At 38.9% G+C, this 57,671-nt stretch carries 52 protein-coding genes (2 of these 52 only partly in view); 25 read left to right on the top strand and 27 right to left on the bottom strand.

The genetic code is table 11. The features are described from left to right. The 3 genes from BLS33_RS08815 to BLS33_RS08825 all read left to right on the top strand — a co-directional run. Positions 1–274: the 3' portion of a hypothetical protein gene (locus tag BLS33_RS08815; RefSeq protein ID WP_089887574.1), read on the top strand. 152 nt of this gene lie to the left of the window's left edge; only the last 274 of its 426 coding nucleotides appear in the window; the start codon falls outside the window, past its left edge; it ends in the stop codon at positions 272–274. Between the two features lie 27 nt (positions 275–301). Next, entirely contained in the window at positions 302–1,963 is a 1,662-nt protein-coding gene (locus tag BLS33_RS08820) for a DUF8189 domain-containing protein (RefSeq protein ID WP_089888161.1), read from the top strand. A gap of 163 nt (positions 1,964–2,126) precedes the next feature. Next, positions 2,127–2,561 carry a hypothetical protein gene (locus BLS33_RS08825; RefSeq protein WP_089887577.1) on the top strand — a complete coding sequence of 145 codons (435 nt, stop codon included), beginning with the start codon at positions 2,127–2,129 and terminating at the stop codon, positions 2,559–2,561. Between the two features lie 156 nt (positions 2,562–2,717). On the opposite strand, the gene BLS33_RS08830 is transcribed toward BLS33_RS08825, so the two are convergent. From BLS33_RS08830 to BLS33_RS08845, 4 genes are read right to left on the bottom strand one after another with little or no spacing between them, the layout of a single operon-like run. After that, the gene (locus BLS33_RS08830; RefSeq protein ID WP_089887579.1) at positions 2,718–4,172 is read right to left on the bottom strand and encodes an oligosaccharide flippase family protein; all 1,455 of its coding nucleotides are present in this window, start codon (positions 4,170–4,172) and stop codon (positions 2,718–2,720) included. Positions 4,173–4,178: 6 nt separating this feature from the next. Beyond that, on the bottom strand, positions 4,179–5,450 hold the full coding sequence (locus BLS33_RS08835; protein WP_089887582.1) for a glycosyltransferase family 4 protein: 1,272 nt from the start codon (positions 5,448–5,450) through the stop codon (positions 4,179–4,181). Next, entirely contained in the window at positions 5,450–7,891 is a 2,442-nt protein-coding gene (locus tag BLS33_RS08840) for a YfhO family protein (protein WP_089887585.1), read from the bottom strand. The genes BLS33_RS08835 and BLS33_RS08840 overlap by 1 nt, the downstream gene beginning before the upstream one ends. Before the next feature lie 33 nt (positions 7,892–7,924). After that, positions 7,925–8,188: a DUF4834 family protein gene (locus BLS33_RS08845; protein ID WP_089887588.1), complete on the bottom strand. Its 264-nt coding sequence runs from the start codon at positions 8,186–8,188 to the stop codon at positions 7,925–7,927. 263 nt (positions 8,189–8,451) lie between these two features. On the opposite strand from BLS33_RS08845, the gene BLS33_RS08850 reads away from it, so the two are divergent. After that, positions 8,452–9,501, top strand: coding sequence for a transporter (locus tag BLS33_RS08850; RefSeq protein WP_245731344.1), 1,050 nt, complete (start codon positions 8,452–8,454; stop codon positions 9,499–9,501). A 90-nt stretch (positions 9,502–9,591) separates the two neighbouring features. After that, the gene (locus tag BLS33_RS08855) at positions 9,592–10,713 is read left to right on the top strand and encodes a GTP cyclohydrolase (protein ID WP_089887592.1); all 1,122 of its coding nucleotides are present in this window, start codon (positions 9,592–9,594) and stop codon (positions 10,711–10,713) included. 102 nt (positions 10,714–10,815) lie between these two features. On the opposite strand, the gene BLS33_RS08860 is transcribed toward BLS33_RS08855, so the two are convergent. From BLS33_RS08860 to BLS33_RS08870, 3 genes are all read right to left on the bottom strand, one after another. Then, a complete protein-coding gene (locus tag BLS33_RS08860) occupies positions 10,816–12,075 on the bottom strand; it encodes a cysteate-C-fatty acyltransferase (protein WP_089887594.1) in 1,260 nt (419 codons plus the stop codon). Between the two features lie 132 nt (positions 12,076–12,207). Continuing rightward, positions 12,208–13,248 carry a cysteate synthase gene (locus BLS33_RS08865; RefSeq protein WP_089887596.1) on the bottom strand — a complete coding sequence of 347 codons (1,041 nt, stop codon included), beginning with the start codon at positions 13,246–13,248 and terminating at the stop codon, positions 12,208–12,210. Positions 13,249–13,326: 78 nt separating this feature from the next. Then, positions 13,327–15,381, bottom strand: a complete 2,055-nt coding sequence (locus BLS33_RS08870; RefSeq protein ID WP_089887599.1) for a S9 family peptidase — start codon at positions 15,379–15,381, stop codon at positions 13,327–13,329. 144 nt (positions 15,382–15,525) lie between these two features. Between BLS33_RS08870 and BLS33_RS08875 the strand changes: the two genes are divergently transcribed. From BLS33_RS08875 to BLS33_RS08885, 3 genes are all read left to right on the top strand, one after another. Next, the gene (locus BLS33_RS08875) at positions 15,526–15,852 is read left to right on the top strand and encodes a YbaB/EbfC family nucleoid-associated protein (protein WP_089888163.1); all 327 of its coding nucleotides are present in this window, start codon (positions 15,526–15,528) and stop codon (positions 15,850–15,852) included. A gap of 38 nt (positions 15,853–15,890) precedes the next feature. Further along, entirely contained in the window at positions 15,891–16,352 is a 462-nt protein-coding gene (locus BLS33_RS08880; protein WP_089887601.1) for a thioredoxin family protein, read from the top strand. Positions 16,353–16,512: 160 nt separating this feature from the next. Further along, positions 16,513–16,836 carry a YegP family protein gene (locus BLS33_RS08885; protein ID WP_089887604.1) on the top strand — a complete coding sequence of 108 codons (324 nt, stop codon included), beginning with the start codon at positions 16,513–16,515 and terminating at the stop codon, positions 16,834–16,836. Here BLS33_RS08885 and BLS33_RS08890 read toward each other — a convergent pair. Further along, positions 16,831–17,853 (bottom strand): threonine aldolase family protein, encoded by a 1,023-nt coding sequence (locus tag BLS33_RS08890; protein WP_089887607.1) that lies wholly within the window; start codon positions 17,851–17,853, stop codon positions 16,831–16,833. The two genes, BLS33_RS08885 and BLS33_RS08890, sit on opposite strands and share 6 nt — an antisense overlap. Positions 17,854–18,081: 228 nt before the next feature. On the opposite strand from BLS33_RS08890, the gene BLS33_RS08895 reads away from it, so the two are divergent. From BLS33_RS08895 to fumC, 8 genes are all read left to right on the top strand, one after another. Further along, a complete protein-coding gene (locus tag BLS33_RS08895; protein WP_089887609.1) occupies positions 18,082–19,545 on the top strand; it encodes a circularly permuted type 2 ATP-grasp protein in 1,464 nt (487 codons plus the stop codon). Between the two features lie 6 nt (positions 19,546–19,551). Further along, a complete protein-coding gene (locus BLS33_RS08900) occupies positions 19,552–20,499 on the top strand; it encodes an alpha-E domain-containing protein (RefSeq protein ID WP_089887612.1) in 948 nt (315 codons plus the stop codon). A 42-nt stretch (positions 20,500–20,541) separates the two neighbouring features. Then, the gene (locus tag BLS33_RS08905) at positions 20,542–21,393 is read left to right on the top strand and encodes a transglutaminase-like domain-containing protein (protein ID WP_089887615.1); all 852 of its coding nucleotides are present in this window, start codon (positions 20,542–20,544) and stop codon (positions 21,391–21,393) included. Between the two features lie 76 nt (positions 21,394–21,469). Continuing rightward, positions 21,470–22,568 (top strand): peptide chain release factor 2 gene (gene prfB / locus BLS33_RS08910; protein WP_245731365.1). Its coding sequence is split into 2 segments (ribosomal slippage): positions 21,470–21,532 and positions 21,534–22,568, totalling 1,098 coding nucleotides; the frame shifts between segments, so codons are not numbered across the junction. Between the two features lie 76 nt (positions 22,569–22,644). After that, entirely contained in the window at positions 22,645–22,986 is a 342-nt protein-coding gene (gene arsC / locus BLS33_RS08915; protein WP_089887621.1) for an arsenate reductase (glutaredoxin), read from the top strand. A 146-nt stretch (positions 22,987–23,132) separates the two neighbouring features. Continuing rightward, a complete protein-coding gene (locus BLS33_RS08920; protein WP_089887623.1) occupies positions 23,133–23,639 on the top strand; it encodes a hypothetical protein in 507 nt (168 codons plus the stop codon). A gap of 3 nt (positions 23,640–23,642) precedes the next feature. Next, entirely contained in the window at positions 23,643–26,132 is a 2,490-nt protein-coding gene (locus BLS33_RS08925; RefSeq protein WP_089887625.1) for a TonB-dependent receptor, read from the top strand. Positions 26,133–26,505: 373 nt separating this feature from the next. Further along, the gene (gene fumC, locus BLS33_RS08935) at positions 26,506–27,903 is read left to right on the top strand and encodes a class II fumarate hydratase (RefSeq protein WP_089887631.1); all 1,398 of its coding nucleotides are present in this window, start codon (positions 26,506–26,508) and stop codon (positions 27,901–27,903) included. Positions 27,904–27,995: 92 nt separating this feature from the next. Here fumC and BLS33_RS08940 read toward each other — a convergent pair whose 3' ends face one another. Next, positions 27,996–28,883 (bottom strand): hypothetical protein, encoded by an 888-nt coding sequence (locus BLS33_RS08940; RefSeq protein ID WP_089887633.1) that lies wholly within the window; start codon positions 28,881–28,883, stop codon positions 27,996–27,998. Between the two features lie 171 nt (positions 28,884–29,054). Here BLS33_RS08940 and BLS33_RS08945 point away from each other — a divergent pair, with 171 nt between their 5' ends. From BLS33_RS08945 to BLS33_RS08960, 4 genes are all read left to right on the top strand, one after another. Further along, the gene (locus tag BLS33_RS08945; protein ID WP_089887635.1) at positions 29,055–29,516 is read left to right on the top strand and encodes a GNAT family N-acetyltransferase; all 462 of its coding nucleotides are present in this window, start codon (positions 29,055–29,057) and stop codon (positions 29,514–29,516) included. A 92-nt stretch (positions 29,517–29,608) separates the two neighbouring features. Next, on the top strand, positions 29,609–30,421 hold the full coding sequence (locus BLS33_RS08950; RefSeq protein WP_089887637.1) for an MBL fold metallo-hydrolase: 813 nt from the start codon (positions 29,609–29,611) through the stop codon (positions 30,419–30,421). A 57-nt stretch (positions 30,422–30,478) separates the two neighbouring features. Then, positions 30,479–31,873: a M16 family metallopeptidase gene (locus BLS33_RS08955; protein WP_089887639.1), complete on the top strand. Its 1,395-nt coding sequence runs from the start codon at positions 30,479–30,481 to the stop codon at positions 31,871–31,873. A gap of 2 nt (positions 31,874–31,875) precedes the next feature. Next, complete coding sequence (locus BLS33_RS08960) at positions 31,876–33,264, top strand: M16 family metallopeptidase (protein WP_089887642.1); 1,389 nt, start codon at positions 31,876–31,878, stop codon at positions 33,262–33,264. A 176-nt stretch (positions 33,265–33,440) separates the two neighbouring features. On the opposite strand, the gene ettA is transcribed toward BLS33_RS08960, so the two are convergent. From ettA to BLS33_RS08975, 3 genes are all read right to left on the bottom strand, one after another. Next, positions 33,441–35,132: an energy-dependent translational throttle protein EttA gene (gene ettA, locus BLS33_RS08965; RefSeq protein WP_089887645.1), complete on the bottom strand. Its 1,692-nt coding sequence runs from the start codon at positions 35,130–35,132 to the stop codon at positions 33,441–33,443. An 85-nt stretch (positions 35,133–35,217) separates the two neighbouring features. After that, positions 35,218–35,400 carry a CAL67264 family membrane protein gene (locus tag BLS33_RS08970; protein WP_089887647.1) on the bottom strand — a complete coding sequence of 61 codons (183 nt, stop codon included), beginning with the start codon at positions 35,398–35,400 and terminating at the stop codon, positions 35,218–35,220. A gap of 71 nt (positions 35,401–35,471) precedes the next feature. Further along, positions 35,472–36,455: a Gfo/Idh/MocA family protein gene (locus tag BLS33_RS08975; protein ID WP_089887650.1), complete on the bottom strand. Its 984-nt coding sequence runs from the start codon at positions 36,453–36,455 to the stop codon at positions 35,472–35,474. Positions 36,456–36,529: 74 nt separating this feature from the next. Between BLS33_RS08975 and BLS33_RS08980 the strand changes: the two genes are divergently transcribed. Then, positions 36,530–38,158 (top strand): acyl-CoA carboxylase subunit beta, encoded by a 1,629-nt coding sequence (locus BLS33_RS08980; RefSeq protein ID WP_089887653.1) that lies wholly within the window; start codon positions 36,530–36,532, stop codon positions 38,156–38,158. 4 nt (positions 38,159–38,162) lie between these two features. Here the strand turns inward: BLS33_RS08980 and BLS33_RS08985 are convergent, their stop codons facing one another. The 4 genes from BLS33_RS08985 to BLS33_RS09000 are packed head-to-tail and all read right to left on the bottom strand — an operon-like array spanning position 38,163 to position 43,071. Further along, positions 38,163–39,956 carry a carboxypeptidase-like regulatory domain-containing protein gene (locus tag BLS33_RS08985; RefSeq protein ID WP_089887656.1) on the bottom strand — a complete coding sequence of 598 codons (1,794 nt, stop codon included), beginning with the start codon at positions 39,954–39,956 and terminating at the stop codon, positions 38,163–38,165. Positions 39,957–39,990: 34 nt separating this feature from the next. Then, positions 39,991–41,109 (bottom strand): AMP-binding protein, encoded by a 1,119-nt coding sequence (locus tag BLS33_RS08990; protein WP_089887659.1) that lies wholly within the window; start codon positions 41,107–41,109, stop codon positions 39,991–39,993. Beyond that, positions 41,090–42,028, bottom strand: a complete 939-nt coding sequence (locus tag BLS33_RS08995; RefSeq protein ID WP_089887661.1) for a CPBP family intramembrane glutamic endopeptidase — start codon at positions 42,026–42,028, stop codon at positions 41,090–41,092. The genes BLS33_RS08990 and BLS33_RS08995 overlap by 20 nt, the downstream gene beginning before the upstream one ends. Beyond that, complete coding sequence (locus BLS33_RS09000; RefSeq protein WP_089887663.1) at positions 42,019–43,071, bottom strand: o-succinylbenzoate synthase; 1,053 nt, start codon at positions 43,069–43,071, stop codon at positions 42,019–42,021. The genes BLS33_RS08995 and BLS33_RS09000 overlap by 10 nt, the downstream gene beginning before the upstream one ends. 46 nt (positions 43,072–43,117) lie before the next feature. Between BLS33_RS09000 and BLS33_RS09005 the strand changes: the two genes are divergently transcribed. Beyond that, positions 43,118–43,912: an SDR family oxidoreductase gene (locus BLS33_RS09005; protein ID WP_089887666.1), complete on the top strand. Its 795-nt coding sequence runs from the start codon at positions 43,118–43,120 to the stop codon at positions 43,910–43,912. 14 nt (positions 43,913–43,926) lie between these two features. Here the strand turns inward: BLS33_RS09005 and BLS33_RS09010 are convergent, their stop codons facing one another. From BLS33_RS09010 to BLS33_RS09050, 9 genes are all read right to left on the bottom strand, one after another. Next, positions 43,927–45,894, bottom strand: coding sequence for a tetratricopeptide repeat-containing sensor histidine kinase (locus BLS33_RS09010; RefSeq protein WP_089887669.1), 1,968 nt, complete (start codon positions 45,892–45,894; stop codon positions 43,927–43,929). A gap of 486 nt (positions 45,895–46,380) precedes the next feature. Next, positions 46,381–47,133 carry a LytR/AlgR family response regulator transcription factor gene (locus BLS33_RS09015; protein ID WP_089887671.1) on the bottom strand — a complete coding sequence of 251 codons (753 nt, stop codon included), beginning with the start codon at positions 47,131–47,133 and terminating at the stop codon, positions 46,381–46,383. Between the two features lie 33 nt (positions 47,134–47,166). Next, complete coding sequence (gene menA / locus BLS33_RS09020; protein WP_143017594.1) at positions 47,167–48,078, bottom strand: 1,4-dihydroxy-2-naphthoate octaprenyltransferase; 912 nt, start codon at positions 48,076–48,078, stop codon at positions 47,167–47,169. Positions 48,079–48,080: 2 nt separating this feature from the next. Then, positions 48,081–48,680, bottom strand: a complete 600-nt coding sequence (locus BLS33_RS09025; protein ID WP_089887674.1) for an SPOR domain-containing protein — start codon at positions 48,678–48,680, stop codon at positions 48,081–48,083. A gap of 299 nt (positions 48,681–48,979) precedes the next feature. Then, entirely contained in the window at positions 48,980–49,810 is an 831-nt protein-coding gene (locus BLS33_RS09030; protein WP_089887677.1) for a CvfB family protein, read from the bottom strand. Positions 49,811–50,022: 212 nt separating this feature from the next. Continuing rightward, positions 50,023–50,361 (bottom strand): DUF2853 family protein, encoded by a 339-nt coding sequence (locus tag BLS33_RS09035; RefSeq protein WP_089887680.1) that lies wholly within the window; start codon positions 50,359–50,361, stop codon positions 50,023–50,025. A 20-nt stretch (positions 50,362–50,381) separates the two neighbouring features. Then, positions 50,382–52,154 carry a 2-succinyl-5-enolpyruvyl-6-hydroxy-3-cyclohexene-1-carboxylic-acid synthase gene (menD, locus tag BLS33_RS09040; protein ID WP_089887683.1) on the bottom strand — a complete coding sequence of 591 codons (1,773 nt, stop codon included), beginning with the start codon at positions 52,152–52,154 and terminating at the stop codon, positions 50,382–50,384. A gap of 52 nt (positions 52,155–52,206) precedes the next feature. Then, positions 52,207–53,319 (bottom strand): chorismate-binding protein, encoded by a 1,113-nt coding sequence (locus BLS33_RS09045; RefSeq protein WP_089887685.1) that lies wholly within the window; start codon positions 53,317–53,319, stop codon positions 52,207–52,209. 1 nt (position 53,320) lies between these two features. Beyond that, the gene (locus BLS33_RS09050) at positions 53,321–53,743 is read right to left on the bottom strand and encodes a PaaI family thioesterase (RefSeq protein ID WP_089888166.1); all 423 of its coding nucleotides are present in this window, start codon (positions 53,741–53,743) and stop codon (positions 53,321–53,323) included. Between the two features lie 148 nt (positions 53,744–53,891). Here BLS33_RS09050 and BLS33_RS09055 point away from each other — a divergent pair, with 148 nt between their 5' ends. Genes BLS33_RS09055 through BLS33_RS09065 form a run of 3 tightly spaced genes read left to right on the top strand, consistent with a single transcriptional unit; the run spans position 53,892 to position 55,503 of the window. Continuing rightward, positions 53,892–54,536 carry an alpha/beta hydrolase gene (locus BLS33_RS09055; RefSeq protein ID WP_089887687.1) on the top strand — a complete coding sequence of 215 codons (645 nt, stop codon included), beginning with the start codon at positions 53,892–53,894 and terminating at the stop codon, positions 54,534–54,536. Then, positions 54,533–55,114, top strand: a complete 582-nt coding sequence (locus BLS33_RS09060) for a GNAT family N-acetyltransferase (protein WP_089887689.1) — start codon at positions 54,533–54,535, stop codon at positions 55,112–55,114. The genes BLS33_RS09055 and BLS33_RS09060 overlap by 4 nt, the downstream gene beginning before the upstream one ends. Further along, positions 55,111–55,503: a VOC family protein gene (locus BLS33_RS09065; protein WP_089887692.1), complete on the top strand. Its 393-nt coding sequence runs from the start codon at positions 55,111–55,113 to the stop codon at positions 55,501–55,503. The genes BLS33_RS09060 and BLS33_RS09065 overlap by 4 nt, the downstream gene beginning before the upstream one ends. Before the next feature lie 42 nt (positions 55,504–55,545). Here BLS33_RS09065 and BLS33_RS09070 read toward each other — a convergent pair whose 3' ends face one another. Then, complete coding sequence (locus tag BLS33_RS09070; RefSeq protein ID WP_089887694.1) at positions 55,546–56,484, bottom strand: hypothetical protein; 939 nt, start codon at positions 56,482–56,484, stop codon at positions 55,546–55,548. Positions 56,485–56,589: 105 nt separating this feature from the next. Further along, positions 56,590–57,671: the 3' portion of a molecular chaperone DnaK gene (dnaK, locus tag BLS33_RS09075; protein ID WP_089887697.1), read on the bottom strand. Its footprint extends 835 nt past the window's final position; only the last 1,082 of its 1,917 coding nucleotides appear in the window; the start codon falls outside the window, past its right edge — the gene reads right to left on this strand; its stop codon occupies positions 56,590–56,592.

Here is a 57,671-nt window from a genome sequence, read left to right on the forward strand (position 1 = left end):
GGCGTCAGTCACCGATATGCCCTCGGGTAATATGAATGACATGCAAGATAATTCTAGCGGACAGATGTCTTCTACCAATAGTGAAATGCCCCTAGGAAACATGGAGAATGGTATCAAACCAGCCCTTTTTGCATCTCAAAACCTCGATACTCATGACGAAATGCCTATCGGTAGCATGAACGATGAATCGGCTGCCGTCACAACTGAACAAAGTAACTTAAAGACTATTGATATTCCAGGTTCGTGGAAGCTTCAGTTGACACATTCATCTTAAAAAATGAGAAATCATAAACATAAAAAAATGAAAAAACAGGAAAATATTTCGGTTCAGCAAGCGGTGTTAGAAACCGCAACGAAGTCATATGTACCTCAAACAGGTAATTTAAAAAAAGGGTCTAAAGGTGTAAATGTTGAACGCTTACACCAATATCTTGCAAAGTTTGGCTACTTTGAAGATAAAATCAATGCAGAGTTTTCAGGGGTGAACTTGAAAACAGATTTGCCATCTTCTCCAAAAAACAAAGAACAGTTTGATCAAAACACAGAGCGCGCGCTTCAGAAGTTTCAAGAATTGAACGGATTGGATGTTACCGGAGAATTAGATAAACCCACCTTAGAACTCATGAAGAAACCGCGTTGTGGGTTTACCGACACGGCGGAATTTGTAGCTCAAGGGAATAAATGGCCTACTAACGCGCTCACCTATGGTTTTCAAAACTTTTCTTCGGATTTGACACAAGGTCAAGTGAGAACGGCAATTGCTGAAGCCTTGGGCTTGTGGAGTGCCGTAACTCCCCTAACCTTCACGGAAATTCCTTTCTCGAGCAACCCTCATATAAAGATTCGCTTTGTTAGCGGATCCCATGGAGATGGAAGTACTTTTGATGGTCCGGGTGGTGTTTTGGCACATGCCTATTATCCACCACCAAATGGAGGTGATATTGCAGGTGATGCACATTTTGATGAAGCAGAAACGTGGTCGGTTAACTTACCAGCGTCGGGCATCGATTTGGTGACGGTGGCCGCCCACGAATTCGGGCACTCCCTAGGGTTGGCCCATTCAACAATTTCAGGAGCCTTGATGTATCCGTATTACGGCGGACCCCACAGAAATCTTGAAGCCGATGATGTTGCCGGAATACAATCAATTTATGGAGCGGCTACCCGATGGTCTGGCTGGGAAAAATTGGGCGGGGTATTGACTTCAGGCGCCGCTGCCTGTTCTTGGGCCCCAGGCAGATTGGATACTTTTGTCCGAGGAACAGATAGCGCATTATGGCACAAGTGGTATAGCGGTGGATGGTCTGGCTGGGAAAGATTGGGCGGGGTGATTACCGCAGACCCAGCTGCCGTATCGTGGAGTAATGGAAGAATAGATACTTTTGTGCGTGGTACAGATATGGCCTTATGGCATAAATGGTATAGCGGTGGATGGTCTGGCTGGGAGAGGCTAGGCGGCGGTCTTTCTTCCGGGCCCGCAGTTTGTTCATGGTCTACAGGCAGATTAGACGTTTTTGTTAGAGGCAATGATATGGCACTATGGCATAAATGGTATAGTGGTGGATGGTCTGGTTGGGAAAGATTAGGTGGTGTTCTGACTTCCGATCCTGCGGCCGTATCATGGAGCAATGGAAGAATAGATGTTTTTGTCAGGGGCAGCGATAACGCTCTATGGCATAAATGGTATAGCAGTGGATGGTCTGGCTGGGAAAGGTTAGGCGGCGGTCTTTCTTCCGGGCCCGCAGTTTGTTCATGGTCCGCAGGCAGATTAGATGTTTTTGTCAGAGGTAATGACATGGCTTTATGGCATAAATGGTATGATGGCGGATGGTCCGGTTGGGAACGATTGGGCGGCACATTATCTTCAGACCCCGAGGCCGTTTCTTGGGGCAATGGAAGAATAGATGTTTTTGCAAAAGGCACCGACAATGCACTATGGCATAAATGGTATCCCACCTCATAAAACAGCTATTTATCAGCTAATTCTTATCTGAAATTGAAAACTAAGTGCAGATAGCTCCACTTAGTTTTCAATTTTCAAAGAAAGCATACAAATCTACCCCTGTAAGGGTTGACTTTTGATTTTAAAATATAAATTACCATATATTACATTATAAAAGAAAGCCATGGCGACCCATTCACCCCTGAGTACTGCAGAACTATCGGAATTAAAAGTAAATGTGCTCAATTCTGTTCTAAATGACCTTGTGTTTCCGGGAAGCAATTTTACATTACGATTCGCCGATTTACCTTTTGTATTGACCCAACCCGATATTTATTTGGTAGATAAAAAGCTAAAGAGTAGCATTCAAATAGAAAGATTAAATAGGCCTGTTCAAATAGTTTCCAAAAATTTTATTAAAGAAAAAAGTGGAAAAACTATTTATTTAGAATTTCAGTCTGAAGAACAGGATAGAAATATTCTTTTACTCACCCTGAATGCAAATATCTTTTCTTCCCCTGAAAACCGAACTATAAACTTAAGCAGCTTAAAAATAAAATTCAAAAAAGAAAGAAATGATTGGACTATCATGGAGTCACCAACATCACTATCGGCTTAAACCCCTGTCTACACGTTAAAAATCTTAATTTGGTAGTAAGACATAAGGCAATTCGCTTAAGACCTTCTAGCATATAATATTCAATAATTAAAGTTTATAGACGTAGCCGTTGTCAATAAATTGCCAAACTGTTTAACATCAAAGATTAAAACTCCTTTATTTTCTTAAAAACTTGGAAAGTATTCCAAAAACATCTTCCGAGATTTTAAATCGGTATAAAACACCAATATAAATGGCAATCATCAAGATACTCTTTAGCGCTATATTTACTATTGGATGGAAAGAAAAGTGTATAAAATAAAAGGAGCCTCCTACTAAAATCATTAATGCTATGACCTTATAAGTTTCCGAAGTAAAGGGTAGCATGTTAAATTTAAATTTCACAAAGACCAATTTTGCCGTGTTATAGATAAAAAAAGCGGAAAAACTGGCTATGGCCGCTCCATTAAGTCCGTATTTTGGGATAAGCCATAAATTGAAAAGAATCGTCATAATGGCCAATAGCACTCCCATAATTAAAACCGCACGATAGTATTCTGAATTGTATAAAATGGAATTGTTATTTCCTAGAACCGCATCATAGAGTTTGGCAAGCCCTATCCAAAGTACAATCATAAAACCGTTACGATACGCCACAGGAAGCATATCATATAAATCGTTCAGGTTCAGTAATATCAACAAGAATAAAAGTCCTGATACGATAAATAACGTCAACGAGCTTTTTTGATATAGCTTTTTAAGCCCAACTGCATCTTTGCTATTCAGCAGTTCCGCAGTCAAGGGGTATGTTATCTGATGCATCGCACGTGAGGGCACAGCAATCACCGTAGCAATAAACCCCGCCACGCTATAATAGGCCACATTTTCAATTTCAATGAATTGGTTGATCATTACCTTATCAATTTCTAAAAGTACAACAGCCGCAGATCCACCTAAGATAATCAAAGCGCTGTACACGATAATCTCACTACTGTTCGGCGGAAATTTAAAGACCAACTTAGGCCATCTTAAGGAATAGGCGTATAACTTCATGATAACCGTTCGCAAAAAATAGAGTGCGACCAGGGCTTTTAGAAAAAATAGGACGGAAATAACATCAAAATAGACCAGAACCAAAAGCAACGTTACCCCTACCCTAGAGAAAACTTCCTTCATGAAATTTCCGAAAACGGATTTCATTCGTATTCTTGCCCATGCATAAAACACTTCAAAATACGCCATGGCCATTCCGATCAGAAAAATATACCAAACATACTCTTTAACCAGTGTATTTTCGCGTGCTAAAAAATTACCAATAGCGTCGTTGGCCAAATAAGCAATGATCGCTATTGGCAGTATCAAGGCAAGGGGTAATAAAAGCATCATGGTTAGAAAGCCATCGGAAGTTCTCCCGTCTTGAAAACTACTGTAATATTTGACAAGGGTATTGGGGACTCCAAATGCTAAAAGTGGCATCATAACGGTAGCGGCAGATAAAATCACATTGACCAATCCATAATATTCATCGGTCAAAAAATTCGTATATAAAAACAACACGTTAACGGCCCCGATACCAAAACCAAGGTATGTTACCAATGTATTTTTAAGCGATTGTTTTAAAACGATTCCCATAAAAGCCTAAAGATTTTGGGCCAATTTGCGGGTGAGCTCCTTTCTACTGTATTTTTCGATATTCTTCGAGTTAACAGTTAACGCTCCTTTCTTATATGCTTTGAACCAATCTAAAAGTACATTTTTTAATTGGGTTGTCGATTTATAATCAAACACCTCTCCCGTTTGGGTTTCATTAATCAGATTACGAACCTCCCAGTTCTTTGGGCCTATAGCCAAAATAGGGCGTTTGGCGGCCATATACTCGAAAATTTTTCCTGGAATGATTCCCGCTGTCTCCTCAGAATCAATTTCAACCAAAAGTAGCACTTGGGCACCCTGCTGTCTGCGAACGGCCTGAGCATGTGAAACATATCCTTTCAATTTCACATAAGGCATTAATTCATAGCGATTTAGACTCTCCATAACATCTTGGCTCACTACTCCTAAAAAATCCAGTTGTAGTTCATTCCTGAAAACTGCATTTTCAGAGGCGAGTTGTGAAAGTGCCCTCCATAGATTTTCAGGGTTTCTCCCCGTAAGCAGAGAGCCTACGTGTGCAATGGTAAAACTTTTATCGATATCTACCTTCCCTTTAAACCCGGTATCATAGCCATTTGTAATTACGGCTATGGGTTTGTTCGTGATTTGTTCGAATTCTTTTTTGGTGGTCTCGCTAGTCACTATAAGTTGGTCGGCTGCATTCAATACCGAGCGTTCCAATTTCTTGTGCTTTTTCTGAGAAACTGCGGACAACCGCAATTTTTTATGGTACCCAATGGATGTCCATGGGTCACGAAAATCAGTCACCCATTTCACATTATGTTTTTCTTTCAATTGCTGACCAATCAGATGGACACTATGTGGTGGCCCTGTGGTAATAATGGTTTCAATCTGTTCCTTTACAATCAATTCCGACAAAAACTTTACCGAAGGGCCCACCCAAAATTTACGGGCGTCGGGAATAAAAAAATTGCCGCGAATCCAAAGCATAGCCTTTTCGAGTACCGAGGGATCCTTGGTTTTAATGATTCCTGAGCTGATGCGTTTCGTTTTTTTGGAAGATAATAGTCCCGCAAGACGATATGGCTCAAAAATCTTATATTTATATATTGGAACCCCCTGTGGAATTTCGGCCATCAAGGATGTATCTTGAATAGGGTAATGTGGATTTTCAGGAATATATACGATGGGTTCGACATCAAATTCAGGAAGGTACTTTACAAATTTCAACCATCGCTGTACCCCGGGTCCACCCGCAGGCGGCCAATAGTAGGTGATGATCAGCACCTTTTTCATTAAGAATCCGTTTTTTCTTCCCTACGGGAACGCCACAATGTAAATCCGATACCACCAAGTATAATCAGCCCCAATATAAGGGAACTCGCCAGAGCTATCTTGCTACCTTTAGCCACAATTTCAGGTTCGAATTTAAACTCGATCGTGTGTTTTCCTTCTGGAACTTTAAGTGCTCGAAGTACATAATCAACCTTGAAATGGTCTGTAATCTGACCATCGATATAAACATTCCATCCATGGGCATAATACATTTCTGAAAACACGGCAACTCCCGTATTAGGGTTGCTAGATTCATAAGTCAGGTGATTCGGCTCATAATGCTGAAGAATAATCGAGGCAGTGGAATCGACCTTAAAATCAAAAGCCCTAATATTTGAGAAATTACGCGTATTAAAGACCGCCTCCTTTTTAGTGTCTAAACTTCCCAAGGCCTTTATTTCCTCATCGGCACTGGTTACCGGTATCAGTTTTTGAACAAACCATGCATTACCATTGGCATCGGGGTTTATTGCAGGGTAACTATTACCTTCTTCGTCTTGTTGTATAACATACTTTACGTTGAGCATATTCAAAATCCCCACGTTTCCTTGATAAATATAAAAATCAAATAGATCTTGAAGACCAGCAGGTTTGGCAGCATGATAACCACCAATAGATTTATGATAGTATGAGGTGCGGGCGCCATTTACACCTTCCGATGGATCAAAAACCCTATAAACACCATCATCTTTTAGAATTTGTTGGTCCATAGCCGTTTCAGGAAAGGGTTGCGTCATTTTTCGTTTCGCAACAAAATCTTCTTCGTTAACGTAGCGCCGATCTACTCCTACCAAATCAAAAACTATCAGTATACCCAACGCTATAATCGCAAAGGTTTCCTTTAGTTTCCCCTTGAGATAGAACCAAATGACCAATGTAGTCAGAAGTACATAAATCAAGGATCGAAAAAGGTCACTGTTATACACAGCCTTTCTATCCAATTGTATCAATGAAACCACTTCATCGCCAAAATTCCTTTTGTAAATTGGGTCGCTTGCTCCAACAAAGTCGAATTGTCCCTTAAAAATTAATAACAAAGCTCCCAATCCGAGTGCACCAAATAACGAATATTTGAGTGCATTGATTTTGTCATTCTTTTCCACTTCGGAATTGAACAATTCCCGCAATGCCAATATAGCCAGTACCGGAGCACAAAGTTCTAAAATCACTTGAATGGAAGAAACGGCTCGAAATTTATCGTAAAGCGGAAAGTAATCGATCATAAAATCGGTCAATATTCCGAAATTCTTGCCCCATGAAAGTACCAGCGACATGATAAAACCACCCAAAAGCCACCACTTGGCCTTATTTTTCACCAAGAGCAGACCAAGTAGGAAAAGAAAGAGAATAATAGCACCTACATAAGCGGGCGCAGCAACCCCGGGCTGTGCACCCCAATACAAAGGAAGTTGACTTGAAAATTGAAGTGCCTGCCGCACGGAAACTCCTTGATCTATAAGAAAACTATAGGTTTTGGAGTTTTCTCCCAGATTTTCATAATTGCCACCTCCGAATAACCTCGGCACAAAAATATTCAACGATTCGGCGATACCATAACTGTATTGCGTAATGTACTCCTTATCCAATCCACCGGAATTTTCTTTGATGTTACCTTCTGGATCGATAGTTAGCTCCGATTTTCCCCGCGTGCTCCAATCAGCGTATTCTTTCGTAGCCATGAGCCCGGTGGCATTGGCTCCTACCCCCAAGATAACGGCACCGAGAAGAACGACGACCGCTATTGAGAAATGTTTTAGTTCTTTATTTTTGATGGCATCTATTAAATAAACTACGCCCATTATCAAAATCAACAACATACAGTAATAGGTCATTTGATAATGATTGGCACCTACCTCTAGGGCCATTGCAATAGCCGTCAAAACAAATCCCCATAAATATTTTCCTCGAAAGGCTAATATTATTCCACCCAATAGCATGGGCAAGTAGGCTATGGCATGGGCTTTCGCATTATGGCCTACACCTAAAATAATAATCATATAGGTAGAAAAACCAAAAGCCAGCGCCCCTATTGCCGCCAACCGATAATCAACTTTCAAACAGCATAGCAAAATATAAAACCCAATAAAATAGAGAAATAAATAATCTGCAGGGCGTGGAAGAAAGCGAATCAAGCGATCCAATTTTTTCACATAGTCGTGCGGGTAGTAAGCTCCCAATTGATAAGTGGGCATCCCGCCAAAGGCACTATTGGTCCAGTAGGGTTCTTCCCCTGTTTTCTTTCTGAAATCATTCTGCTCTTTGGCCATTCCCGTAAACTGTCGTATATCTGACTGTTCAATTACTTTACCCTGAAGTACGGGATGGAAATATGCCAAGGCGGCAATTACAAAAAAGACAGCAACAAAAAAATGGGCAAAAAATACTTTAAGACCTATTTTCATGAATAATTTTGGTGGTTGGAAGTGCTAAAATACTTAATCTACTTCTTCAAAATCGATGTATTCACCAACTTTTTTTGAGGAATTGCTTTTCTGAGCAGATTTTTTATCAATGATTACGTCTCCTATTTGTTCCTCTTCAGTTTTATTTTGATTCGCAAATTGGCCAAATTTTTCATTAAAATGGGCTTCTGTCTTTTTAGCGGCATAACTGAACAATTTTGGTCCAAACCATTTTGCTACCGTCTTGAAGAGGTAATATACCAATAAGATAATTAATATCGTCTTTAAAAAAGCCATATTATTTTGAATTATATATATCAAAAATACAATTCTCACGTTGTATTATCAGGGCAAAAGTCCTAAAATAATATTAAAACGCATTTTTTAAAATTGTTAAGTAATGTTTTACTAAGTACGACTCACGTGCAAATCAGATTTCAGCATTCTATTTTTTGCCCCGAAGCTTGTACAGGTTAGTAAAACAAAATGAATAGGAAGGTGCGCATAAATATCACTAAATCTTATAACCACTCATGAACTTTTTCCTAAGTGATTCTAAAATGAAAAACATTCTTTATGCCATCTGTCTGGTTATCCCCAGTCTTGGTTTTTCACAATATACCGATGTTATAAATTCCAATCGTCCAGGTTTATCCGTAGGAGCTTATGCCGTCGGCAAGAACGTTCTGCAACTGGAAGCCGGTGCTTTTTTTGAACAACAGGACCATGTATTATTAAATACCCAATCGAACATTTGGGGTGGAGATATCTCTTTGAGATACGGTCTTTTATTAGAACAATTAGAAATCAATTACGAGGGTACATATCAGAATCAAAATATCGATTTTATGAATACGGCCACCGAGGCCACTTACACAGATTTTTCTAGAAACAGATTAGGACTCAAATATTTGATATATGACCGTTACAAAGATCCCGAGCGAAGCAAACCCAATTTGTATAGTTGGAAAGCGAATTACGGTTTTAAGTTTAAGAACTTGATACCCTCCGTTGCACTTTATGGCGGGGCTACCTTTAATCTAGGAGACAACCCGTATTACGTCGGAGACCCGACCGTTTCATATCGCGGAATGGTCGCTACTCAGAGTAAACTTACACCCCGGTTTGTATTGATTTCTAATATCGCCTACGACAGGATAGGAACGGATTTCCCCGAGCTAAGTTATATGATTTCTTTATCACACGCCTTTAGAAATCCGAAGTGGAGTGCTTTTGTAGAGCATCAAGGCATCGATAGTGATAGATATTCCGACGTATTGTTACGCGGAGGTATTGCCCATTTGCTAAACGAAGAACTTCAAGTTGATGTAAATATGGGTGCAAGTTTCAAAAATACGCCCTCACGGGTTTTCATAAGCATGGGTGCCTCATATCGTTTCGATTTTCATCAAGATGCACCTAAAGCCATTGAAGATCAAAATGCCGGCGAAAATGGCGGACCCATTCAAAAAAACGCCATGAAAAAGAAGGAAAAGGTCAAAAAAGGTTCGGGTGCCGAGGATATTGAGTTAGGGCCATCAAAAAAGCAGCTACGCGAATTAAAGAAAAAAGAGAAAAAGAAAAAAGATAACGGCACTATCGATTTTTAATAGCTCATCCAAAAGGCATTAATAATTTTGCTTATAACAATTTTAAATACTGATTAATATTCCTAATATTGGCCTTACAAATCGTATGGTATGGTCACCCTCAAAGAAGCAGTCACCAAGGCTGATTTCAAACAATTCGTAAAATTCCCTTTTTCGCTTTACAAAGGCTCTCCCTATTGGGTTCCTCCTATCATCAAAGATGAATTGGAAACCTTTGACAAAAGCAAAAATCCGGCATTTAAAAATGCCCGGGCTTGGTTTTACATGGCTTTCAAAGACAATAGGCTGGTCGGCCGCGTGGTCGTAATTATTAATGATCTAGAAGTCAATCAACAAAAAATTCCGAAAGTACGTTTTGGTTGGTTTGATTTTATCGACGACCTCGAGGTTTCCCAGACCTTATTCGATAAAGTGGCAGAAATCGGAAAAGAGCATCAATTAAAATTTATGGAAGGGCCAGTTGGCTTTTCCAATTTAGACAAAGTAGGCGTTCTTACTGAAGGTTTTGATCATATCGGCACCATGATTACTTGGTATAATCATGCTTACTATGTAAAACATTACGAGCATGCCGGTCTGACTAAAGAAAAAGGATATCTTGAAAACAAATTTCTAGCCAGTAGTGCAGATCCGGCCTTATTTACAAAATTGCAAGCAATTGTAAAAAAGCGCTACGGACTTCGGGAAATAAATTTCACAAGAACCGAAGAGGTTCTTCCCATGGCCGATAAGATGTTCGACCTCTTCAATGAGACTTATTCGAAACTTTCATCATTTGTTCCCATTACTGAAGTTCAGAAAGCCTATTTCAAAAAGAAATATATTAGCTTTATCAATCCCGAGTATATTAAATTTATCGTGGATAAGGAAGATAATCTAATCGCCTTTGCGATTGTTATGCCTTCTTTTTCGAAGGCTTTACAAAAGGCGAACGGAAAACTGTTCCCATTTGGAATTTTTCATTTATTAAAGGCTAAAAAGCGCAGCAAAGATGTTATTTTTTATCTGATAGGAATACATCCTGAATATCAAAACAAAGGGGTTACAGCGGTCATTTTCAATGAATACTACAAGACTTTTAGCGAAAAGGGAATCGTAAACTGTATTCGAACCCCCGAACTTGAAGAAAACATTGCCATTCGACAAATGTGGAAACATTTTAACCCAGTGGTTTATAAGCGCAGGGCTACTTTCCGTAAAGACTTACTATAGCGATTATGTGCTATTCGTCTATGCGATTAAGCGTAATGGGAAAGTAAAGCACTTAACTAATAACTTGACTTCCCCTTTTTTTGAAAAATATTTGAATTTTTGTTATTCGCCCATGGCGGCAGCAACAGCGGCCGATAACTTTTTGTAAGTACCATTCTCCAAGCGTTCTCGAATCGATGAAAAAGCTACCAAAGTCTTTTCGATATCATCAAGAGTGTGCGTTGCTGTTGGTATCATTCGCAACAAAATCAATCCTTTCGGTATAACCGGATAGACTACGATAGAACAGAAAATTCCGTGATTCTCACGCAGGTCTTTCACCAAAGCCATAGCCTCAGGGATACTTCCATTAAGATAGACTGGCGTTACACAAGTGTTGGTACTACCAATATTGAAACCCTTGTTTTTAAGTCCGTTTTGAAGTGCGTTTACATTCTCCCAAAGTTTTGCTTTAAGTTCAGGTTGGGTACGCAACATATCGAGACGTTTCAGAGCACCTTTCACATAAATCATGGGAAGGGACTTGGCAAACATCTGAGAACGTAAATTGTATTTTAAATAATCAATAATTTCTTTATCGGCAGCCAAGAATGCTCCGATACCAGCCATAGATTTAGCGAAGGTTGCGAAGTAAACATCAATATCATCTTGCACGCCTTGCTCCTCTCCTGCTCCAGCACCTGTTTTTCCTAAGGTTCCAAAACCGTGGGCATCATCGACCAATAGCCGGAAATTGAACCTTTTCTTAAGTGCTATTATTTCTTTTAGCCTGCCCTGTTCGCCACGCATTCCAAAAACACCTTCAGTAATCACTAGAATGCCTCCCCCAGTATGTTCTGCAAGTTTTGTAGCTCTCTCTAGATTCTTTTCTAAACTTTCAACATCATTGTGCTTAAAAGTAAATCGTTTGCCCATGTGCAAACGTACCCCATCAATAATACAGGCATGTGAATCTACATCATAAACAATAATATCATCTTTTGATACCAAGGCGTCAATGGCAGAAACCATCCCTTGATAGCCGAAATTCAATAAATACGCGGATTCCTTATTAACAAAAGCAGCCAATTCTTGCTCTAATTGTTCATGAAAATCGGTATGACCGCTCATCATTCTTGCCCCCATAGGGTAAGCAGAACCATATTCTGCGGCAGCAGCAGCGTCTACGGCTTTGACCTCGGGCAGATTTGCCAAGCCCAAATAATCGTTGATACTCCAAGTAATAACTTCCTTTCCTTGAAATTTCATTCGATTGGAAATTTCGCCTTCCAACTTAGGAAAAACAAAATAACCTTCTGCCTGTGACGCCCATTTTCCTAAAGGGCCTTTGTTTTCTATTATTCTATCAAATAAGTCTCTCATGTAACTTGGGTTGCTTCGTGCTGCAAAAATATAGATTTTTGACAAGCATTCATAATATTATTTGTAACGTACAAAAAAAGCAATGACTCTTTTCAGCATTGCTTTCTTACTAAATAGGATATCTTCAAATACTTATTTTACAAATTGTACCTGTTGGGTTTCCTCAACTCTATTGCTATCAAAGAATCCTTGGTCTTCCATCCAGGCATCGCTATATATCTTACTCATATAACGCGATCCGTGATCCGGAAAAATAACCACAACATTACTGTTTTTGTTGAATTCACCTAGCTCGTTCAATTGCTTGATAGCTTGCATGACCGCTCCACTGGTATATCCAACGAACATTCCTTCTTCTTTGGCAATCTCTCTTGCCGTATGGGCACTCTCTTCATCAGTAACCTTGATAAACTCGTCGATAACATCGAAATCTGTCGCACCAGGGATTAAATTTTTACCCAACCCTTCTATTCGGTAGGGGTATATTTCCTTAGAATCGAACTCTCCAGTTTCGTGATATTTTTTTAAGACCGAACCAAATGCATCGACCCCGATAACCCGAACATTCGGATTTTTCTCCTTTAAAAAACGTGCAGTACCTGAAATTGTACCACCTGTTCCACTGCAGGCTACAAGGTGTGTAATGTTCCCATTGGTCTGCTCCCATATTTCAGGACCTGTAGACCTATAGTGTGCATCAATATTCAATTCATTGAAATACTGATTGATATAGATCGATCCTTTGGTTTCCTCATGAAGCCTTTTAGCAACCTGATAGTACGAACGTGGGTCATCGGCGCTCACGTGGGCCGGACAAACATAAACCTTTGCCCCCATTGTACGAAGCATATCTATTTTGTCTTTTGATGATTTTGAACTTACGGCCAAAATACAATCGTAGCCCTTAATAATACTAACCATTGCAATACTAAAACCCGTATTGCCAGAAGTTGTTTCGATTATAGTACTGCCCTCTACCAAAATGCCCTTACGCTCAGCTTCCTCAATTATATAGGATGCCACACGATCTTTCGAAGAATGTCCGGGGTTAAATGCCTCAACCTTGGCATAGAAGTTTCCCGTTAATTTCGAAGCTATTCTGTTTAGTTTGACGAGGGGAGTATTGCCTATGAGTTCTAGGATATTGTTATAAGCATTGATCTTATGTTCCATAAAAGCTGTCTAGGTTTTGAAAACTGCCTAGCTGAGAACTAGACCAAATTCAGGTACAAAATTAATCTTTTTTTTTTATTACTCGATTTTTTCCTCCAAATTCAACAAAAAGGCATATTCCTTAGCCACCTCCTTTAGGGCCTCAAAACGCCCGGAAGCACCGCCATGACCCGCATCCATGTTGATATCGAACAGCAATAAATTTGTATCTGTTTTTAGCTCTCGCAATTTAGCAACCCATTTAGCCGGTTCAAAATACTGTACCTGAGAATCGTGCAAGCCAGAAGTAACCAACATATTCGGATATTTTTGGGGCTTTACGTTATCATAGGGCGAGTACGATTTCATATATTCATAGTACTTTTTATCATTGGGGTCGCCCCATTCATCATATTCACCCGTTGTCAGAGGTATAGAGTCATCTAACATGGTGGTCACCACGTCAACAAAAGGTACTGCAGCGATAATACCATTATATAGCTCAGGCGCCATATTCACCACCGCTCCCATGAGCAACCCACCTGCAGAGCCACCCATGGCATACAGATGAGCCGGACTCGTATATTTTTTTTTGATTAAAAATTTTGAACAATCAATGAAATCAGTAAAGGTGTTCTTCTTCTTCAAAAGTTTTCCATCTTCGTACCATTTTCTACCCAAATACTGTCCTCCCCTTATATGTGTTAAGGCATAAACAAAACCACGGTCTAGAAGACTCAAGCGAACGGAAGAAAAATAAGGGTCTATAGTTGCCCCGTACGAACCATACGCGTATTGCAGTACAGGGGTATTAACATTTAAGGCCGTGTCTTTATGATATACTATCGATATGGGAACCTTAACCCCATCACTAGCTGTAGCCCAAATTCTTTCAGAAATATAATTTTCTTTTTTGAACTTGCCCCCGAGCACCTCTTGCTCCTTTTTAACCTCCTTTGTTTGGGTTCGCATATTAAAGTCGATTACCGAACTTGGAGTAGTCATTGAATTGTAGGCATACCGCAATGTATCTGTATCAAAATCGGGATTACGTCCTACATGCGCGGTATAGGTTTCACTTTCGAAAGGAAGGTAATAGCTTTCGGTATCGTCCCAACGGTTGATCTTAATTTGATTCAATCCGTTCTCACGCTCTGAAATCACATAATATTCTTTAAAAATATCAATGTCTTCCAAAAGCACATCTTCTCGATGCGGAATGAACTCTTCCCAATACTTAGAAGCCGTAGTATCTTCGCCGACTTTCATCAATTTGAAATTGGTGGCCTTATCCTTATTGGTCAGCACATAAAATGAATCGTCGAAATGGGAAATGGAATATTCCAAGCCACGTTTTCTTTTTGAAAACATTTTAAATTCGCCATCAGGATTATCTGATTCGAGTATCTGATATTCAGATGTCAATGTGCTGTAGGAACCGATTATTATGTATTTTTTTGACTTGGTCTTGTACACATAGGTACCGAAAGTATCATCTTTTTCATGAAAAACGACTTCGTCAAAACTTTCGGCAGTACCCAATTTATGTTTTTTGATTTTGTCGGAACGTAGCGTTACCGTATCATTTTTGACGTAAAACAAGGTTTTATTGTCTTTTGCCCAAACCGCGCCACCGGTAGTGTCTTCTATTTTGTCGCCATAGATTTCACCTGTTTCGAGATTTTTAAATTGAATGGTGTATTGCCTTCGCGATACGGTATCGACTCCAAAGGCAGCCAATTTATTATCAGGACTGATGGCAATGCCACCGATACTAAAATATTCATGTCCTTCGGCCATTTCGTTACCATTGAAAAGTATTTCCTCAGGAGCATCCATAGTACCTTTGTGTCTACTATAAATAGGATATTCCTTGCCCGTTTCGTAACGAGAAACGTACCAATACCCGTTGTGCTTATAGGGGACGGATGAGTCATCTTCCTTTATCCGCGATTTCATTTCCGAGAAGAGCTCCTTTTCAAAGTTTTTTGTGGCAGCGGTCAGTTCTTCATAATAGGCCTTCTCCGACTCCAAGTAAGCCAACACTTCCTTATCTTCCCTTTCATTCAGCCAATAATAATCGTCGACACGTTCGTCATCGTGTACAATCAACTTCTTTGGTTTCTTTTTCGCAATTGGAGGTATTACTTTCATAGTATCGCTATTTCGATTTTGGCAAGAATCAGCAAAAGTAATATTAAAAAGAAAGATTACTGCCTTTTGCCAAAGTGCATTTCAGAAATGGATTTATCACTACAATTTAGTAATTTTGAAGAGCACAATTTTAAAATCAAGAATATGTTCGGAGATATGATGGGAATGATGGGGAAACTCAAAGAAACCCAACAAAAGGTAGCGGAAACAAAAAAGAGAATGGACACCGTAACGTTGGAGGAAAGTTCCGCCGACCAATTGGTGAAGGTTACCATTACTGCAAATAGGGAAATCAAACAAATTGAGATTGACGATAGCCTTCTACAAGATAAAGATCAACTGGAAGACTTTTTGATACTGACGTTGAACAAAGCCATACAAAAAGCCACACAGGTAAATGAAACAGAGCTTGCAGCAGTCGCCAAGGAAGGCATGCCAAATATTCCAGGGATGGATTCATTATTTAAATAAATCGGCGCGATTGTTGCGGTTATCAAAAAAATTAAAAAATGAAATTTACTCTGTTTTTAATTCTATTACCATTTGCCATAATGGCCCAAGCCGATTTATCTTCGGTTGCGGGCACTGATTGGGGCACCAATTACGATAAGGCAATGGAGGCGGCAAAAAAGGAGAATAAAAATGTATTGGTCTATTTTACCGGAAGTGATTGGTGTCATCCCTGTAAGATGTTAAAGAAAGATTTGTTCAGCACCTCGGATTTTAAAACTATGGCCTCCGATTATATCCTTTTATATATTGACCTGCCTAGAAACAAAAAGCTGCTTACCCCCGAGCAATTACAACATAACAAAGAATTATTACCCAAACTCAATAAAAGGGGGATATTTCCTCTTTTTAAAATTCTAGATTCACAAGGAGATGAATTGGATGAGCACTCTGGTTATAGTATGAACGGGGAGATAAGCAAACATCTGGCGCTACTTGACAAGTACCGGAAAAAAAGTTGATATTCAAAAAAGGGAACGTACGGGGTTTGTCTTAATAGAGAAACCCTTTTTTTAAGCTTCTTTCACAAAAATCAGGTCGATTTACCTGATATTATAAAAAGAGGCCTGACTATTGATTAAGAAATCAATAAACAATATCTTTAGAAAAAGCTTTTCGCAAATGATAGAACTAACAAAAGAAAATAATAGCGGATACAGGTTTCGGATAACATCGGAAAGCGGCCATGTATTGCTTAATAGTATACTGTTTATTGATGAAAATAAGGCAAAGAATAGCGCCCGAGAATTGCCTAAAATTACTTCTGCTCAAAACGTCTTCGAACGGAAAACCAACCATGAAGGTAAATTTCTATTCAACCTAAAGAACACTAAGGGCGAATTAATCGGGCAAAGTCAATTGTATTCCTCAGAAGCGGGAATGGAGAACGGCATTAAAAACCTAAAAAACCGCATTGCCACAATTGACACCTTAAAAGAATTATAATCCTTTTAAAAATGACAAAAGTGCATCATGCATGGTTTCGGTATAATCTAAATGTGTGACCATTCTGAGTTTCCCTTCTCCCATTCCAATAATATGAATATCCTTTTCATTTAATTTCTGAAGAAATTTATCGACGCTCATAACCGCCTCATCAATTTCGAAAATAACAATATTGGTTTCAATAGGTTCCACTTTTTTAACAAAGACCAACTCCTTTAACACAGCTCCTATTTCTGATGCGCGCCGATGATCTTCGGTAAGTCGATGAATATTATTGTCCAAAGCATAAATTCCGGCTGCAGCCAAATACCCTGCTTGACGCATCCCTCCTCCCAATACTTTTCGTATTCTTAGCGCTTTCTCCATCATCATTTTAGACCCCACCAAGACAGAACCTACAGGGCAACCCAATCCCTTACTTAAACAGACACTTATGGTGTCGAATAAAGCCCCATACTGCTCTGGAGATTCATTTTTTGCGACCAACGCATTCCATAACCGGGCGCCATCTAAATGATAGGCCAGTTTATACTTTGAACAAACCGCTTTGATTTGAGTTAGCGTTTGCCGGTCCCAACAAGCCCCTCCTCCTTTATTGGTGGTATTTTCAATACAGACCAAAGAAGTCAGTGGGCTATGATAAAAATCGGGAGGGTTGATAGCGGCCTCTACTTGCTCGGATGTCATCATTCCACGGTACCCATCGACCAATTTGCAAGAAACACCACTATTAAAACTTACACCCCCACCCTCATAATTGTAGACATGTGCGTATTTATCGCAGACCAACTGTTCCCCTGGTTGGGTATGCAATTTAATCGCCGTTTGGTTAGCCATCGTTCCGGAAGGAAAGAAGAGCGCCGCCTCCTTATTGAATAAGGCAGCCATTTTCTCTTCCAAAGTGTTTACTGATGGGTCTTCCTTAAAGACATCGTCACCAACTTTCGCCATCATCATGGCCTCTAACATGGGTTGTGACGGGCGGGTCACCGTATCGCTGATCACGTTTATTTTCAATTGTAGATTTTTTTAGTCCTAAACTTCTATTTAACACAACTTGTTAATCGCCTAAATTAGATAAAACCTACGAAATATCACATCAATCATGTCTTAAGAATGAAACATCGTAATCGATAATATCGAGCTTTTATTTTTACGTTAAACCCCGAAAACAAGGTATTTTATTAAAGAATATTCAGTGCAAAAGTCACCAAAAACCAGTATCTTTTGTGAAAAGAAATAAAGATGAAACACGATGATACCACAATCTTTTCTTCTTACGAAAGAAACCCATCTTTGTATGATGAGATTTTTGATGAAAATGGAAACGTACAAAAAACGTATGAAACACTTTTTGATCTTTATGGAAAACACTCCATTGAAGATTATGTAAACTTAAATTCGAAGGCCAAGGCGTCATTTTTTAATCAAGGCATCACCTTTCAAGTTTACAATGAAAAGAAGACACAGGAGAAAATTTTTCCTTTTGACCTTTTTCCAAGAATAATCCACCCCGAGGAATGGGACATTATTGAGCGCGGGGCGATTCAGCGCAGCAAGGCCTTGAATCTATTTCTTTGGGATATTTATCATGAAAAAAAAATTATACGACAAGGAATAATTCCGATGGAGCTCATTAGTTCTTCGGCCAATTACCTACACCAGATGATCGATGTAGATCCACCAGGCGGAATTTACAACCATATTTCCGGAACCGATATTATTAAACACAACGATGGTGCTTATTACGTGCTCGAAGATAATATACGCTGTCCTTCGGGGGTTAGTTATGTCATTTCGAACAGAACAGCGTTAAAAAGAGCATTGTTTGGTGTATTTAATCATTATCAAGCATATTCCGTTACCAATTATGCCGAAAACCTTTTAGACTTATTAGAAAGCACCAAGCCCAAGGGAGTCGATATCCCGAACTGTGTGGTCATCACCCCCGGTATGTACAATTCTGCTTTTTTTGAGCATTCCTATCTAGCCAAAACCATGGGGGTAGAACTTGTAGAAGGACGCGATCTTTTTGTTGAAAAAGATTTTGTATACATGAAAACGATTCACGGCCCAGAAAAAGTTGATGTAATCTACAGAAGGATAGATGATCAGTTTCTCGACCCTCTTGAATTCCGTGCTGATTCAACATTGGGAGTCCCAGGCCTGTTCGCAGCCTATAAAAAAGGTAATGTTACGCTTGCCAATGCTCCAGGAACGGGAGTAGCCGATGATAAAGCCGTATATACATATATGCCGGAAATCATTAAGTATTATCTCGATGAGGAACCTATATTAAACAATGTACTGACATACCATTGCAGTAGACCTGATGAATTGAATTACGTTCTCGAAAATATCGATAAACTGGTCATCAAACCTGTAGATGAAGCAGGTGGCTATGGAATTTCAATCGGCAACAGATTGACAAAAAAAGAAATAGAGGTAGTAAAAATACAAGTGAAGGAAAATCCTCGAAAATATGTGGCACAACCCATTATGTCACTCTCAGTTCACCCCACCTATATTGAGGATAGTGAATCTTTTGAACAGCGTCACGTTGATTTAAGAACATTCACGATTTTGGGTAAGGACAAAGAATTCGTATTAAAAGGAGGACTAACAAGAGTGGCTTTGCAAAAAGGGAACCTAATCGTTAATTCATCACAGGGTGGTGGCTCAAAGGACACTTGGGTATTAAAAAAATAAAGACATATGCTGGCTAGAGTTGCAAACAATCTTTTCTGGATGGGGCGTTACATTGAACGCACTGAACATATTGCACGTTTTATGAACGTAAATTATTTTTCTTCATTGGATGCACCGCATGAACTGTCTCATTCGAGACAGTTTGTACTGCGCTCGATGATGTTCATGGTAGGCGAACACGTAAATGAGGACTCAGAACAATTGAATGAACAAAATACACTTTATAAAATAGGATTGGATTCCGAATTTCCATATTCCGTAATCAATAGTATAAGAAATGCCAGGGAAAATGCAAATAGCGCCCGAGATCTTATTTCTACCGAATTATATGAGTCTATCAATAAATTCTATCATTTCGTGGTCAACTACCCTGTTGATAAATTCGTTAAAAATGGTCTCTATGATTTTACGGTGAACGTCACCGAAATGACTGCCATTCTACGTGGAAAAATTCGCGGCACCCTATTGCACGACTCTGTTTATGCCATCATTATGATGGGAATAAATATTGAACGCGCCACTCAGATAATACGTATCATCAATACGAAATACAATGACGCACTGCTAGCACAGGGCAGTTATGGAGACAAATTTAGTAATAGTTTTGAATGGACCACTCTACTGAAATGTACCGAATCATATGACATGATGAGACGCTTTTACAAAAAAACGCCGACCAGCATTTCTACCTTGGAGTTTTTAATACTCAATCCGAATTGCCCAAGATCTATAATGAACAGCCTTAATCAGGTGCATAACCACATAAGGGTATTAGACCCGAGCAAAGCCTATAATAAGAATTCAACAGCCTTTTTGGTGGGTAAGGTAAGAGCAGAATTTCAATACAAATACATAGAAGAAATCGAAGAAGACATACAATCCTTCATTGAAAATATTTTAAATAATCTGACCAAGATTAGCCAAAAGATGGAAAAAGAATTTTTTAATTATTAAAGTTCGTGATATGCCGTACCTTAGCATTTCTTTACAACAAACATGAATCTAGAGTATTCGATTGTCTACAAGGCAGAAAACAAGTATGAAACATGGGTGAACGGAGCTCATTGGCAATTCTTGATTATTCCTGAAGAAAATAAGACCCAAGAATTTGTGGGTGTCGACTTCACCAACTCACTCGATGCTCCAATTGAGTATTCCATCAATGGGTTCGGTTTTAGAACCATACGGATACATACCAAAGAAAAATTCAAAACCGTCGCGTTTGAAGCTTCCTTTAAATTAATAAAAAGAGAAGTAAACCCGTTCGATTTCGAAATTACGGCCAATATCGAAGAAGGATATGAAAAGACCAAAACTATAGATTTTAGGGTCGATTTTGAACAATTTCTACGTAGCACTCCTTTGACCTCCATTCCTTCGACTAGCGAGGGTTTATTTCAATTTGATTTAAAACAATCAATTTTTGAAAACCTACAAGGGCTAAACCTTTGGATTTTTGAACAAATTCATTTCAAAGTGGGTACCACCGACATAAGCACGCCGCTCATAAAAATCATTACCCATAAAGAAGGTGTCTGCCAAGACTTCACACACCTATTCTGTGCATTGGCACGACAAAACGGTATTCCTTGCAGATATGTATCAGGTTATCTTCATCAGGGAAATGGCTTTTTCGGAGATTCACAAATGCATGCTTGGGCCGAGGCTTATATACCAATGGTCGGCTGGGTAGGTTTCGACCCTACAAATGGCATACTTGCCAACTCTAACCATATCAAAGTAGCACATGGCAATGACTATAATGACTGCTCTCCACTAAAGGGCGTCTTGCATACTACCGGCGAAAACAAAACCATTCACTCCATACAAGTTTCCAGTCAGCAATAAGGCTGATAAAACATTTGCTCGGAACACTTCAAATACAAAAAAAGAAAGCTATTTTTGAGCAAAATTTAAGAGTATGATAATTACTACGGACCTATATAAAGGTCTATTTGATCGCCTTGGTGCGTTAAGGAGGTATCTTTGACATTGATGCCAAATTAATTGAAATAGAGAACGAGGAAGAGAAAACCTTGTCACCCGATTTCTGGTACAACCCACAAGAAGCTCAGGAACAAATGAAGTTCATCCAATCGAAAAAGCAATGGGTGGATGATTTTAACGCGGCCAAGAATTCTGTAACAGACCTTGAAGTATTGCTAGAATTTCAGCAAGAAGGAGAAATTTCCGAAGCCGAAGTAACAAAACAATACGAAGCAGCATTGAACCTTATTGAAAAGCTTGAATTTAAGAACATGCTTTCAGAAGAAGGTGATGAACTGACTGCAGTGCTTCAGATAACGGCCGGTGCCGGTGGTACCGAAAGTTGTGATTGGGCAGCTATGCTCATGCGCATGTATATGATGTGGAGTGAAAAGAACGGCTATAAAGTAAAAGAACTTAATTATCAAGGCGGTGATGTTGCTGGCATAAAAACCGTAACCCTTGAAATTGATGGCGCATTTGCCTTCGGATGGCTTAAAGGCGAGAATGGCGTACACCGCCTCGTTCGAATTTCCCCATTTGACAGTAATGCCAAACGGCATACTTCGTTCGCTTCGGTTTACGTATATCCTTTGGTAGATGATAGCATAGAAATTGATGTGAACCCCGCTGATATCGAAATAACGACCGCCCGTTCGAGTGGTGCCGGCGGACAGAACGTGAACAAGGTAGAAACCAAGGTTCAACTCGTACATAAACCCTCTGGTATACAGATTTCATGTTCAGACTCTAGAAGTCAGCATGAGAATCGTGCTACTGCTTTAAAAATGCTCAAATCACAACTATATGAAATTGAATTGCGCAAAAAGATGGAGGCCCGGGAAGAGATAGAATCTTCTAAAATGAAAATCGAATGGGGATCACAGATACGAAACTACGTTATGCATCCGTACAAATTGGTCAAAGATGTGCGTACGGCGCAAGAAACGGGTAACGTCGATGCCGTCATGGACGGAGATCTAGATCAGTTTCTAAAAGCCTATTTGATGATGATGGGACAAAAGGAGGAGGAATAAGTTTAATTCTTTCAGGGGTAAAATGTTAGAAAACATATAGTTTGCAGCACCTTCAAAACGTGAAAAACAGAAAATAATGATAAAATTTTACCATAATCCGAGATGTAGTAAATCAAGACAAGGTCTGGATCTGTTGGAGAATACGGGTAAGGATTTTGAAGTAATCAAATATTTAGAGGAATCGCCTTCCAAAGAAGAACTTCAAAAAATCATTGGTTATCTTGGTATCGCACCGGAAGCTTTGGTACGAAAAAATGAAGCTATTTGGAAAGAAAAATTCCGCGGAAAGTCATTATCAGATGAGGAAATATTGAATGCCTTGGTCCAATACCCAAAACTAATCGAACGACCAATTGTAATCAACGGCAACAAAGCCGTTATCGGGAGACCTGTTGAAAATATCAACAAAATCATCTAATTAATCGATCTCAAAAGAACTAAATATTCAATCTTGATAAAATGGTACATTTGTTGCAGTCTTGACAGTAATGTTCATTTAACAAAGTTTTAACCAAAGACGGTTAAACCTTCATCACTTTTATTAATCAATAAAACTATAGCGTTATGAAAATAAAGGCGCAATTCGTAATAACATTTTTGGCACTTGTATTTGCAGGAGCTGAATTACAGGCTCAATATGGGTATGGTGGAAGAGGTTATGGTTCTGGTAGCGGATATGGATATGGTTACGGGAGGCAGCGAAATGCCATTCCGCAGGCAGAAACTGCACCAAAAGAACCTGAACCAAAAACCGCTGGCCAAATTGTAGACGATGAAATGCCCAATATAACAGAGGCTTTGGAATTGAACGATTTCGAAACCGCGGTCTTAAGTTCGATTTTGAAAAAATATGTTCAAAAGCGGATTGAATTGCAAATCTTGGAATTGACTCCCGACAAAACTCGAGAGGCCATGGAAAAGATTACTGAAGAACAGACGGCTGAATTGAAATCAGGATTGTCCGAAGAAAAATATGAGGCCTTTGTCGAACTTCAAAAAAACGGAGTTCAGAAGACAAATAAACTAAAGAAGAAAGAAAAAAAACGTAAAAAGAAAAAACCTAAAAACTAAAATATGAAAAAACTGTTTCCACTTGTCTTACTATTGATCTCACTTGCGGCCATCGCTCAAAGACCCCAACGACAAGATGTAGAATCTATAAAAATTACCGGAACAGTTTTAGATAAAGATAACGGGGATCCCTTAGAGTATGCCACATTGGTGTTACGCCCCATTAATGACCCTACTAAAGTAACAGGAGGTATTACCAATGAGAAAGGTCAGTTCGATGTAGAAATAGCCCCCGGCACTTATCAAGTACGGGTAGAATACATATCCTACAAAACGTATCAAAAGAACGAACAAGAATTTCTTACATCTACTGATTTAGGCACAATTAAGTTGGGCATAGATGTAGAACAGCTTGACGCAGTCGAAGTGGTTGGCGAAAAGACCACCGTTGAAGTTCGTTTAGACAAAAAAATATATAACATTGGAAAAGACCTTACCACAAGTGGCGCCACTATTAGTGATGCCCTAAACAATGTACCTTCGGTAAGTGTTGATGTCGAAGGAGCAATAAGCTTGCGGGGCAATGAAAATGTGCGAATTCTTATCAATGGAAAACCCTCTGCGATAGCTGGTTTTGGTTCAACCGATGCGTTACGTCAATTGCCCGCTGATGCTATTGAAAAGGTAGAAGTCATCACTAGTCCGTCAGCAAGATACGATGCCGAAGGAACCGCGGGTATTTTAAACATTGTACTTAAGAAAGAAAAGACCCTAGGCTTTAATGGATCATTAAATGTAAATGCCGGGTATCCTACTAGTAGTAGCATTTCTTTGAACAGTAATCTTCGTACCGACAATTACAATATATTTAACACTTTGGGTTATCGATACCGTGATGCTCCAGGGAATGCTTTTTTCGACAACACCTATACTTCAGGTAGTTTTGACAGAGTAATTGAAGACCGAATTTACAATAGACTAGGCAGGGGATTCAATATTAATCTGGGTATGGAGTATTTTTTAACCGAAAAATCTTCACTTACGGGAAGCATCTTTATGCGATTTTCAGATGATGACGACCTGACCGAAAACACAAACGAACGGTTCAATGAAAGCCTATTGGAGAGCCGTACTTTTCGCGAAGAAGTTGAGACAGAGGACGACAACAGTTACCAACTTTCCCTAAATTATATAAACAACTTTGATGATGACGGACATAAACTGACGGCGGATTTTCAATATTCAAACGAGGAGGAAGTCGAAACCTCCATTATAGAAGAACGAAACACCTTTCCTGATACACAGCTTATCGTTCTAGAAGATGTTTATCAAAATGAAGTTCAAGATGAATTTTTAATACAGGCAGATTACGTGCTCCCCATGGAAGACGCACAATTTGAAGCTGGATACCGTGGCAATTTTGAAAATCAGGTAACCGACTATAAACTGGATTCACTTGATCAGGCCACCAATCAATTCGTTACCAACGAAGGGCTCACTAATAAATTCACCTATACCGAAAACGTAAACGCACTTTACACGCAGTATGGTAATAAAATGGGTAAGTTCTCTTTTCTATTGGGGCTGCGCTTGGAAAACACACAATTGAAAGGAAAAGTAGAATCAGATTTTGATAGTAATGCTATCGAAGAACAATATGGTGTTGATGTTAACCTTGACTTTGACAAGAATTATTTAGGACTCTTTCCTACCTTAAATTTAATCTATGAACTGAATGAAATGGAAAATGTTTCTTTGGGATACAATCGAAGAATAAATAGGCCCAGAGGACGATATATAAATCCTTTTCCTTCACGTTCGAGTCGGACCAATATTTTTCAAGGCAATCCCGATTTGAATCCTGCATTCTCGAATGCGTTCGACCTGGGTTATTTGAGAAGATGGGATAAAATAACATTGACCTCGTCGGTTTATTATCAAAAAGAAACTGATTCTTTTGAGAGAATTCAGGAAAGTACGGGTCAGACGACTACAGATGGTATAGAAATCATCCGTTCTTTGCCCATTAACCTTTCAACAAATGAAAGAATTGGCGCCGAGGCGGCGCTGATGTACAACCCCAAGAAATGGTTGCGTCTGAATACGAGCTTTAACTTTTTTAAATTTTCTACTGAGGGTGTCTTCAACGGAATTGATTATGGCACCGACAACACCAGTTGGTTTGGTCGTTTCAGCTCAAAAGTGTCGCTTCCCGCCAAAGTAGAGTGGCAGACCAATGCTTTCTATAGAGGGCCCACTCAAAACTCACAGACCGAAAGTAAGAGTATGTTCTTTCTAAGCTTGGCTTTTAGCAAAGATATTATGAAAGACAACGGAACGATAGGAATGAATGTTAGCGACCTTCTGAATTCAGGCAAAAGACGATCATATACCGAAACGGAATTTTTTACCTCGCGCAGTGAATTCCAATTTAGAAGAAGATCGGTAAATATGTCATTCGTCTACAGGTTCAATCAACCTAAAGAAAGAAATGGCAACCGTCGAGGCGGTGGAAATGACAATAACGGTGGTGATGATGAATTTGAAGGATAGAAAAACAATAATATATTATAAAAACAAAAAAGAAGCCTTAAAGGCTTCTTTTTTTTATGCTTCTCGCTTGGCTTTTTTCGCGTCGCGTCTTTCTTTATACATTTCCAACAGATTACCGCCTAACCAATAAGGTACAACGAACATCAACAAAAAAATCATCAGCCAAAAACCAATTGATAATATGGTTAAGAAAGCTATAAATCCCAAATACTGGTCAAAATCGAACATCTGCTAAATTATTTAATACTACAAAGATAGTTTGAAAATTGGGAAACGTACAAATCAAATTAAAAAAAAAGACAAAATATTTAGGCTTTCCCAAAATAATTTCGTCAATGCCTTACCTTTGCAGCGGTAACAAAAACACATCAAAATGAGTTTCAGAATAGAAAAAGATACCATGGGCAAGGTCGAAGTACCTTCCGATAAATATTGGGGAGCACAGACAGAACGTTCTCGAAATAACTTCAAAATCGGCCCATCGGCATCGATGCCTTTAGACGTGGTATACGGTTTTGCCTATTTAAAAAAAGCTGCCGCCTATACCAATTGTGAATTAGGCGTATTGACAGAACAAAAAAGGGATTTGATTGCTCAAGTCTGCGATGAAATATTAGAGGGCAAGCTCGATGATCAATTTCCACTGGTCATTTGGCAAACTGGATCCGGCACCCAAAGTAATATGAATGTCAATGAAGTTATTGCTAACCGTGCACATGAAATTGCTGGAAAAGTAATCGGTGAAGGAGAAAAAACAATTCAGCCGAACGATGACGTAAACAAATCACAATCATCGAACGACACCTTTCCTACCGGTATGCACATTGCGGCCTATAAAAAGATTGCAGATGTGACCATTCCCGGAGTTACGCAACTAAGGGATACTTTGGATAAAAAAGTAAAGGAATTTGCGAAAGTCGTAAAGATTGGCCGTACCCATTTGATGGATGCCACTCCCCTAACCTTGGGACAAGAATTTTCAGGTTATGTATCACAATTAGACCACGGACTAAGGGCTTTGAGAAATTCATTGGACCATCTTAGTGAATTGGCCTTAGGCGGCACCGCTGTAGGCACAGGTCTTAATACACCTGAAGGCTATGATGTGCTGGTTGCAGAATACATTGCAAAGTTTACCCACCTTCCTTTTAAGACGGCCGAAAACAAGTTCGAAGCCTTGGCTGCCCATGACGCTATTGTTGAAAGCCATGCGGCACTTAAACAATTGGCGGTATCGTTAAATAAAATTGCCAATGACATACGAATGATGGCTTCAGGACCTCGTTCGGGCATCGGAGAAATCATTATCCCGGCGAATGAGCCCGGAAGTTCTATTATGCCTGGTAAAGTGAACCCTACGCAATGCGAGGCGCTTACCATGGTATGTGCGCAAGTTATGGGCAATGATGTTGCCGTGACCATAGGCGGAACCCAAGGACACTACGAATTAAATGTATTCAAGCCGATGATGGCTGCTAACATATTACAATCTGCACAGCTTTTGGGCGATGCATGCGTAAGTTTTGATATCAATTGCGCCTCGGGAATAGAAGCTAACCACGATGTGATCAAAGAACTTTTGAACAACTCATTGATGTTGGTTACGGCTTTAAATACAAAGATCGGCTATTACAAAGCTGCCGAAATTGCCAATACGGCTCACAAAAATGGAACAACCTTGAAAGAAGAAGCCATTAACCTAGGGTATGTAACGGCAGAAGACTACGACGAATGGGTGAAACCCGAAGACATGGTCGGGTCACTGAAATAATTGGAAGTGCGGCTTGACCGTAGTTACAAAAGTAAAAAAGGGGCAATCTTTTCAGATTGTCCCCCTTTTTGTTTAAATGGATAGTGTTTATTTTACTTCAATTCAAACTTAGATGTTCCCAATAATTTGAGTTTATCATCGTAAACATTTACCATATAATTTCCTTCTTGGAAATCTCCAGCTGGCTTATCGATATAGTCACAAACATCAAGCGCTTTATTTTCATAGTAAAAACCAGTTCCTTTACTATAAGTAATAGAAGCTCCATCATCAGTAGTCTTAGTAGAACTTTGCCCTAAAACGTTTCCTTGAGGATCCAATACTTCTATTGAAAATTCTCTATCACCTGCGTCCGCAATAATATTATCGGCAACAGTAAAACAAACCTTAAGCTTATCTGTTCTTTTCGCTTTAGATGTAGAAACCAATTTTCCGCTTCCACGCTCTTTTACTGCATCTACATTGAATTTAGATAAATTCAAAGCTGATCCTTTTTCGACTACGTCGGCTAATTGTGTATTCTGAACGACCAAAGAATCGTTAAAAACAGTTTGCTTTTCTAATTCAACATACGTACTGTCACGTTGCATGGCTATCAAACTATTAGAACGCGTAAGCGAATCTACTTGTTTCAATAATTGTTCTCTTTCAGCCTTCAATACATTCACTTGTCTTCGGTATCTTGAAAGTGCGGTAATATCAGATTTCATCGCTTTTACAGAATCAATATACTTTGCAATATTGTCTCTAGCAGATACCAACTCTTCATTGGTTGCATTGCTTTCCAAAATAGCTTTATCATATTCTGACTTCAAGCTATTAAGGTCTTCAACAACCAATTGCTTTTCTTGTGAGAGTACGGCCTCTGTTTTTTTCTTTTCCTGAAAAAGACTTACTGTATAGATGATAGTACCTAAAAGCAACACACCTAGTAAGCCGGCCAATACCTTCAATCCGTTGTTATTTTTTGTTTCAGTCATAACTCAAAAATTAATTAACTTGTTTAAGTTCAATAAAATAATTTGTTTGTATCAGTCTTATATACGGTTCAATTTTACTTTTAGATTTTTTGGGTAAAAAAAATTAAGTAAAACCCTGTTAAAGAAAATTTAGACTAGTAACTTTATATTAACAACACCAGAGATCAATCGATGGCATTCCAAGTAATACCTTTTGAGCTTCAGTATGCAAAACATTTCAGGGACCTCAATTTACAATGGATCCAAGAAAAATTTGTTGTCGAACCTAAGGATAGGACATTGCTGGAAAATTGCAAAAAGTACATCATCGAAACTGGTGGACACATTTTCTTTGCCGAATACAATGGTGACATTGCAGGCTGTTTTGCCTTTATAAAATTGAACAATGAGGTATATGAATTAGGAAAAATGGCGGTAGATCCTAATTATCAAGGAATTAAGATTGGCCAGAAGCTGCTAGATTTCGCTATTAATTTTGCGAAAAAGGAAGGTTGGCACAGACTAGTACTATATTCTAGCACCCAATTAGATACGGCGTTGCACATTTATAGAAAATATGGCTTTAAGGAAGTACCCATAGATCCCGATAGTCAGTACATTCGTAGCGATATCAAAATGGAACTTTCATTATAACATAACTAATAGCGCCGTAAAGCAGGTTCTAATAGCACGCCGATAAAATGAGGACAGACGAACATAAAACGAACACTAAAACTAAATATCACATGAAACATTTAATTTTATACCTTGTTTTTGGAGGATTACTTTTCTTAGGATGCAAAGAAAAGACAAAAGCGAAACCCACATCGGACGCTACCCCACAATTAGAAACAGATGAATCTCTAGTGTCCGAAATTAAAAAAGATGCTGAAGTGAAAATAACCCCAATTGAGCATGCCACTGCGGTTTTGGAATGGGGAAATATTGTTATCTATATTGACCCTGTTGGCGGAGCGCAAGCATTTGAAGGAAAAAAAGCTCCTGATCTAATTCTGATAACCGATATTCATGGCGACCACTTCAATCTAGAAACCTTAGAGGCACTAAACACTGACAAGGCAAAAATTATAGCCCCACAGGCGGTAGCGAATAAAATACCGGAAGAATTCACACCCCAAATAGATGTGTTGAGTAATGGTGAATCAAAAGAAAGATATGGCATTACCGTAGAAGCCATACCCATGTATAATCTTCGTAAGGAAGCTTTGAAATTTCATGAAAAAGGAAGAGGCAATGGCTATGTTCTAAACATTGATGACCAAAGAATCTACTTTTCAGGCGATACAGAAGACATTCCTGAAATGAAGTCATTAGAAAATATTGACAAAGCCTTTATTTGCATGAACCTGCCCTATACCATGACCGAAGAAAGTGCGGCCAAAGCGGTATTGGAATTCAAACCTAAAGAAGTGTATCCCTATCATTATCGCGGCAATCCAGATGTCAGTGATGTTAAAAAATTCAAAAAATTGGTAAATGCCGGTAATTCAGATATCGAGGTGATTCAATTGGATTGGTATCCTTCCGAAGATTATTAAACAAGTGAGCGTTCCCCAGAACAACACCTAGTATAGTAACGTAAAAAAAAATACTAAATGAAAACAACATCTAAAAAGCTCTTTTTTCTTGTTTTGGCAGTCTTAGCACTAATAAGCTGTGCCGATAAGAAAGATGAAAAAGAGGAAACGGCACAATTCAAGGTCCCGGTAGAATACTACAAACTGGATAATGGCCTAAAAGTAATCCTTTCCCAAGACAAGACTTCTCCGACTGTAATAATTGCAGTGTATTACAACATCGGTTTTCGAATTGAACCCAAAGAACGTACCGGTTTTGCGCATTTGTTCGAACACATGATGTTCCAAGGCTCTAAGAACTTGGGTAAAATGGAATTTGTCAAACTGATTCAACAAAACGGCGGAGTACTTAATGGATCTACCCGTTTCGATTTTACCAATTATTTTGAAATCGTACCCTCACACAAATTAGAAACCATGTTATGGGCGGAAGCCGACAGAATGCGAGGGTTAGACATTACTCAAGAGAATCTCACCAATCAACAAGGTGTGGTGAAAAATGAAGTAAAGGTAAACGTACTCAACCAACCCTATGGAGGATTTCCTTGGTTAGATATGCCGCAGTATGCCAACTCGAATTGGTACAATGCACATAATTTTTATGGAGATCTTGAAGATTTAGATGCCGCGAATCTTGAAGACGTTGCTAGTTTCTTTAAAACTTATTATTCGCCCAATAATGCCGCCCTATCTATCGTCGGTGACTTTGAAACAGCAGAAACAAAAGAGTGGATACAGAAGTATTTTGGAAACATTCCATCCGTTAAACTGCCTCCACAACCTGATATCACAGAGCCAAAACAAGAAAAAGAAAAAGTATTTGTGAAAAATGATTCCTTGGCCAATAAACCCGCCATTGCCTTGGCCTATCACATGCCGGAACGTAATTCTCCCGAATATTATGCAATGGGGCTTCTTGACCAAATCCTCGTACAGGGCGACAATAGTTTATTAGCACAAAAACTTGAAAAGGATAAGGGGTATACTTCCGGTGTAAGTGGCGGCATCAACTATCTGGGAAATATGTTCAATTACAAAGGCCCGATGTTATGGATGTACAACCTCACTTACGATAACGAAACCTCCCAAGATGATATTCTTATGGCTATAGACGAGGTGATGAACGGGTTAAAGGCAGAAATAACCCAAGAGACAATTGATAAAGCTATTATTAAAATCCGGTCACAATTATATGATGATATTGGGGGCACTTTCGGTTTAGGAAGAGCCGATCTCTTGTGCAGCTTTGCGTTATTTGATGATAATCCCGAACGTATAAACACACTGGAAGATGAATTTAAAAAAATAACTCCTGAAATTGTAAAAAAGACCATCGATGAGTACTTGGTCGATACCAACCGTACCATTTTGACAGTAAACCCATTATTGGCCGATAACGAAAAAACACAATGACTATGAGAACTTTGTTAACGTACGTTCTTATCCTCACATTTTCGGTAACCGTACTTACCGCTCAAGAAAAAGAACAACCCCCTAAAGGTGGGGAACCCAAAGGCTTTACATTGCCAGAAAAAGAGATTGTAGAATTCGATAATGGCCTCACCTTGGTCATGGTTCCTTATGGTTCTATTCCTAAAGCCACAATACAGTTTAGTATTAAAACTGGCAATATTGATGAAAAAGAAAATCAGGTTTGGCTAGCCGATCTCATGGCCGATATGCTCAAAGAAGGAAGTACTACCAAAAGTGCCAAACAGATTGCCGATGACATGGCAGGTATGGGCGGAAATTTGAACATTGGCGTGGGTGTGCATACTTCTTATTTAAGCAGTTCAGTCTTGTACGAGTTCGCACCAAAAGCTATTACTCTTATGGCAGACGTGCTTAAAAACCCAAAATGGCCCGTCGAGGAACTTGATCGTTTGAAAAACGATATGAAACGCAACTTATCGGTACGACTAGCAGGGCCACAAGCACAGGCAAGCAGGGACTTTTTCGCAGCTATATACCCCGATCACCCCTATGGAAGGGTATTTCCAACGGATGCAATGATTGATTCCTATAGCGTAGAGGACATTAAAAAGTTTTACGATAGCAACTTCGGTGCCCTGCGCACAACAATCTACGTTGCGGGTAATTTTGATGCGAAAAGTGTTAAAGAGGCTATCGAATCTTCTTTAACGGACTGGAAAAAAGGAGAACCCTCAGACTATGCCATTGCCCAACCCGTAACCAATGCGGACGTAAAAATTATTGATAGGCCCGGGGCACCACAATCGACAATTTATTATGGTCTTCCCGTAATTGGTCCGTCAAGCGAGGATTATATTGCCCTTGACGTTACCAACTCTATTTTAGGTGGTTCTTTCGCTTCCCGAATCACTAGCAATATAAGGGAAGACAAGGGATATACATATTCGCCTTATAGCAATTTGAAGGATAATTATAAAACCGGAGTTTGGTACGAAGCAGCCGATGTTACTACTGAGCATACAGGTGCCGCTTTAAAAGAAATCGTAAAGGAAATTGAAATTTTACAGAATGAACCGCCAAGTCAAGAGGAAATGGAGGGCATTATCAATTATGAATCAGGAATTTATGTGCTTCAAAATTCTACTCCAAACGGAATCATTGGTCAATTGATATTTTTAGACACCCACGATCTTGACGAATCATTTCTAACCGACAAGGTAAAGAATATGCATGCCGTGACTCCTGAAAAAGTTTCTGAAATGACCCAGAAATACATACAACCAGATAATATGACACTGATTGTGGTTGGGGACAAAGCAAAAATTGAAAATCAAATTCAGGAAACCTTGCAAAAACCCCTGAAACAATAATTTTGGACTTTAGCAATAAAAAGGAAGGGTCTAAAAAATAAAAACACGTAGTCATTGCGAACAAAGTAAACAATCTGTCCGTTGCTAACTAATAAGTATCAGATTGTTTCGTGCCTCGCCAAGACACACATAAAAATTTTTAGACCCCTCTTTTTAATCCCATACAGACACACAGGCTATCTGATCAATTTCTTGTACTTGATACGTTGCGGAATTAAATCACCTCCCAGACGTTTCTTCTTGTTCTCTTCATAATCGGAAAAAGAACCTTCAAAGAAATAGACTTGAGAATTGCCTTCAAATGCCAAAATATGAGTACAAATACGATCTAGAAACCATCTGTCGTGGGAAATGACCACCGCACAACCACCAAAATTTTCAAGCCCTTCTTCCAAAGCACGTAATGTATTAACATCCAAATCATTGGTAGGCTCATCCAGTAACAATACATTGCCTTCTTCCTTTAAGGTCATAGCCAAGTGCAGCCGGTTACGTTCTCCGCCCGAAAGCATATTAACCTTTTTGTTCTGTTCGCTCCCGGAAAAATTAAACCGACTTAGATAAGCCCGAGAATTCACTTGTCGGCCGCCCATCATCACCAGCTCTTGTTCGTTACTAAAGTTTTGCCAAATGGTCTTTTCGGGATCAATGTTCGAATGACTTTGATCGACATAAGCAATCTTAGCAGTTTCTCCCACTTCGAAAACGCCTTTATCAGGTGTTTCCTCTCCCATAATCATTCTAAAAATAGTGGTCTTACCAGCACCGTTCGGTCCGATAATTCCAACAATTCCCGCCTGTGGTAATTTAAAATTTAAGTCTTCGTAGAGCAATTTATCATCATACCCTTTGCTTACTCCTTTCGCCTCCAACACATTAGTCCCTAGTCTAGGACCGTTGGGAATATAAATTTCAAGTTTTTCATCAAGCTGTTTTTGATCTTGGCTCATCAACTTGTCATAGTTTTTCAAACGCGCTTTTTGCTTTGTCTGTCTTCCTTTTGCGCCTTGTCTTACCCATTCGAGCTCGCGCTCCAAGGTCTTCTGTCGTTTGGAGGCTGTTTTACTCTCTTGTGCCAATCGTTTCGATTTTTGATCCAACCAACTGGAATAATTGCCTTTCCAAGGAATACCCTCACCCCTATCAAGCTCTAAAATCCACCCTGCTACATTATCTAAAAAGTAACGGTCGTGGGTCACGGCGATTACCGTTCCCTTATATTGTGCCAAATGATGCTCTAACCAATGTACCGATTCAGCATCTAAGTGGTTGGTCGGCTCATCAAGTAATAAAATTTCCGGTTCTTGTAACAATAATCGGCATAAGGCCACACGCCTCCGTTCCCCTCCCGACAGCACACCGATTTTTTTATCCGGCTCGGGAGTTCGCAAAGCATCCATTGCAATTTCAAGTTTGGTATCAAGTTCCCAAGCATTCGATGCATCGATCTGATCTTGAAGCTCGGCCTGCTTGTCCATCAACTTTTGCATCTTATCAGCATCTTCGTATACCTCTGGCAACCCAAACATATCGTTGATTTTATTGTACTCGTCTAAGATGGCCACGGTTTCCGAAACCCCTTCTTTGACAACTTCTAAAACCGTTTTATCTTCATCTAACTGCGGCTCTTGCTCTAAATAACCCACGTTGTATCCAGGAGAAAAAACAACATCCCCTTGAAAGTTTTTATCGACTCCTGCAATAATCTTTAACAAAGTAGATTTACCGGAGCCGTTCAGACCCAGAATTCCGATTTTGGCTCCATAGAAAAAACTGAGATAAATGTTCTTCAGTACCGGAGTATTGGCGTTTTTATATGTTTTGGTCACTCCCGACATGGAGAAGATGACCTTCTTATCGTCGCTCATTGTTTTTATTTATGAGTTTATAAATTGAGAGGTTTGTGTACAAAATGGCCCGAGAAGTTTAGATTGTTTCGATCAGAAACACCAGTCAAACACGGCCCTTCAACGCGTTGAAGACCCATGCAATGGCAAAAAAACCAATTCCTACGGAAGCAAAACCCCAACCAGCCACATCATCATATCTAAAGGCCCCTAGTGCAATCAGTCCGAGTCCTACGATTATCATTATAAAAGTTGCCCATGCCAGTACAGTGTTCTTGTTCATTCCCATATTTCAGTTGGTTTAATTCGAATCTCAAATATCGTAAAAATTAGAGGATTTTTTACCCAATACGACAAACTTTAGGCTTCCATTGGAAATCGTATCCCTGTTTGCCTTCTAACCTCATCCATCAAAGACATCAAATCCAAGCTATTTTTGTGGCTCCAAAGGCTACTTTGCAAATCACCTCTTTTAAGACATTCGTGTACTTCGATGATTTCATGTGCATATCCCCTACCCAAAGTCGGCAGGTCAAAATCTTGAAGTTCACCATCTCGTTCGACACTGTATCCTTGGGCTTCATGCCACTTAGGCTTCAAAAAAACCGAGCCATCGGCACCTGAAATTTGCGCTTTCATTTCTGCTTTACTCTTGAGTCCGCTATACAATATAGCTTGTGCTCCTGAATATTGAAATATCATCGAAGTCTGTATCTCGACCCCAGTTTTGTAAAAATTGGAAGCCGCCAAAACCTTATCAGGATACCCTAGCATTAGGTAGGCCAAAAAAATCGGATAGATGCCGATATCCAACAATGACCCGCCAGCCAGTTCAGGGTTCAATAATCGTCCTTTCTCATCCCTATCCAAAGCATAGAATCCAAAATCGGCATGAACATAAGCAATTTCGCCAAGTTCACCAGCATCGACCATTTGTTTTGCCTTTCGAATAGCAGGGTTAAATCGACTCCACATAGCCTCCATTAAGAAAACCTGATTGCGTTCTGCCGCCGCAACCATTTGTTCTACATCACCTCGATGCAGCCCCATTGGTTTTTCACAAAGTACATGTTTTCCTTTATCCATGGCCTTTACCGCCAATTCAGCATGTGAGGTATGAGGGGTCGCAATATAAACGGCATCAACCGCATCACATTCAAACAATGCTTCATAACTGCCAAAAGTGTGTTGGGCATTATATGCCTTTGCAAAAGATTCGGCCCTATCAAGACTTCGTGATGCAACTGCAGTTATTTCACCGTCGGTAACAAGCTTTAAATCGTTTGCAAAACTATGGGCAATGCGTCCTGGGGCGACAATGCCCCATCTTGTCTTCTGTTCCATGTTGATTTTGAAATTTCCCAAATGTAATCATTTTTACTCCTTATCTTTAATGCCAATAAGGAAAGCATCGCGGAATGGATATCAAATTTAATAAAAACGAAGACCACAATAAATTACAATTATCAGATCTCAAAAGGAGGCTGGCCGAGGTAAGATTGGGCGGAGGCAAAAAACGCATTGAAAAATTGCATTCCCAAGGGAAGATGACTGCCCGCGAGCGGATCGATTACTTATTGGATGATAACAAAAACAATATTGAAATAGGAGCTTTTGTCGGCGATGGTATGTATAAAGAACATGGTGGTTGCCCTTCTGGCGGTGTCGTCATAAAAATAGGCTATGTCTCAGGCAAACAATGCGTAGTTGTTGCCAACGATGCTACTGTAAAGGCCGGTGCGTGGTTTCCTATTACAGGGAAAAAGAATTTAAGGGCTCAGGAAATAGCCATGGAAAATAGATTGCCCATTATCTATTTGGTAGATAGCGCAGGGGTTTACCTTCCACTTCAGGATGAAATTTTTCCAGATAAGGAACATTTTGGCCGCATTTTCAGAAACAACGCGATAATGAGCAGTATGGGAATTCCTCAAATTTCAGCCGTTATGGGAAGTTGTGTTGCGGGGGGCGCTTATTTGCCTATTATGAGCGATGAGGCGTTGATTGTCGATAAAACGGGAAGCATTTTTCTTGCAGGAAGTTATTTAGTGAAAGCGGCCATTGGAGAAAATGTCGACAATGAAACTTTAGGAGGTGCCACCACCCATTGCGAGATTAGTGGGGTCACAGATTATAAAGCCAAAGATGACGCTCATGCCTTGGATACTATAAAGGGCCTTATCGACAAAATGGGTGATTATGACAAAGCCGGATTCAATCGAGTGAAATCTAAGAAGCCCATTGAGAATCCTGAAGACATTTATGGCATACTGCCCAGTTCTCGTACCGATCAATATGATATGTTGGAAATTATAAAGCGATTGGTCGACGATTCAGACTTTGAACAATACAAAGAGGGATATGGAAAAACCATACTCACAGGATATGCCCGTATTGATGGCTGGGCCGTGGGTATCGTCGCCAATCAAAGAAAGGTCGTTAAAAACGCGAAACGCGAAATGCAATTCGGAGGTGTAATTTACTCCGATTCGGCCGACAAGGCCACCCGCTTTATTGCCAATTGCAATCAAAAAAAGATTCCCTTGGTATTTTTACAAGATGTGACCGGGTTTATGGTGGGCAGTAAAAGTGAACACGGTGGCATCATTAAAGATGGGGCTAAAATGGTCAACGCCGTAAGCAACTCGGTCGTACCTAAATTCACTGTTGTCATCGGTAATAGTTACGGTGCCGGCAATTACGCCATGTGCGGCAAAGCCTACGACCCTAGATTGATTTTTGCGTGGCCCAGTGCCGAATTGGCCGTGATGAGCGGTAATTCTGCTGCCAAGGTGCTACTGCAAATCGAAACGGCTTCCTTGAAAAAGAAAGGGCAAAAAATCACCCCGGAAAAAGAACAAGAACTCTTTAATAACATAAAATCACGTTATGACGCCCAAGTATCACCGTATTATGCGGCGGCACGATTATGGACGGATGCCATTATAGACCCTCTAGATACCCGCAAATGGATTTCGATGGGTATCGAGGCCGCTAATCATGCGCCAATTGAAAAACCCTTTAACATGGGAATATTACAGGTTTAATCCGCTATTGTTTAAGAGCGGTATCGACCGAGAAAAGATAGCGTGTCACTTGCTCCTCCAAAAGCTTTACGACATTTATCTGTTGCGTTTGGGTCGATTTACCATAATCAAAATAGGTTGTGATTTTTAAGTATGTTGGAAATTCGGTAGCGTTTCCGAAATATCGAACCTTGATTTGCCATTCTCCCTTCAAATAATCATCTAAAAAGAATTCTTTACTCGAATAACCTTTTATTTTTTGATTTTGCAATAAGATATCATTTGGTTGCAGCGTATTCATCCATTCATCAAAATAATTTTGAGGGTTTACAAATTGCAACTCAAATTCGGCGCTGGCATAATTCCATTCAAATACAATTCTTGTACTTGGGGCATCTGCTTCGTTTTCCGTTAGACTTCTGTCTATTGAAAGTTCTTTCCCGTTTAGTCGTATTATATTGGCGGACTCCGTAGTAATAAGCATATCGGTACCATACTTGTCAAAAGGTATCGTATCCAATTCATTAACTGCCAATTCATAACGTGTATATACCCCCAACGCTTTTCGGTAGTTGCCAATTTGGGCATAGGCATTGGCCACATCACGATGTGATTGCGCCTCCCTTGATTTAAGCTTTAAAATCTTGAGATATATTTCCAAGGCATTATCGAATCGCGCCTGTTGCTCATAAACGTATGACAATGCTTTTAGCGCCGAAACATCGGTCGAGAAGTTTTCAGCCGCTTGCTGTAAGAGTTCATCTGCCTTTTTCTCATTGCCCCATTGTTTTCTAAAATAGTCAGAGACCTCTAGAAAGAAATAAGGTGACTTTTTATTTTCACTTATTAGATCTTTAAAAAGCTTATGCGCTTCTTCAAAAGAAGTGGCCGTATTTAACCTCATAATGTAGGTCGAGGTTTTGGGCTCAAAAACTTCGGGTACACTAAACTCCCTATTAATACTATCCCGAAAACCAGAATTATCGTACCGACGTTTCACCCCAAGTTCATCGATTCGCGTCTGCTCTTTGGTATTAATAATGATAACCCCTCCTGCTCCTTGCGGACCATATCGTGAAAAAGCCCCATTTCTTGTAAGAACGGCAATTCGATCAATATTATGCACATCAATAAATATCGGTGCCTGTTCATATATAAAACCATCTACATCAAAAATGGCTTTGGGAGAAGCATTGTAACTCCAACTTTGCAAATAGACTTTTATTTCCCCTGGGTCATCACGGTCAACTCGCATTTGCGGAATAAAATTTTGTAAAGAATACAGAAAATCAGTACCCACTGCAACCAAATCTGCTCCATCAACCATTCGCATCGAGAAAGTTGAACGATCCTTATCTAGAATACCCCAAGATGTCTTCAATAAATTTTTATTGGTAGGATAATCGGCCAACAAGTCTTTTTGCGTTTTGCGCTTTCGTTTTTTAACCGTTACTTCATCGAGCACTTCTATTTTTGGCACCAACTTAATCCTTAAAAAGTCTGTTTTCTCCGTGACTACAACTTCTGTGGAATGCATTCCCACATAAGAAAAGACCAGTATATCTTTGGGTTTTACAGCAAATTCAAAACGACCATCATTATTGGTCTTCACCCCTTGGGAACTACCTTTAATGATGACATTAGCATTGTTTAGTGGACCATCGTCCGTAGTAACAATACCGGCAATACCTTTTTCTTTTTCTTGGGATTGGACCGAGAAAAGACTCATGAACAAAAACGAAAGCAACAGGCCTATTTTAATTAGGGAATGATGAACACTTTTTATAAGATACCGGTTTTTATGAACCTCTTTTTTCATTTGAACTGCTTACAGTTCTAAATGTAATAAAAAGTTAGGCTCTTGAGATACTGGAAATTAAACGAATGGTTTCCGTTCTCTTAATTTTTCCACTATCAGTTTCTTTAAATTTATGTATCCCATAGATTTGTTTGGGAACTTCGAATTTATCAAGTTTTTTGAAGGAATTAATTTTATTAAGGAGCGCCTTGGCATCAACATCCCCTTCAACAATAAGCACCAATTTTTGACCTAGTTTTTCATCAGATAATCCCGCTACAAAAAATCGACCGTCTACAATTTCAACTAATTTGGCTTCAATTTGTTCCGGAATCAGTTTTATACCGCCAGAGTTAATAGCATTGTCAAAGCGTCCGAGCCATCTAAATTCGACGTCCGAAACCAATTCCACAAAATCGTTGGTGGCAACAGGCTCTCTTGAAACATTGGGGCTATCAATTACCAAACACCCTCTACTGTCTTTAGAAACAGAAATATTCGGTAATGTTTTAAAAGGATGTTCTACGCGACCATTGTTTAACTCCCCAACTGCGGTTGATTCCAAGTTATTTACCTTTCTTGCTGCAATATGGGTTACGGTTTCGGTCATTCCGTAAGTCTCAAAAATGGCCGTGGATTTGTCTTGCAACTGATTTCGTAATACATCTGAAATAGGCGCCCCGCCAACGATTAGTGTTTTAATCTGCTCAATTTTGTCTAAAGAGCCTTCCAATTGCAGTGGAACCATGGCACAGAAATCATAACTCTTTAAAATACCTTCCAATGGCTTGGAGGAAGATTCTATATAATCAAGTTCGAGCCCTAAAACCATCGCGCGCACCAACATCATTTTTCCCGCTATATAATCCGCTGGCAAACAAAGAAGTGCGGTCTGACCCGCTTCCAGACCAAAAAACTGCCCGGTTGCCACAGCAGAATTCACCATAAATCGTTTTTCTAAAGCTATATTTTTAGGAGTTCCCGTGGAACCGGAAGTACGTACTAAAATTTCTGGGCTATCATTAAGCCAGTCTAACAGAAAATCACCGATATTATGTTCATATTGCTCTCCCTCCTTGACCAAGCTATATCCGACTTCCTTCAGGTCTTCTTTTGAAAAGGTAATTCCGTTCAGTTTAAATTTGGAGTGTACTTCACTGTATATGGGTTCCATCAATATCCTTTGTTAGGTAAGTTTCCCTTGACATGACTTTTCCGGTCAATCGTTCTTTCCAATCGGTCCATTTGTATTTCTTAGAATAGATAAACAAGAGTATAGGAAATACTATGAAAACGGGTACAAATACATCAAACCCCAATTTAGGTTCAACTACACTTTTGTAAATGGCGTCAACTTGAAAAGCCGTACCCTCGGAAGTCACTAGTAGTGCCGAAATCATATTGTTAGCGGCATGAAAACCCAAGGCAAGTTCTAAACCGTCATCCATCAGGGTTAAAATACCAAGAAAGAAACCAGTTCCAATGTAAAAGACCATTATGCCCGGACCCATTTCTTCCACTTCGGGATTTCCCAAGTGCATTAATCCGAACAAAACAGAAGTAACAACCAATGGTACCCATCTATTTTTTGCCATTATGCCAATACCCTGCATCATGTACCCACGAAAAAGATATTCTTCAAAACTAGTCTGGATGGGAATCAAGAATAACGCAATAATGAACAGGTACAGAAAAGGCTCCCATCTGAAATTAAGTACATACTCCTCAGGAGATAGATAAATACCAATTCCGGTAATTGCTATGGTCAACACCGACCACAATATGAAAGAAAATAAGATGCGCCCCCAATCAATTCGTTTTCTTGATGTAGTGAGCGAAGTCAGGGTCTGTCTGTGTATTAATTTAACCCACCCAAAAAGCAGAGCTAACCCCATTACAAAGGGCATCAGCATTTCGATTAAAAATCGATTGGCCCCTTTTCTACCTATTTCCGCCTGCATAATAGCCTCGATATCGAGGTTGAGGAGTTTCATAACCGCATAGTTCAAAATCATAAGACCAATAAACCCTAATGGAATCAAGAAATATTTCCAAATACCGATATCACCTCTATGTCCTTGTTCTATATACATAAATTATGAATTAAATCTGTTTTCCATTTTAGATTGTCACTGTAATACAAAGCTCCATTATCGACCACAAGTGGACTTTCAAAATTGTTTGTGAATAAACCGCCCGTACCCAAACCTTGAGGTAAGTAACTTTTCAGCGTATATGTCCATTGCGCTATAGCATTCAATCCAACATTACTTTCAAGTGCACTGGTAATCCACCAACCAATATTGTTTTTTTCGGCTAGATTTATCCATTCTTTGCTTCCCTTATAACCACCCACTAAACTCGGTTTTAGTATTATATATTGCGGCCGTATGGTTTGAAGCAGTTCCTCCTTCTTCGCTGTAGTTTTGATTCCTATGAGCTCTTCATCCAAGGCAATCGGCAGCGGAGTATTCAAGCATAATTCACTCATTTTAGTTACATTACCCTGCTTTATGGGTTGTTCTATGGAATGAATGCCGTACTTAGCCAATTGGTTGAGTTTTTCAAAAGCATCACTAGGTTCAAAAGCACCATTGGCATCTACGCGAAGCTCAACTTCCGATGTGGAATATCGGTTTCTTATAGTAGCTAAGAGGGCAAGTTCTCGTTCGAAATCGAGCGCGCCTATTTTCATTTTGATACATCTAAAACCATCTTTCAATTTCTGCCGAATCTGCTCTTTCATAAATTCTGCTTCCCCCATCCAAATCAATCCGTTGATCGGAATGAAATTTTTATGTTCGGTAAAACTGGATGGAAATAAAACATGGGGATCATCAGAAGCTAAAGAAAGAAATGCTTGTTCTACCCCAAATTGAATACTAGGGAAATCAATAAGTTCATTCCATAGTTCGTTTTCACCCAAATGAATGTTCGCGCAGACCCATTTCAGTCTTTCTTCGTACTCGGGAACATCATCTATGCTCAAACCTCTAAAAATACCGCACTCACCGATACCGTATCTTCCATTTTTTTCTAAAATTAAAAACCAAGTTTCCTTAGTTTTCAATATACCTCTGGACGTTCCGCTAGGGCGTTTGAATTCAAGAATGTATTTTTTATAAAAAGCCTTCATTGATTGCCATCAAATTTAGCTATATTTTAAGTCTAAAAGTAATTAAATGCGGAAGATAAGCGGCAAAACAGTATGGATTACAGGAGCCTCATCAGGCATTGGAGAGGCACTTGCCTATGAACTTGATAAAAAAGGCTGTAAACTGATACTTTCTTCCAGAAAGAAAGCTGAACTAGAAAGAGTTAAAAGCCAATGTGAGAACCCTGGGAATATAGGAATAGTACCGCTAGATCTCGAAGCGTTCGATGAATTGGAGAAAAAAACATCTCAAGCTCTATCAATCTTCGGCACTATTGATGTTTTAATCAACAATGCCGGAATAAGCCAACGCTCTCTAATCTTAGACACAGATTTCGAGGTATATAAAAGGTTAATGAATATCGATTACTTGGGGACTCTAGCCTTGAGCAAAGCGTTACTACCCCATTTTGTAAGTCAAAATAATGGATGTTTCGTAACGGTAAGCAGCTTAATGGGGAAATTTGGATCACCCTACCGATCAGGGTATTGTGGAGCAAAACATGCCTTACATGGCTTTTTTGACGTGTTGCGCATGGAGCATGAAAAAGATGGTATACAGGTAACCTTGATATGTCCCGGATTTATACAGACCAATGTTGCAAAAAATGCACTTAAAGGTAATGGAAATCCCCAAAATACCGAAGATACCGCTACCAAAAACGGTCTACCTGTGCAGTTATGTGCACAAAAAATAATTCGAGCAATCGAAAGGAATAAATTTGAAGCTTATATTGGTAAAAAAGAAATCATGGGTGCTTACCTTAAACGATTTTTTCCAAAATTGCTTCACAAGGTTGTATTAAAAAGTGAGGTCCGTTGACAGAATTCGCCCTATTATTTAAAATTGAACCAAAAACGCACTCCTTGAACATTTTTATCATTGTTTAAAGTAGTTTGAAGCTGATTAGCAAGACGGTTCATAAGCCGTATGCCCATTGAAGAATTGGCCTTTTCTTCAGAGTCTTCCGGCAATCCGATACCATTATCGGAATATTCGAAATATCCATCTTGACCAACATTCTTTCTTATATGAATATAAATATTTCCATTGTCTTCGTCATTAGGAAAAGCGTATTTGAACGAGTTAGAAACCAATTCGTTCAGCATTAGTCCAAAAGGAATCGCCCTATCAATATCAAGTTCTACTCCCTCGGCATCGATTGTCACATTAATATTATGCCCGCCTTTTTTATAAACCGATTGCACACTATTTATTAGGCTTTCAATATAGCCTTGCATCTCGATTACGGACAAGTCATCGTTCTGATATAATTTTTGATGAATCAATGCCATTGCCTTAACTCGGCTTTTACCTTCCTCAAGGGCCTCTATTGCAGCTTTACTACGCGTATTCTTTGTCTGTAAACTCAAAAGACTCGAAACCATTTGTAAATTGTTTTTTACCCTATGGTGTATTTCTTTTAACAACGAATCTTTTTCAACCAACGAATTCTCTATTATATATTTTTGCTCAGCAATCAAACGTTGATTTTTTATACTCTTTAAATACGCATACACCAACCCGGCAAAACCTAGAAGCGTAAATATCAACGAAATGAATACCAAATTTATACGTTCGTCTTTTTCTATATTCTGATTTTTCGATTCTTCGAGGTCTTCACGCTGCTCATCCAGCATTCGACGGGTATCGGCCAATTCTTCGCTCATTACGGTGGCCAATTGCTGTTTCTTGATCTCAGAGTCGTTTACGCTTATGGAATCTCTGACCTTAATATAATTCTTATAATATGTCGCGGCATTTTGATAATCTTGTGTTTTTTCATAATACAACGCCATTAACCTATTTTTCTTTAGCACATTGGCAATAGTCACTGGTCGTGGATCATTACTGAGATAATCGGTAGCCTTTTCAAAATCATTCAAGAATAAATAACATTCTGCAATTTCAAGGGTATTTTCCACTAGTTCAGAAGAAAACATACCCTTACTAAATTCTTTCATTCTTGTAATACTACTATCCAAGAAAGGAATAGCCTCTTCGTATTGTTTAAGCTGTACATAGCATTTTCCAATATTACCCTCTATTTTACCTTTTAAGATGTTTCCTTCTACAATATTTCTTTCGGTTTTCTCCTTAGTAATATCGTTCATAAAAACGTCAACAAAACCTCGAGCCTCTTTGTATTTGCTAAGGGCTGTAGGGGTAGATTTATCCAACCTTAAATAGTTTCCTATATTATTGTTGAACTCGGCTATTGCATAATAATCCTTTTCATCAATAGTTTTTTTTACTTTTTCAATATACTCTTTCATCGCCCTATTGTGAAGGCCGAGATTTGAATAAATATCGTAAAATGCCGTGTTTTCGGTTATCCCCAATTCTCTTTTTTCCTTTCTGACTTCGATTTGTTCGTCATAAAGTTCCAACTGGGAAAAATTCATATCCTTCAAATTCAGCAAGGCCGACATTAGCGGTTCCTCTAAATTTTCTTTGTCTTGATAGAGTTCTTTGGAGATGGCCAGACTTCTTTTATAGTCTCCCAAATCAAAATATATCTGGGCCTGTACTAAGAGGTAGCGCTTTAAGGCTACAGAATCTTCAGCTTGCCGAGCACTTATTAAATATTTATTTACTTTATCGAGCCAATCATACGCAGAGTTTTCTCGATAGCGATTTGGGGTATCAAAAAAGAAAAGAAATTTTTCGTTGGGGGTTTCTTTATTAACAAATGTTTCTAGGATATTCCCTTTGTCATCTCCAGCTTCTTGAGCGACTAAAGTGCCAATCGTAAGAACGATAAAGGTAATCGTATAATAAATTTTACAAAGCGATTTTTTCATATCATATTCAACAACAAAACCAATCCTAGCGTTTAGATGGTTTTGTTAAGTTTTGTTGTAGGCCTTGATCGGTTTGGAACGATTTATCACAAAAAAGTATTCTCTTAAACTTTACCAATTAATATGCCCCTACGTTTAATTTGTACTAAAACACTTAAGAAAGTCAAGATTCTTTTGGTTGTTTTCCAACCCCAGAAGTAACATTAGGAATGTAGGCCAAGTATTTCTGTACTTGAACAGCAAAATCATCAGTATCCGGGGCGTATTACTAATCAACTCAAAAATATCATTTAGAAATCAATATAATGGAAGAATGTTGTATAAAGTTGGAATTTTGTTGTCAAATCGGCGTTAGCCCATATAAACACATAACCTTTGTGAATGTTAAACGTTGAATTGTAGTATTTTACGCTCAATATCGGCGTTGTTATTCTTATAAAAAAAGGTGCATTTCTGCACCTTGATTATACCGATATACATAAATGGCTAAGAATTCATAGATGAAATAATAAACTCTTTAAAATCTTTAGAAATAGGTATCAACGTATTATTTATCATAATATCTTTAGAGTTGATAGCATCAATATGGTCTACATTGACAATGTAAGATTTGTGTGCTCTATAGAACTTATTCTTGGGCAATTTTTCTAAATAATTTTTTAAAGGAGACCTTACCAAAAATTTCTTATCGACCGTATTAACCTCAAGATAAACATTGTCGGCTTTTATAAACTGAATATCACCAAATTGAATTCGATAATACAAATGTTGTTTTTTTACAAAAATAGAGTCCTTCAAAATAGAACTCGACATCGGTGCTTCTTCTTCCTCTTCTCTACCACTTCCTGGCTTTTCAACACCGTAGGTGAAATTTGAAAGCGCTATTTCAATAGAAGTGTACAAGTCTTGCTGCTCAAAGGGTTTAACCAAATAGCCATTTGGTTTCACGGTCTTGGCATTTTCAACGGTTGCCCTGTCTGAATTGGAGGTTACAAAAATAAAGGGGATATCGTAATTTTCACGTATGTGTTTTCCTAAATCTATGCCCGTTTTATCGGAGGCAAGAATAATATCAATCAAAACAAGGTCTACTTGCTTGGTTTTCAATACTTCTTCTGCTTGTTCGTATACTATTACATTATCGACGATTTCATAACCAATCTCTTCTAACATAGATTGCATATCGTCGGCAATTATAACATTATCCTCAACAATAAGGATTCTAATGGGTTGTTCCAAGGTAGTCAGTATTTAGAAGGTTAGTAATCAAAGTTACAAAATTATATTAAAACATACGTAAAATAACAGTGCCATGAGAAATGTGCTTAGAGCCAATTTCTTAAGTTCCGAATCCAATAAAACTGGTATTTTTGTTTTCCAAACTTTTATCAAATGTAAGAAAATTGGTACAAATGCAATTAAAGGTATGAATTGTTTCCAAGTTTTAAAACTTAAAATGATAAAAGTAAGCATACTTAAAAACCCAACTATTAAAAGTAACGTATGGTATTTCTTTCCATTTGAAAAACCCATAAGTACAACAAGCGTATTTTTTCCTGAAATTTTGTCGGATACATGGTCTCTCAAATTATTCAGGTTCAACACGCCAACGCTTAGCAATCCAATAGTAATTGCAGGAAGAATAGCAGGTGGAACAATATTTTTGGTGAACAAAAACATAGAGCCTAGAACGGCCAACAGTCCGAAAAATAGAAAAACGAAAACATCTCCCAATCCTCTATAGCCATAGGCAGATTCACCTACTGTATATTTTATCGAAGCCCAGATGCTGGCAGCCCCTAAAAGCATAAATAATAGAAAATATCCCAAATTCTCTAGCCCGAAAGCCTGTCGAACTACAGCGATTACCAAAAGACTGTTAATAATAATTGAGACAATTATGGCCCTTTTCAATTCTGCCCTTGTTAACAAGCCGCTCTGTAAAACCCTTTTTGGACCTATACGGTTTTCGTTATCGGTACCTTTGACTCCATCTCCGTAGTCATTCGCAAAATTGGAGGTCACCTGAAAGCCTATCGTAGTCAATAGTGCTAAAATAAAGAGAAGTGTATTATTGCTGTTTTCATAAAAATTTGCAAGTGCCGTACCTACGACAACACCTGATATTGATAGCGGTAGTGTTCTCAACCTTGCCGCATTTATCAAAGCTGCTATTTTCTGCAAAACTAATAGGGGTCTTCTATTTGAATTCGTTTTCCTTCTTTGTATGATGCTACAAATGCATCTTGAAAGCCTAAATCTACTAATTGGGCCCTAAAGGACTGCGCTTCTTGAAGCGTTCCGAAATTGCCCAAGGAATACGAATAAAACGGGTTGGTTTTTACGAACACGGTATTGGCCAAGGCCTCCGAGGCCAAGGTTATATTATTATCAACAAAAGACTTGACCTGCACGGAATATATTTTTTCCTTTTCTAAAAATCGTTTGGCCAAATAGAACTCTTTTACATCGCTAAGTTCTTCGTTTTGTTGTTTTAGATTATCTATCCTACTTTTTATCGCGTCTAAACTATCTATTGAAACCAAAAGATTCTCTTGCTTGTCAATTCCGGTAGAGCTGCTTAGACCTGCTGTAAACGAGGTGACAGAGAGCACCACCACAAGAAATAGGCCCGTAACCCCAGCCAACACATTGCGCTGAACTTTACTTCTCTTTAATTCCTTGTTCTTAAACTTTATTTGATCCAATAAGCGTTCGTTGATAATCTGAGCTTTGTCAATGTCCTTATGCAGTTCGAGCAAGTCACTTTCTTCTATAAAAGGCATATATTATTATTAGGTTTAGGGGAAATAAGTATTCTAAAGTTAACCAAAATAACCGAATGTTAATAACATACCAATCGTCAATGTTGTAAAATTATGATTTTCAGTGGTAAAGCAATAAAAAACAGTAGATAAAATAAGAATAACTGAACTAAATGGAGATTTTACCATTCCTAATAAATGCCTTTCCAATGAAAATCCCTTTCTAAAAAAATCATATATATTAAAAGGCAGTATAATCCTATTTTGAGGACTTTAACGAGCTGCTCAATTACCTTTATGTCCGCTAATTTAATTTTTTTTTAAATAGAATAAATTCCATCAGTTTCAATCTTGATACGTCGTTCCCTATATAAGGTACCAATTCCTTTTTTGAAGGTCTTTTTGCTCATTTGAAGCTCCTCTTGTATGTCTTTTGGGTCTGATTTATCATGAAGGCCTAAAAAGCCGCCATTTGCCATAAGCGTTTGATATATTTTATTGGCAGCAGGCTCTAAAACTTTCATACCCAAGGGTTGCAGCGATATATCAACCTTATTATCCGAACGTATTTTTTTGACTACCCCTTTGGTATTGTCTCCAACGGCAATCTCTTTAAAAATCTCATTAAAATAGACCAGCCCTTTATGAAGATCGTTGATAATTACTTCCCATCCTAAATCAGTCAGCCTCGTTACGACAAGTTCCACCTCTTCCCCTTCACTTACCGTCAAACTGTCATTGCTCAAGAATTTGTCTAACTTATTGGAAGCTACCAAACGATTTGTTTGTTGGTCGAGGTAACAATAAACAACATACCAGTTACCTTCTTTCATTTTTGTTCGTTGTTCCCTAAAAGGAACGAGAAGGTGCTTTTCCAATCCCCAGTCCATAAAGGCACCGAATTCATTAACTTCAGCAACCTGAAGCAACTGAAATTCATTTACCATTATTAAAGGATCTAAAGTAGTAGCAACAGGCCTTTCAGCGTGATCTAAATAGCAAAACGCGGTGATTTCACCTCCAATTTCATACGTGGTCGGCACATACTTATTCGGCAATAATATTTCATTGTTTTCTTTATCACCTAAAAATAGGCCAACACTGGTGTCTCTTAGTATTTCAAGAGTGTTAAACTTACCCAATTCTATCATGCTACAAAAATACAAATAAAAGAACGATGTTAAGAAGACAATATACCCTTAGGTTTGAAATAAAAATCAGATTCAATCTGAGTTATTTATAAGATGTGCCTCAGTGCTTATCTTGATACTAGTTTTAGTTTTTTAAGTCTAATCCAATCTTTTGTAGAAACAAAAAAGCCGTCCTAGGTAGGACGGCTTTTCATATATTAGTTGTTCATGTCTTAATAGACAGAAGCTTTTTTAAAGTGCTTACAAAGCATGTAGTATACAACCGCTCTATGCTTGTTTTTATTGGCAGAACCGTATTTGGCAACCACGCCTTTAATTGCGTCCATCAATTCAGGACTATCTTTCAATCCTAATTTTTTGACTAAATAGTTGTTTTTTACGGTCTCTAACTCTTTATCATCTGCTCCGGACACCTTAGATGCATCCAAATTGTAAATCGCAGGTCCTAGGCCGATCGCAACCTTTGTTAGTAAATCCATATCAGGAGTTTCACCGAATTTATCTTTAATATCTTCGGCGTACTTTGCAATCAAATCATCTCTTTTACTCATAATAGTCAGTGTTATATGAATTAATGGTTTATATATTCCGAAGATATAAAATCAAAATAACCGAGCAAAATTTTATCATTCAATATTCTTGGAGTTTTAACCTCCAACACTCTAGGTGCTGATGATTCTTCAAAAAAATCGGCTAAAGAATTCTTTAAAACTTCCGAATTCGAAACCGCTTGATATTCAAATCCATACATTTTACACAGATTTTGGGCATCTAGGCCATGGGTCGTTTCAAAGAAGCGTTCAAAATTGTCCCGTTCATTGTTTCCCGGCAGAATACGAAAGATGCCCCCACCTCCATTATTTATAAGAATAATTCGGAAATCATTTCTAATATACCTGTTCCATAAGGCATTGCTATCATAGAAAAAACTGAGGTCACCGGTCAGCAATACCGTTGGAGGTTCGCTATAGACCGCCGCTCCAACAGCTGTTGAAGTACTGCCATCTATACCGCTTGTTCCACGGTTACAAAATACCGACACCGATGGTTTTTGAGCAAAAAGTTGCATATATCGTACCGTAGAGCTATTCGCCAATTGTAATTGACACCCATCTGGCAAGCCATTGGCCACATGATAAAAAGCCAACATATCGGAAAAACGAATCTGACCGATATACTCTTCCCTTTTTGATTCTAACTTTACTTTTATACTATTCCAATACTTGAAATAATTACTCTCCAAGTAATTGGTAGCTGGCAAGAACCTAGCAAAAAAGTTATTAATATCCGTTTTGAAGTGATAGGTCAGCGAGAAAAAAGTATCGTATGCCTTTTTTTCATTCACATGCCAATGATGTTGCGGTTTGTAGTTTCGAAGCACCGACTTGATTTTTTTCGACACGATCAATCCACCAAAGGTCAATAAGAGATCGGGCTGTAATGCCTTAAATAGTTCATCTTTTCTATCTGATTTTTCAATTGGTGCAATGATGCCATCAATACTCGGAAAAAAATTATTATGGTGTATATTCGATGTCGTTTCTGTAAGCACTATTACCGAAGGGTCTTTCGCCAGTTGATTTAAAAATTGTTTTTCTACCGAATTCGGAGGATTCACCCCTACAAGAATCATTTTCCTTTTTGAATCGTTCCAAATGGCAGTAAAATCCTCCATTTCGGAAATAGGTTCTTCCTTTACCGTTTTTGGAAATACATAATCCGGTTCGACAGTAAGGTTTTCAACATAGTCATACAAAGATTCTTCGAAAGGAACATTGATATGTATAGGAATCTGCATCTTCAACGCAATGTTCAGTGCTTCATTCAGCTCGTTATCATTGAAAACCTGAACCTTTTCTTGACTAGCTTGAATAGTGTCTTCAGTAAGTAATGCGGAGCCGAAACGCCTTATGCTTTCTTCGGCATGTACGACATCTTGCCTTAAATTCGCCGAATACCCAATATGCCTTTGGAAAACGTTGTCTTGTCGAATTGTCTGTCCGTCACCAATATCGATTTTATAGGTTGGTCTATCTGCGGAAATCACGACCAGGGGAATATCACTAAAAAAAGCCTCTGCAATCGCGGGATAGTAATTTAAAAGAGCACTACCAGAAGTACAGACCAAAGCCACAGGTTCCTTTAACTGCTGGGCTATGCCCAAGGCAAAAAACGCCGCACACCTTTCGTCAACAATACTAAAACATGAAAAAAAAGAATCTTCAGTGAAACCAAAAGTCAACGGAGCATTTCGTGAACCAGGAGAAATTACAATATTTTTTACGCCCTTTGCCTTGCAATGAAGCACAACGGTTTGGGCCGAAGGTATACTTGAATGTGTCATTCTTGCAAAAATACAACACCCGAAATTCTTAACCCAACGACAACCGTAAATACTATTGGTCGAAGAGAACGCTCAACATCGTTTTACTTTTTCCCACAGTCTCTTGCCATTCTTTTTCAGGAACGGAATCACGGGTCACCCCTCCCCCGACATAAATTTGGGCGATTGAATTCACGAGCTGCAGACAGCGCAGGTTCACAAAAAGTTCGGTCACTTTTTCAGCTTCTGTTTTGTTGGCAGCTGTTTGTCTAACGGCACCATTATGTTCAAAAAGGTTTTCTTGAATATTTAATTCACCTAAAAAGCCTGTATAGAATTCCCGGTCATAGTTTTCATTTTCGAGCAGAAAAGCCTTTGTGGATGCCATAGGAACACCACAAACTGCTGGCGTCGGATGCAAAGCGCCTATGACTTCAGACAGACCGCTTTTTTTAAGATTACCGGAAACTTCAGTTCGACGATGCCACAAATTTCCTGCACGTACAGCTTTCGTTTCAGATAAGTTTAAATCGTCTACCCTTGTTTTTATAGTGTTGACAATATAATCGGTAACCATGTTTTGTTCTTCCATTTCCTTGTTGCCCCATCTAGGAATTTCACCAGCTACGTAAGGTGTTGTGCCTGCTAATGACATAGTAGTTAATCGCAGGCCGCTGGTACGCAACAAAATTTCAGGGGTAGCCCCCAACCACAATCCCACTTTAGGATGATACCACAAATAACAAAAAGCATTTTCATAGGTGGCTAGTATTTTTTTGAACAACATGAGGGGCAGTGTTCTACATTCTACTTCTAATTTTCGTGATAGCACCACTTTTTTAAAAGCTCCATTTTGTATTTCAACAATAGCTTTCTTTACCAATTCAGTATAAAAGTCATGTTGAACATTTTGGTCTACATCTTTTATAGTCTTATTGGCGCTTTGGTTATTCTTTTTTATGAAGGCCTCACTCAATACTTCATGTGCAGGCAGTAAAATTGCTTGGTTATCTGAGTCAAACGGAGCAAATACAAATCCACTTTCTGAAAAATCGTCAACCAGATGTAGTTGAGCGTCTTTTTGAAAAACAGAATGTACTATTGTTTTATTGGGCTTTCTGTAAACAACGAACGGCAGCTCGTTATCGAGTTGGGCGACAGCCCGTGTAATCAATTCTGAAAACATATTATTTTTTCGGCAATGAAATCGTGGTCAATTTACAAACAGAGATAAGCTGTTCGTCGGCATCTGTGATTTTAATATCCCAAAGTTGAGTTGTTCTCCCTTTGTGTAGAATTAAGGCCTTTGCAAAGACATCACCTTCACGCACGCTTTTGATATGGTTGGCAGAGATTTCAATACCGCGGACAAAAAATTTTTGTGCATCCAAAAAAATATAGGAAGCCATACTTCCCACACTTTCCGCTAAGGCCACCATGGCACCACCGTGAAGCACTCCATCGGGTTGATGCACCTTGGAGTTTACAGGCATTTTGCCCACCAGAAAATCTTCTCCTACATCGACATATTCAATTTGCAAGGTTTCCATCAAGGTGTCTTTTGAAGACTCATTGCAAACTTTTAATATTTTCTCCTTGAAATCGTCCATTCCAATATTTTTTGTAAAATTAAGCATTACGATAGCAATAAAAGCCATTACTTTTGAATAGATTTAAATGCTTTTTTTAACTTTTTGCATTCTCTGAACCTACATTTCAAGAACGCTTCTACACTAATTGCAAATAAGCCTTTTATTTATGAAAACACGCGAAAAACAACTCTCATATACCACAACAAACACCTACGAGACCATTAACAACTTAACTAACAGCACAAAAAATGTATGGATCGTACTTCATGGCATCGGCTTTTTAAGTCGTTATTTTCTTAAATATTTCGACGAACTTCCTGCCGAGACTAACTATATTGTTGCTCCACAAGCTCCTTCAAAGTACTATCTAAATGGTGCTTACAAGCATGTTGGCGCCAGTTGGCTAACGAAGGAAAACACTGCTTTGGAAACCAAAAATATACTAGCCTATCTTGATGCCGTTTTTGAAGCCGAGAAAATACCCTCTCGTTGCAATCTTATTGTTTTTGGTTTTTCACAAGGGGTTTCCGTAGCGGCACGATGGGTTGCTAAAAGACAACTGAAATGTAATCAATTGGTAATGTATGCTGGAGGAATACCAAATGAATTGGTTGCCGAAGACTTTGATTTTTTAAAGGAGAACAATACCCAAGTAACCATTATCATTGGTGATAATGACGAATATCTAACCCCAGAGCGACTAGTGACCGAAACAAAGAAGATAACTGTTTTGTTCCGTGGTAATGCCAAACAGCTAACGTTTAAGGGGGGACACGAAATTAAAAAGGAATTGTTGAAGAAATTGATATGATAGCAACTCCAATTATTCTCGAAAATGATCTGGTACTTTTACGACCATTGGAATCAATACATGGGCAAGCCCTTTGGCCAATTGCGCAACAAGTAGACCTATATCGGTTTGGATCTACTGACGTCTCTAGTCTAGAAAAATTAAAGATTTACATACAAAACGCACTACAGGAGGCTTCAGAAGGCAAATCAATTCCTTTTATCATTTATAATAAGCAAACTTCAGAATACGTAGGCAGTACAAGATTTGGCAATATCGACCACAATAACAAGACCTTACATATTGGCTGGACATGGATTTCACCAGAGGCACGTGGCACAGGATTTAATCACCAAATGAAATTTTTGATGCTTCGACATGTTTTTGAAACTATGGATTTTGAAAAAGTAGAATTCAGAATCGACGAGCGTAACATTGTTTCCCGTAAGGCTGTGGAAAAATTAGGGGCAACTTTAGAGGGCATTCTTCGAAAGAACATAACAGTCAAAGATGGTTTTAGACGAAGCTCATGCTGTTACGGTATTTTAAAAGAAGAGTGGCAGAATATTAAAACAGAACGATTTAGCTCTTTCCAATGAAACAGCGACGTATCGCACATATTACCTTATTGGTCAAAAATTATGACGATGCCATCGATTTTTATACCCAAAAATTGGGTTTTAGCGTATTTAAAGATGTCAAATTATCCGAAACTAAGCGCTGGGTCGTAATTGCCCAAAAAAGCGAAAGCGGAATTGGTCTATTATTGGCGCAGGCCGATGGAGATTTACAAATGAAGATGGTAGGTCATCAGGCTGGCGGTCGTGTCTTTTTGTTTTTACATACAGATGATTTTTGGAGAGATTATACTGAAATGAAGGAAAAGGGTGTTGCATTTAAAGAAAGCCCAAGAAACGAAGCTTACGGCACTGTGGTTGTTTTTAAAGATTTATACGGAAATCTTTGGGACCTCATCGAACCAAAATAGCTCTTCCGTTTTGTTGCCGTAATAGAGTTTTTCAAAAAAATATTACTCCACTACTACACTTTCCGGCTCCATTTGATAATACTTGACACGACGCGTACTATACGTATTTTCAGGAGTTATAATTTGTTTAATCCAATTGGCATTCTCTCCTTCTTGCCCTTTATCAAACTGATAAATGTATGTTTTGGTTGCGAGACTATTACCGATTTTGGTTTCGGTTCTTGCCAAAGCCCCTTGAGGGTCATACGTATAATTGATGGTCTTAGTCGCTGCCAATTGTTTTATTTCATCATCATATTTGAATTCTGTTTGTGATAGCAATTTTTGATTTGCATCAAAAACATTTTCAGTAGCTGCGTACGGCGTTCCTTCAAGGAACTTTTTGGTCAACACTATTTTTTCCACCAGGTCATTTACCGTTTTGCGAGAAGACGTACGCACCGATTCTTGAACAACCCCGTTCAAAGTAAAGGTCTGTGTTGTTTCTCCATTGACCGTTTCATAACCTACCAAAGTTTCATCAACCCCGTCATTGTCTGTATGTACGATTTTTATTAAATTCCCATCGGAATCGTAATGGTATTCATTCTGCTCTAAAAATTCCTTAGTATACGAAATTATTTCTTCGGTTATTTTACGCTCCGGTAACGAATCTATGGTATAAAAATTGGCAATCGAAATACTTTTATCGAAGATATTATCTCGGTAATTCTCAACCCTTTTTTCAATTAGTTCCCCATTTTCATAAAGGTAGCGGGTAATATCATAATCTTGCTCATTATACCGCGTGACTGATTTTGTAAGACGTCCATCCTTATCAAAATCAAATTCTTCTTTTCCGTAATCGGTACGTACCAAACACGATTTCACGTTCCCACGTAAATCAAAATCGGCAAGCGTAAACATTTTGATTTCTTGTGAAAATGAATCGGATTGCATTCCCAATAAAAACAATATTAGTAAAGCACATTTTTTTACCATAGCGCAAAAATACGGGTTATTCCTACAACATAAAACAAATCATGTGCCAAAAAAAGCCCCGACAGGTCGTACGACCTGTCGGGGCTTATGATATTAAGAGTTTACTTACTTCACTTCTTCGAAGTCAACATCCTCCACATTATCGCCTTCCTTGGCATCTGCAGCTCCACCTTCGGCAGTATCCTGACCGTTGGCTGAAGGTGCACCTTGTTGTGCGTCGGCCTGCGCTTTATACATCTCTTCGGAAGCAACCTTCCAAGCCTCGTTTATCTTATCCAAAGCAGGAGAGATAACGGCCAAATCTTTGCTTTCATATGCCTTTTTCAATTCTTCCAGAGCATCTTCGACTGGCTTTTTCTTGTCATCGGACAACTTTTCGCCAAATTCCTTCAACTGCTTTTCAGTCTGAAAAATCATACTATCCGCTTCATTCAACTTGTCCGCAGTTTCTTTCGCTTTTTTATCTGATTCTGCATTAGCTTCTGCTTCTGCTTTCATCTTCTTGATTTCTTCCTCCGTCAATCCTGAAGAAGCTTCAATACGAATATCCTGCGTTTTATTAGTCGCTTTATCGGTAGCCGAAACTTTAATTATACCATTGGCATCGATATCAAAAGTCACTTCGATTTGTGGTGTTCCCCGCTGTGCCGGTGGAATACCGTCAAGGTGGAACCGTCCAATTGTTTTGTTATCGGCGGCCATAGGTCTTTCCCCTTGTAGCACATGAATCTCGACTGAAGGCTGATTATCGGCCGCGGTAGAGAATACCTGCGATTTCTTAGTGGGTATAGTGGTATTTGCCTCGATTAACTTAGTAAACACGCTTCCCATTGTTTCGATTCCCAATGAAAGTGGAGTTACATCTAACAACAGTACATCTTTAACATCGCCTGTCAATACACCACCTTGAATAGCAGCACCAACGGCAACTACCTCATCTGGATTCACCCCTTTAGATGGTTTTTTACCGAAGAATTTCTCAACAGCCTCTTGCACGGCAGGTATTCTGGTAGATCCACCGACTAAGATAATCTCGTCGATATCGCTTTTTGAAAGTCCTGCAGCTTTCAGTGCAGTTTGGCAAGGTTCGATGGTTCGTTTTACCAAATCAGAAATCAATTGCTCAAATTTTGATCTTGTCAAAGTACGCACCAAATGTTTTGGTCCTGAAGCAGTAGCCGTTACAT

It is taken from the genome of Kriegella aquimaris (assembly GCF_900103215.1).
GTDB classification, from domain to species: Bacteria; Bacteroidota; Bacteroidia; order Flavobacteriales; family Flavobacteriaceae; genus Kriegella; species Kriegella aquimaris.

Coding starts and splice junctions, on each gene's coding strand:
- BLS33_RS08820 (WP_089888161.1), top strand. CDS start 302: ATGAAAAAACAGGAAAATATTTCGGTTCAGCAAGCGGTGTTAGAAACC.
- BLS33_RS08825 (WP_089887577.1), top strand. CDS start 2,127: ATGGCGACCCATTCACCCCTGAGTACTGCAGAACTATCGGAATTAAAA.
- BLS33_RS08830 (WP_089887579.1), bottom strand. CDS start 4,172: ATGGGAATCGTTTTAAAACAATCGCTTAAAAATACATTGGTAACATAC.
- BLS33_RS08835 (WP_089887582.1), bottom strand. CDS start 5,450: ATGAAAAAGGTGCTGATCATCACCTACTATTGGCCGCCTGCGGGTGGA.
- BLS33_RS08840 (WP_089887585.1), bottom strand. CDS start 7,891: ATGAAAATAGGTCTTAAAGTATTTTTTGCCCATTTTTTTGTTGCTGTC.
- BLS33_RS08845 (WP_089887588.1), bottom strand. CDS start 8,188: ATGGCTTTTTTAAAGACGATATTAATTATCTTATTGGTATATTACCTC.
- BLS33_RS08850 (WP_245731344.1), top strand. CDS start 8,452: ATGAAAAACATTCTTTATGCCATCTGTCTGGTTATCCCCAGTCTTGGT.
- BLS33_RS08855 (WP_089887592.1), top strand. CDS start 9,592: ATGGTCACCCTCAAAGAAGCAGTCACCAAGGCTGATTTCAAACAATTC.
- BLS33_RS08860 (WP_089887594.1), bottom strand. CDS start 12,075: ATGAGAGACTTATTTGATAGAATAATAGAAAACAAAGGCCCTTTAGGA.
- BLS33_RS08865 (WP_089887596.1), bottom strand. CDS start 13,248: ATGGAACATAAGATCAATGCTTATAACAATATCCTAGAACTCATAGGC.
- BLS33_RS08870 (WP_089887599.1), bottom strand. CDS start 15,381: ATGAAAGTAATACCTCCAATTGCGAAAAAGAAACCAAAGAAGTTGATT.
- BLS33_RS08875 (WP_089888163.1), top strand. CDS start 15,526: ATGTTCGGAGATATGATGGGAATGATGGGGAAACTCAAAGAAACCCAA.
- BLS33_RS08880 (WP_089887601.1), top strand. CDS start 15,891: ATGAAATTTACTCTGTTTTTAATTCTATTACCATTTGCCATAATGGCC.
- BLS33_RS08885 (WP_089887604.1), top strand. CDS start 16,513: ATGATAGAACTAACAAAAGAAAATAATAGCGGATACAGGTTTCGGATA.
- BLS33_RS08895 (WP_089887609.1), top strand. CDS start 18,082: ATGAAACACGATGATACCACAATCTTTTCTTCTTACGAAAGAAACCCA.
- BLS33_RS08900 (WP_089887612.1), top strand. CDS start 19,552: ATGCTGGCTAGAGTTGCAAACAATCTTTTCTGGATGGGGCGTTACATT.
- BLS33_RS08905 (WP_089887615.1), top strand. CDS start 20,542: ATGAATCTAGAGTATTCGATTGTCTACAAGGCAGAAAACAAGTATGAA.
- arsC (WP_089887621.1), top strand. CDS start 22,645: ATGATAAAATTTTACCATAATCCGAGATGTAGTAAATCAAGACAAGGT.
- BLS33_RS08920 (WP_089887623.1), top strand. CDS start 23,133: ATGAAAATAAAGGCGCAATTCGTAATAACATTTTTGGCACTTGTATTT.
- BLS33_RS08925 (WP_089887625.1), top strand. CDS start 23,643: ATGAAAAAACTGTTTCCACTTGTCTTACTATTGATCTCACTTGCGGCC.
- fumC (WP_089887631.1), top strand. CDS start 26,506: ATGAGTTTCAGAATAGAAAAAGATACCATGGGCAAGGTCGAAGTACCT.
- BLS33_RS08940 (WP_089887633.1), bottom strand. CDS start 28,883: ATGACTGAAACAAAAAATAACAACGGATTGAAGGTATTGGCCGGCTTA.
- BLS33_RS08945 (WP_089887635.1), top strand. CDS start 29,055: ATGGCATTCCAAGTAATACCTTTTGAGCTTCAGTATGCAAAACATTTC.
- BLS33_RS08950 (WP_089887637.1), top strand. CDS start 29,609: ATGAAACATTTAATTTTATACCTTGTTTTTGGAGGATTACTTTTCTTA.
- BLS33_RS08955 (WP_089887639.1), top strand. CDS start 30,479: ATGAAAACAACATCTAAAAAGCTCTTTTTTCTTGTTTTGGCAGTCTTA.
- BLS33_RS08960 (WP_089887642.1), top strand. CDS start 31,876: ATGAGAACTTTGTTAACGTACGTTCTTATCCTCACATTTTCGGTAACC.
- ettA (WP_089887645.1), bottom strand. CDS start 35,132: ATGAGCGACGATAAGAAGGTCATCTTCTCCATGTCGGGAGTGACCAAA.
- BLS33_RS08970 (WP_089887647.1), bottom strand. CDS start 35,400: ATGGGAATGAACAAGAACACTGTACTGGCATGGGCAACTTTTATAATG.
- BLS33_RS08975 (WP_089887650.1), bottom strand. CDS start 36,455: ATGGAACAGAAGACAAGATGGGGCATTGTCGCCCCAGGACGCATTGCC.
- BLS33_RS08980 (WP_089887653.1), top strand. CDS start 36,530: ATGGATATCAAATTTAATAAAAACGAAGACCACAATAAATTACAATTA.
- BLS33_RS08985 (WP_089887656.1), bottom strand. CDS start 39,956: ATGAAAAAAGAGGTTCATAAAAACCGGTATCTTATAAAAAGTGTTCAT.
- BLS33_RS08990 (WP_089887659.1), bottom strand. CDS start 41,109: ATGGAACCCATATACAGTGAAGTACACTCCAAATTTAAACTGAACGGA.
- BLS33_RS08995 (WP_089887661.1), bottom strand. CDS start 42,028: ATGTATATAGAACAAGGACATAGAGGTGATATCGGTATTTGGAAATAT.
- BLS33_RS09000 (WP_089887663.1), bottom strand. CDS start 43,071: ATGAAGGCTTTTTATAAAAAATACATTCTTGAATTCAAACGCCCTAGC.
- BLS33_RS09005 (WP_089887666.1), top strand. CDS start 43,118: ATGCGGAAGATAAGCGGCAAAACAGTATGGATTACAGGAGCCTCATCA.
- BLS33_RS09010 (WP_089887669.1), bottom strand. CDS start 45,894: ATGAAAAAATCGCTTTGTAAAATTTATTATACGATTACCTTTATCGTT.
- BLS33_RS09025 (WP_089887674.1), bottom strand. CDS start 48,680: ATGCCTTTTATAGAAGAAAGTGACTTGCTCGAACTGCATAAGGACATT.
- BLS33_RS09030 (WP_089887677.1), bottom strand. CDS start 49,810: ATGATAGAATTGGGTAAGTTTAACACTCTTGAAATACTAAGAGACACC.
- BLS33_RS09035 (WP_089887680.1), bottom strand. CDS start 50,361: ATGAGTAAAAGAGATGATTTGATTGCAAAGTACGCCGAAGATATTAAA.
- menD (WP_089887683.1), bottom strand. CDS start 52,154: ATGACACATTCAAGTATACCTTCGGCCCAAACCGTTGTGCTTCATTGC.
- BLS33_RS09045 (WP_089887685.1), bottom strand. CDS start 53,319: ATGTTTTCAGAATTGATTACACGGGCTGTCGCCCAACTCGATAACGAG.
- BLS33_RS09050 (WP_089888166.1), bottom strand. CDS start 53,743: ATGGACGATTTCAAGGAGAAAATATTAAAAGTTTGCAATGAGTCTTCA.
- BLS33_RS09055 (WP_089887687.1), top strand. CDS start 53,892: ATGAAAACACGCGAAAAACAACTCTCATATACCACAACAAACACCTAC.
- BLS33_RS09060 (WP_089887689.1), top strand. CDS start 54,533: ATGATAGCAACTCCAATTATTCTCGAAAATGATCTGGTACTTTTACGA.
- BLS33_RS09065 (WP_089887692.1), top strand. CDS start 55,111: ATGAAACAGCGACGTATCGCACATATTACCTTATTGGTCAAAAATTAT.
- BLS33_RS09070 (WP_089887694.1), bottom strand. CDS start 56,484: ATGGTAAAAAAATGTGCTTTACTAATATTGTTTTTATTGGGAATGCAA.